General features: G+C 71.2%; 58 protein-coding genes and 1 pseudogene (1 of these 59 cut by a window edge). 25 read left to right on the top strand and 34 right to left on the bottom strand.

The genetic code is table 11. From position 1 onward, the window contains the following. The 4 genes from ACWGPE_RS07805 to ACWGPE_RS07790 form a co-directional block, all read right to left on the bottom strand. On the bottom strand, window positions 1–748 hold the 5' portion of the coding sequence (locus ACWGPE_RS07805; protein ID WP_452048462.1) for a hypothetical protein. Its footprint begins 830 nt before the window's first position; the window shows 748 of its 1,578 coding nt (coding positions 1–748); its start codon is at window positions 746–748; the stop codon falls past the left edge of the window. Window positions 749–840: 92 nt separating this feature from the next. After that, a complete protein-coding gene (locus tag ACWGPE_RS07800) occupies window positions 841–1,434 on the bottom strand; it encodes an RNA polymerase sigma factor (RefSeq protein ID WP_275505661.1) in 594 nt (197 codons plus the stop codon). A gap of 60 nt (window positions 1,435–1,494) precedes the next feature. Beyond that, the gene (locus ACWGPE_RS07795) at window positions 1,495–3,174 is read right to left on the bottom strand and encodes an ABC-F family ATP-binding cassette domain-containing protein (protein WP_452048461.1); all 1,680 of its coding nucleotides are present in this window, start codon (window positions 3,172–3,174) and stop codon (window positions 1,495–1,497) included. Between the two features lie 84 nt (window positions 3,175–3,258). After that, a complete protein-coding gene (locus tag ACWGPE_RS07790; RefSeq protein ID WP_275505659.1) occupies window positions 3,259–3,573 on the bottom strand; it encodes an NIPSNAP family protein in 315 nt (104 codons plus the stop codon). Window positions 3,574–3,661: 88 nt separating this feature from the next. Here ACWGPE_RS07790 and ACWGPE_RS07785 point away from each other — a divergent pair, with 88 nt between their 5' ends. Further along, complete coding sequence (locus ACWGPE_RS07785) at window positions 3,662–4,237, top strand: 1-acyl-sn-glycerol-3-phosphate acyltransferase (protein ID WP_452048460.1); 576 nt, start codon at window positions 3,662–3,664, stop codon at window positions 4,235–4,237. On the opposite strand, the gene ACWGPE_RS07780 is transcribed toward ACWGPE_RS07785, so the two are convergent. From ACWGPE_RS07780 to ACWGPE_RS07770, 3 genes are all read right to left on the bottom strand, one after another. Then, entirely contained in the window at window positions 4,234–4,776 is a 543-nt protein-coding gene (locus ACWGPE_RS07780) for a GNAT family N-acetyltransferase (protein ID WP_231430458.1), read from the bottom strand. The genes ACWGPE_RS07785 and ACWGPE_RS07780 overlap by 4 nt on opposite strands. 90 nt (window positions 4,777–4,866) lie before the next feature. Continuing rightward, window positions 4,867–5,667, bottom strand: coding sequence for a TetR/AcrR family transcriptional regulator (locus ACWGPE_RS07775; protein ID WP_231430457.1), 801 nt, complete (start codon window positions 5,665–5,667; stop codon window positions 4,867–4,869). Window positions 5,668–5,710: 43 nt separating this feature from the next. Beyond that, window positions 5,711–6,469, bottom strand: coding sequence for an SDR family NAD(P)-dependent oxidoreductase (locus tag ACWGPE_RS07770; RefSeq protein WP_275505657.1), 759 nt, complete (start codon window positions 6,467–6,469; stop codon window positions 5,711–5,713). A gap of 156 nt (window positions 6,470–6,625) precedes the next feature. On the opposite strand from ACWGPE_RS07770, the gene ACWGPE_RS07765 reads away from it, so the two are divergent. Further along, window positions 6,626–6,970 carry a LysR family transcriptional regulator gene (locus tag ACWGPE_RS07765; RefSeq protein ID WP_376931375.1) on the top strand — a complete coding sequence of 115 codons (345 nt, stop codon included), beginning with the start codon at window positions 6,626–6,628 and terminating at the stop codon, window positions 6,968–6,970. Between the two features lie 98 nt (window positions 6,971–7,068). Here ACWGPE_RS07765 and ACWGPE_RS07760 read toward each other — a convergent pair whose 3' ends face one another. From ACWGPE_RS07760 to ACWGPE_RS07750, 3 genes are read right to left on the bottom strand one after another with little or no spacing between them, the layout of a single operon-like run. Next, window positions 7,069–7,686, bottom strand: coding sequence for a class I SAM-dependent methyltransferase (locus ACWGPE_RS07760; RefSeq protein ID WP_452048459.1), 618 nt, complete (start codon window positions 7,684–7,686; stop codon window positions 7,069–7,071). A gap of 1 nt (window position 7,687) precedes the next feature. Continuing rightward, window positions 7,688–8,236, bottom strand: a complete 549-nt coding sequence (locus tag ACWGPE_RS07755; protein WP_231430446.1) for a GNAT family N-acetyltransferase — start codon at window positions 8,234–8,236, stop codon at window positions 7,688–7,690. 34 nt (window positions 8,237–8,270) lie between these two features. Next, a complete protein-coding gene (locus ACWGPE_RS07750) occupies window positions 8,271–8,840 on the bottom strand; it encodes a dienelactone hydrolase family protein (RefSeq protein ID WP_231430443.1) in 570 nt (189 codons plus the stop codon). Window positions 8,841–8,907: 67 nt separating this feature from the next. Between ACWGPE_RS07750 and ACWGPE_RS07745 the strand changes: the two genes are divergently transcribed. Together ACWGPE_RS07745 and ACWGPE_RS07740 are read left to right on the top strand one after the other, a co-directional pair. Beyond that, a complete protein-coding gene (locus tag ACWGPE_RS07745) occupies window positions 8,908–9,471 on the top strand; it encodes an ArsR/SmtB family transcription factor (protein WP_452048458.1) in 564 nt (187 codons plus the stop codon). A 145-nt stretch (window positions 9,472–9,616) separates the two neighbouring features. Next, window positions 9,617–10,192, top strand: a complete 576-nt coding sequence (locus tag ACWGPE_RS07740; protein ID WP_376931371.1) for a hypothetical protein — start codon at window positions 9,617–9,619, stop codon at window positions 10,190–10,192. 255 nt (window positions 10,193–10,447) lie between these two features. On the opposite strand, the gene ychF is transcribed toward ACWGPE_RS07740, so the two are convergent. Further along, complete coding sequence (gene ychF / locus ACWGPE_RS07735) at window positions 10,448–11,521, bottom strand: redox-regulated ATPase YchF (RefSeq protein WP_231430438.1); 1,074 nt, start codon at window positions 11,519–11,521, stop codon at window positions 10,448–10,450. A gap of 108 nt (window positions 11,522–11,629) precedes the next feature. On the opposite strand from ychF, the gene ACWGPE_RS07730 reads away from it, so the two are divergent. Next, window positions 11,630–11,947, top strand: coding sequence for an ArsR/SmtB family transcription factor (locus ACWGPE_RS07730; RefSeq protein WP_231430436.1), 318 nt, complete (start codon window positions 11,630–11,632; stop codon window positions 11,945–11,947). Continuing rightward, on the top strand, window positions 11,944–12,423 hold the full coding sequence (locus ACWGPE_RS07725; RefSeq protein ID WP_452048457.1) for an SRPBCC domain-containing protein: 480 nt from the start codon (window positions 11,944–11,946) through the stop codon (window positions 12,421–12,423). The genes ACWGPE_RS07730 and ACWGPE_RS07725 overlap by 4 nt, the downstream gene beginning before the upstream one ends. Window positions 12,424–12,474: 51 nt before the next feature. Here ACWGPE_RS07725 and ACWGPE_RS07720 read toward each other — a convergent pair whose 3' ends face one another. Continuing rightward, the gene (locus ACWGPE_RS07720) at window positions 12,475–13,221 is read right to left on the bottom strand and encodes a class I SAM-dependent methyltransferase (RefSeq protein ID WP_275505652.1); all 747 of its coding nucleotides are present in this window, start codon (window positions 13,219–13,221) and stop codon (window positions 12,475–12,477) included. A gap of 66 nt (window positions 13,222–13,287) precedes the next feature. On the opposite strand from ACWGPE_RS07720, the gene ACWGPE_RS07715 reads away from it, so the two are divergent. Next, complete coding sequence (locus tag ACWGPE_RS07715) at window positions 13,288–13,893, top strand: 3'-5' exonuclease (RefSeq protein ID WP_275505651.1); 606 nt, start codon at window positions 13,288–13,290, stop codon at window positions 13,891–13,893. 102 nt (window positions 13,894–13,995) lie between these two features. After that, window positions 13,996–15,528: a DNA recombination protein RmuC gene (gene rmuC / locus ACWGPE_RS07710; RefSeq protein ID WP_275505650.1), complete on the top strand. Its 1,533-nt coding sequence runs from the start codon at window positions 13,996–13,998 to the stop codon at window positions 15,526–15,528. A gap of 111 nt (window positions 15,529–15,639) precedes the next feature. On the opposite strand, the gene ACWGPE_RS07705 is transcribed toward rmuC, so the two are convergent. The 3 genes from ACWGPE_RS07705 to ACWGPE_RS07695 form a co-directional block, all read right to left on the bottom strand. Continuing rightward, window positions 15,640–16,029, bottom strand: coding sequence for a VOC family protein (locus tag ACWGPE_RS07705; RefSeq protein WP_231430426.1), 390 nt, complete (start codon window positions 16,027–16,029; stop codon window positions 15,640–15,642). A gap of 210 nt (window positions 16,030–16,239) precedes the next feature. After that, complete coding sequence (gene glpX / locus ACWGPE_RS07700) at window positions 16,240–17,229, bottom strand: class II fructose-bisphosphatase (protein ID WP_231430425.1); 990 nt, start codon at window positions 17,227–17,229, stop codon at window positions 16,240–16,242. Window positions 17,230–17,372: 143 nt separating this feature from the next. Further along, a complete protein-coding gene (locus tag ACWGPE_RS07695) occupies window positions 17,373–18,374 on the bottom strand; it encodes a fructose-bisphosphatase class II (RefSeq protein ID WP_452048456.1) in 1,002 nt (333 codons plus the stop codon). A 117-nt stretch (window positions 18,375–18,491) separates the two neighbouring features. Between ACWGPE_RS07695 and fbaA the strand changes: the two genes are divergently transcribed. Both fbaA and ACWGPE_RS07685 read left to right on the top strand, forming a co-directional pair. After that, the gene (gene fbaA / locus ACWGPE_RS07690) at window positions 18,492–19,523 is read left to right on the top strand and encodes a class II fructose-bisphosphate aldolase (RefSeq protein ID WP_231430422.1); all 1,032 of its coding nucleotides are present in this window, start codon (window positions 18,492–18,494) and stop codon (window positions 19,521–19,523) included. Window positions 19,524–19,531: 8 nt separating this feature from the next. Beyond that, on the top strand, window positions 19,532–20,191 hold the full coding sequence (locus ACWGPE_RS07685) for a DUF6264 family protein (protein ID WP_231430420.1): 660 nt from the start codon (window positions 19,532–19,534) through the stop codon (window positions 20,189–20,191). A gap of 28 nt (window positions 20,192–20,219) precedes the next feature. On the opposite strand, the gene ACWGPE_RS07680 is transcribed toward ACWGPE_RS07685, so the two are convergent. The 3 genes from ACWGPE_RS07680 to ACWGPE_RS07670 are packed head-to-tail and all read right to left on the bottom strand — an operon-like array spanning window position 20,220 to window position 24,714. Next, on the bottom strand, window positions 20,220–22,241 hold the full coding sequence (locus tag ACWGPE_RS07680) for an ABC transporter ATP-binding protein (RefSeq protein ID WP_452048479.1): 2,022 nt from the start codon (window positions 22,239–22,241) through the stop codon (window positions 20,220–20,222). Window positions 22,242–22,297: 56 nt separating this feature from the next. Then, entirely contained in the window at window positions 22,298–24,034 is a 1,737-nt protein-coding gene (locus ACWGPE_RS07675; protein ID WP_275505648.1) for an ABC transporter ATP-binding protein, read from the bottom strand. Next, on the bottom strand, window positions 24,025–24,714 hold the full coding sequence (locus tag ACWGPE_RS07670; protein ID WP_275505647.1) for a TetR/AcrR family transcriptional regulator: 690 nt from the start codon (window positions 24,712–24,714) through the stop codon (window positions 24,025–24,027). Before ACWGPE_RS07670 ends, ACWGPE_RS07675 begins: the two co-directional genes overlap by 10 nt. A 92-nt stretch (window positions 24,715–24,806) precedes the next feature. On the opposite strand from ACWGPE_RS07670, the gene ACWGPE_RS07665 reads away from it, so the two are divergent. After that, on the top strand, window positions 24,807–25,961 hold the full coding sequence (locus ACWGPE_RS07665) for a low temperature requirement protein A (RefSeq protein ID WP_452048455.1): 1,155 nt from the start codon (window positions 24,807–24,809) through the stop codon (window positions 25,959–25,961). Between the two features lie 12 nt (window positions 25,962–25,973). Here the strand turns inward: ACWGPE_RS07665 and ACWGPE_RS07660 are convergent, their stop codons facing one another. Next, the gene (locus ACWGPE_RS07660; protein WP_231430412.1) at window positions 25,974–27,017 is read right to left on the bottom strand and encodes a 4-hydroxy-3-methylbut-2-enyl diphosphate reductase; all 1,044 of its coding nucleotides are present in this window, start codon (window positions 27,015–27,017) and stop codon (window positions 25,974–25,976) included. An 87-nt stretch (window positions 27,018–27,104) separates the two neighbouring features. On the opposite strand from ACWGPE_RS07660, the gene xseA reads away from it, so the two are divergent. The 5 genes from xseA (at window position 27,105) to ACWGPE_RS07635 (ending at window position 31,456) form a co-directional block, all read left to right on the top strand. Continuing rightward, the gene (gene xseA / locus ACWGPE_RS07655) at window positions 27,105–28,373 is read left to right on the top strand and encodes an exodeoxyribonuclease VII large subunit (protein ID WP_275505646.1); all 1,269 of its coding nucleotides are present in this window, start codon (window positions 27,105–27,107) and stop codon (window positions 28,371–28,373) included. A gap of 10 nt (window positions 28,374–28,383) precedes the next feature. Further along, window positions 28,384–28,641, top strand: a complete 258-nt coding sequence (locus ACWGPE_RS07650; RefSeq protein ID WP_374201104.1) for an exodeoxyribonuclease VII small subunit — start codon at window positions 28,384–28,386, stop codon at window positions 28,639–28,641. Then, window positions 28,641–29,282 carry a DUF4245 domain-containing protein gene (locus ACWGPE_RS07645; protein WP_231430409.1) on the top strand — a complete coding sequence of 214 codons (642 nt, stop codon included), beginning with the start codon at window positions 28,641–28,643 and terminating at the stop codon, window positions 29,280–29,282. Before ACWGPE_RS07650 ends, ACWGPE_RS07645 begins: the two co-directional genes overlap by 1 nt. Window positions 29,283–29,297: 15 nt before the next feature. Beyond that, entirely contained in the window at window positions 29,298–29,960 is a 663-nt protein-coding gene (locus ACWGPE_RS07640; RefSeq protein ID WP_275505645.1) for a carbonic anhydrase, read from the top strand. Window positions 29,961–30,040: 80 nt separating this feature from the next. Further along, a complete protein-coding gene (locus ACWGPE_RS07635) occupies window positions 30,041–31,456 on the top strand; it encodes a class II fumarate hydratase (RefSeq protein ID WP_452048454.1) in 1,416 nt (471 codons plus the stop codon). A gap of 164 nt (window positions 31,457–31,620) precedes the next feature. On the opposite strand, the gene ACWGPE_RS07630 is transcribed toward ACWGPE_RS07635, so the two are convergent. From ACWGPE_RS07630 to ACWGPE_RS07605, 6 genes are all read right to left on the bottom strand, one after another. Continuing rightward, entirely contained in the window at window positions 31,621–32,748 is a 1,128-nt protein-coding gene (locus ACWGPE_RS07630) for a hypothetical protein (protein WP_452048453.1), read from the bottom strand. Beyond that, window positions 32,745–33,089, bottom strand: coding sequence for a PadR family transcriptional regulator (locus tag ACWGPE_RS07625; protein ID WP_452048452.1), 345 nt, complete (start codon window positions 33,087–33,089; stop codon window positions 32,745–32,747). The genes ACWGPE_RS07630 and ACWGPE_RS07625 overlap by 4 nt, the downstream gene beginning before the upstream one ends. 126 nt (window positions 33,090–33,215) lie before the next feature. Then, a complete protein-coding gene (locus ACWGPE_RS07620; protein WP_452048451.1) occupies window positions 33,216–33,608 on the bottom strand; it encodes a nuclear transport factor 2 family protein in 393 nt (130 codons plus the stop codon). Window positions 33,609–33,718: 110 nt separating this feature from the next. Continuing rightward, the gene (locus tag ACWGPE_RS07615) at window positions 33,719–35,122 is read right to left on the bottom strand and encodes a PhoH family protein (RefSeq protein ID WP_231432299.1); all 1,404 of its coding nucleotides are present in this window, start codon (window positions 35,120–35,122) and stop codon (window positions 33,719–33,721) included. A gap of 217 nt (window positions 35,123–35,339) precedes the next feature. Further along, window positions 35,340–36,458, bottom strand: coding sequence for an aminotransferase class V-fold PLP-dependent enzyme (locus tag ACWGPE_RS07610; RefSeq protein WP_231430406.1), 1,119 nt, complete (start codon window positions 36,456–36,458; stop codon window positions 35,340–35,342). Window positions 36,459–36,537: 79 nt separating this feature from the next. After that, window positions 36,538–37,323 carry an isoprenyl transferase gene (locus tag ACWGPE_RS07605; protein WP_231430405.1) on the bottom strand — a complete coding sequence of 262 codons (786 nt, stop codon included), beginning with the start codon at window positions 37,321–37,323 and terminating at the stop codon, window positions 36,538–36,540. Window positions 37,324–37,395: 72 nt separating this feature from the next. Between ACWGPE_RS07605 and trhA the strand changes: the two genes are divergently transcribed. Beyond that, complete coding sequence (gene trhA / locus ACWGPE_RS07600; protein WP_308191636.1) at window positions 37,396–38,199, top strand: PAQR family membrane homeostasis protein TrhA; 804 nt, start codon at window positions 37,396–37,398, stop codon at window positions 38,197–38,199. Between the two features lie 59 nt (window positions 38,200–38,258). Here the strand turns inward: trhA and ACWGPE_RS07595 are convergent, their stop codons facing one another. Next, window positions 38,259–38,576, bottom strand: a complete 318-nt coding sequence (locus tag ACWGPE_RS07595) for a hypothetical protein (RefSeq protein WP_231430404.1) — start codon at window positions 38,574–38,576, stop codon at window positions 38,259–38,261. A gap of 87 nt (window positions 38,577–38,663) precedes the next feature. Here ACWGPE_RS07595 and ACWGPE_RS07590 point away from each other — a divergent pair, with 87 nt between their 5' ends. Then, complete coding sequence (locus ACWGPE_RS07590) at window positions 38,664–39,062, top strand: DUF4307 domain-containing protein (RefSeq protein ID WP_231430402.1); 399 nt, start codon at window positions 38,664–38,666, stop codon at window positions 39,060–39,062. Window positions 39,063–39,177: 115 nt separating this feature from the next. Then, window positions 39,178–39,669 (top strand): transcription elongation factor GreA, encoded by a 492-nt coding sequence (gene greA / locus ACWGPE_RS07585; protein ID WP_231430401.1) that lies wholly within the window; start codon window positions 39,178–39,180, stop codon window positions 39,667–39,669. Window positions 39,670–39,829: 160 nt separating this feature from the next. Here the strand turns inward: greA and ilvA are convergent, their stop codons facing one another. Further along, complete coding sequence (gene ilvA, locus ACWGPE_RS07580) at window positions 39,830–41,077, bottom strand: threonine ammonia-lyase (protein WP_231430399.1); 1,248 nt, start codon at window positions 41,075–41,077, stop codon at window positions 39,830–39,832. Further along, the gene (locus ACWGPE_RS07575; RefSeq protein WP_231430398.1) at window positions 41,074–42,318 is read right to left on the bottom strand and encodes an AI-2E family transporter; all 1,245 of its coding nucleotides are present in this window, start codon (window positions 42,316–42,318) and stop codon (window positions 41,074–41,076) included. Before ACWGPE_RS07575 ends, ilvA begins: the two co-directional genes overlap by 4 nt. A 100-nt stretch (window positions 42,319–42,418) precedes the next feature. Here ACWGPE_RS07575 and ACWGPE_RS07570 point away from each other — a divergent pair, with 100 nt between their 5' ends. Further along, the gene (locus ACWGPE_RS07570) at window positions 42,419–43,648 is read left to right on the top strand and encodes a winged helix-turn-helix domain-containing protein (RefSeq protein WP_452048450.1); all 1,230 of its coding nucleotides are present in this window, start codon (window positions 42,419–42,421) and stop codon (window positions 43,646–43,648) included. Here ACWGPE_RS07570 and ACWGPE_RS07565 read toward each other — a convergent pair. Beyond that, entirely contained in the window at window positions 43,645–44,520 is an 876-nt protein-coding gene (locus tag ACWGPE_RS07565) for a M48 family metalloprotease (protein WP_452048449.1), read from the bottom strand. The genes ACWGPE_RS07570 and ACWGPE_RS07565 overlap by 4 nt on opposite strands. A 9-nt stretch (window positions 44,521–44,529) precedes the next feature. Then, window positions 44,530–45,096 (bottom strand): LemA family protein, encoded by a 567-nt coding sequence (locus ACWGPE_RS07560; RefSeq protein WP_231430395.1) that lies wholly within the window; start codon window positions 45,094–45,096, stop codon window positions 44,530–44,532. 187 nt (window positions 45,097–45,283) lie between these two features. Between ACWGPE_RS07560 and ACWGPE_RS07555 the strand changes: the two genes are divergently transcribed. From ACWGPE_RS07555 to ACWGPE_RS07540, 4 genes and pseudogenes are all read left to right on the top strand, one after another. Continuing rightward, entirely contained in the window at window positions 45,284–45,901 is a 618-nt protein-coding gene (locus ACWGPE_RS07555) for a TetR/AcrR family transcriptional regulator (protein WP_231430394.1), read from the top strand. Next, window positions 45,868–46,479, top strand: a pseudogene (locus tag ACWGPE_RS07550) (ABC transporter ATP-binding protein); the annotation flags it as partial. The gene ACWGPE_RS07555 and the pseudogene ACWGPE_RS07550, both read left to right, overlap by 34 nt. A 290-nt stretch (window positions 46,480–46,769) precedes the next feature. After that, the gene (locus ACWGPE_RS07545) at window positions 46,770–47,504 is read left to right on the top strand and encodes an ABC transporter permease (protein WP_231430392.1); all 735 of its coding nucleotides are present in this window, start codon (window positions 46,770–46,772) and stop codon (window positions 47,502–47,504) included. A gap of 105 nt (window positions 47,505–47,609) precedes the next feature. Then, the gene (locus tag ACWGPE_RS07540; protein WP_452048448.1) at window positions 47,610–48,461 is read left to right on the top strand and encodes a trypsin-like serine protease; all 852 of its coding nucleotides are present in this window, start codon (window positions 47,610–47,612) and stop codon (window positions 48,459–48,461) included. A 60-nt stretch (window positions 48,462–48,521) separates the two neighbouring features. Here ACWGPE_RS07540 and ACWGPE_RS07535 read toward each other — a convergent pair whose 3' ends face one another. From ACWGPE_RS07535 to ACWGPE_RS07520, 4 genes are read right to left on the bottom strand one after another with little or no spacing between them, the layout of a single operon-like run. Next, a complete protein-coding gene (locus ACWGPE_RS07535) occupies window positions 48,522–49,889 on the bottom strand; it encodes a D-arabinono-1,4-lactone oxidase (RefSeq protein WP_452048447.1) in 1,368 nt (455 codons plus the stop codon). After that, a complete protein-coding gene (locus ACWGPE_RS07530) occupies window positions 49,886–51,136 on the bottom strand; it encodes an alanine racemase (protein WP_376931357.1) in 1,251 nt (416 codons plus the stop codon). The genes ACWGPE_RS07535 and ACWGPE_RS07530 overlap by 4 nt, the downstream gene beginning before the upstream one ends. Beyond that, window positions 51,136–52,422: an MFS transporter gene (locus ACWGPE_RS07525; protein WP_231430386.1), complete on the bottom strand. Its 1,287-nt coding sequence runs from the start codon at window positions 52,420–52,422 to the stop codon at window positions 51,136–51,138. Before ACWGPE_RS07525 ends, ACWGPE_RS07530 begins: the two co-directional genes overlap by 1 nt. Beyond that, entirely contained in the window at window positions 52,419–53,030 is a 612-nt protein-coding gene (locus ACWGPE_RS07520) for a TetR/AcrR family transcriptional regulator (protein ID WP_231430385.1), read from the bottom strand. The genes ACWGPE_RS07525 and ACWGPE_RS07520 overlap by 4 nt, the downstream gene beginning before the upstream one ends. A gap of 130 nt (window positions 53,031–53,160) precedes the next feature. On the opposite strand from ACWGPE_RS07520, the gene ACWGPE_RS07515 reads away from it, so the two are divergent. Further along, on the top strand, window positions 53,161–54,087 hold the full coding sequence (locus tag ACWGPE_RS07515; RefSeq protein WP_231430383.1) for a Ppx/GppA phosphatase family protein: 927 nt from the start codon (window positions 53,161–53,163) through the stop codon (window positions 54,085–54,087). The last annotated feature ends 64 nt before the right edge of the window (window positions 54,088–54,151 follow it).

Here is a 54,151-nt window from a genome sequence, read left to right as displayed (position 1 = left end):
CTGCGTTCGATGCGGAGCGCGGGTCGTAGCCGTAGCCGGCCGCGGTGCCCGACTCGGTCGAGAGGCCCGATGCGCTGAAGACGTTGCGGCCGTACCCGTACCCGTACGGGTACGCCATGTCGGCCGACATCTTGCCGGAGGCGTCGAATGCGCCGCCGACGGCCGGCGCCTGCTCGGTCACCGGCCGGTCGGCGGCACCGCTCGATTCACTGCCGCTATCACCGGCGCCGGGCAGGGAGATGGGCGGGGCAGCGGAACCTGCGAGCGTCGAGGTGCCGTTGAGTCCCGCACCTGCGGCGTAGCCGGCCCCTCCGACGATCGCGAGCGAGGCCGCGACGGCTGCGATCGCGATCCACCGCGGCCTGCGGCGCGCGCGCTCGGCTCGGAGGTCGGCGACGGGGGTGGTTCCGCCGCGGTCGGGCATCGCACCTCCGGCTTCCGCGTCCACCGCGGCCGACGGCACCGCGGTGTCCGCCAGCACGCCGGCGACGATGTCGTCGGCGAACCCGTCGCGCGGTTCGACGCCTGCGGCCGGGTCGGCTGCGCGCAGCAGCGCCACCGGGTCGGATGCCTCGTCGGCGGGCAGCTCGCGCTCGAGCTCGTCGTCGGACCCGGGCTCGCCGTCGCGCTCGCGCTCGCCGTCGGACGCGAGCTCGCCGTCGCGCTCGAACTCGTCGTCGGACCCGAACTCGTCTTCGGGCTCGCGCTCGCCGGGCCCGTTCGGGTCGCGTTCGCGGTCGTCGTTCATGTCGATCAGCCTCCGTGGTGGGTACACATCGCATATGTCTCGGACCCGTCGGACCTTGCACGGCGCGCCCCCGGCACGCGAGCGCGGCAGGATCAGAAGGTCAGACGCTCGCCCCACGCCTCGCGAAGGCGTTTGCGGGCACGTGAGAGTGCGGCGTCCGCGCCCGAGCGCGAGATGCCGAGCACCTCGGCGAGCTGTTCGCCATCGAGCCCCTCCCACGCGTGCAGCAGCAGGATGCGGCGATCGCGCTCGCCGACGCTCGCGAGGGCGCCGCGCAGCTCGGCGTCGAAGAGCGCACTGAGCTCGGGATCGTCGGCGACGCGAGGTCGTCCGGCCTCCGGCACCTCCTCGACGGGAAGGTCGACGTGCTTGCGCCGGTGGTTCGCGAGGGTGAACCCGGCCGTGCGGTAGAGCCAGGGAAGCTCGGCGCTCTGCGGAACGTCGTCGCGCCGCCGCCAGGCCGTGGCGAACACCTCGGCGGCGAGATCCTCCGCGTCCTGACGGGGCCCGCGCCGGGCGAAGTAGCGCACGAGTGCGGTCGAGTGCGTGCGCACGAGACCCGTGAACCAGGCGACGTCGTCGCGCACCGCGGCCTCGACGTCGGGCGTGACAGGCGGGTCGGCGCTCGCTGGCATCGCGACTCCCTCGGTCGTCTCGACGGCGACGGCGGCATCGGCATTCCTCACACCATGCTTGTGTCACCCGTGCCGAGAGTCTTGCACGCGGCCGCGAAGATCGCCGATCCCTCAGGCCTCGGCGACCCGCCCACCCTCGACGCGCCAGCGCCGGTCGAGCCGCACGTGTTCGAGCATCCGCCGATCGTGCGTGACGAGCAGCAGCGTGCCCTCGTAGCCCTCGAGCGCCTGTTCGAGCTGTTCGATCGCGGGAAGGTCGAGGTGGTTCGTGGGCTCGTCGAGCACGAGCACGTTGACGCCGCGCGCCTGCAGCAGTGCCATGCCCGCGCGCGTCCGCTCGCCGGGCGAGAGGTCGTCGACCGGCCGCAGCACGTGGTCGGCCTTCAGCCCGAACTTCGCGAGCAGGGTGCGCACCTCGCCCGAGCTGAGTTCGGGCACGAGCAGCTCGAACGCGTCGGCGAGCGGCGTGCGACCGGCGAGCTGCGACCGGGCCTGGTCGATCTCGCCGATCGCGACCGAGGATCCGAGGCTCGCACGCCCGACTTCGGGCGCGATGCGACCGAGGAGGAGGCCGAGGAGCGTCGACTTGCCTGCCCCGTTCGGACCGGTGATGCCGATGCGGTCGCCGGCCTGCACCTGCAGCGAGACCGGTCCGAGCGTGAAGTCGCCCCGCGTGACCGATGCCGCATCGAGGGTCGCGACGACGGACGACGACCTCGGCGCCTGCCCGATCGTGAACTCGAGCTTCCACTCCTTCCGCGGCTCCTCGACCTCGTCGAGGCGGGCGATGCGGCTCTCCATCTGGCGCACCTTCTGCGCCTGCTTCTCGCTCGACTCGGTGGCCGCCTTGCGGCGGATCTTGTCGTTGTCGGGCGACTTCTTCATGGCGTTGCGCACGCCCTGGCTCGACCATTCGCGCTGCACCCGTGCCCGGGAGACGAGGTCGGCCTTCTTCGCGGCGAACTCCTCGTAGTCCTCGCGCGCGTGCCGGCGCACGGTCTCGCGCTCCTCGAGGTACGCGTCGTAGCCGCCGCCGTAGAGGCGGTTGGAGTGCTGCGCGAGGTCGAGCTCGAGCACCTTCGTCACGGTGCGCGCGAGGAACTCGCGGTCGTGGCTGACGAGGACGACCCCGCCGCGGAGGCCCGCGACGAACGCCTCGAGCCGGGCCAGGCCGTCGAGGTCGAGGTCGTTGGTGGGCTCGTCGAGCAGCACGAGGTCGAACCGCGAGCAGATGAGCGCGGCGAGGCCGACCCGGGCCGCCTGCCCGCCCGAGAGGCCGGTCATGAGCGAGTCGGCCGTGACGGCGTGGGCATCGACCGCCCCGTCGCCGACCGCGAGCCCGAGCTCCGCGAGCACCGCGGGCAGGCGCTCGTCGAGGTCGGCCGCCCCCGAGGCGAGCCAGCGCTCGAGCGCGACCGAGTACTCCTCCCCCGGGTCGACCCCGACGGGCGGTTCGGCGAGCGCGAGCTGTTCGGCCGCGGCATCCAGGCGGGCGGATGCCTCGGTGCACCCCGTGCGCCGGGCGACGTACTGGGCGATCGTCTCGCCCTCGACCCGCTCGTGCTCCTGCGGCAGCCAGCCGACGAAGGCGTCGGCGGGAGCCAGCGACACCGTGCCGGCGAGCGGCGCGATCGCGCCGCCGAGGATGCCGAGGAGCGTCGACTTGCCCGCGCCGTTGGCGCCGACGACGCCGACCACGTCACCCGGTGCGACCGTGAGGTCGAGGTCGTCGAACAGCGTCCGGTGGGCATATCCGCCCGCGAGGCCCTGGGCCACGAGAGTTGCAGTCACCGGACAACCCTAGTCAGCCCGGACTGAGCGCCGTGCCCTGCGCGCTCGGCCGTCGCGGACGCACTCGCGTGGACGGGCCATGCCTCATTCGAAGACGGGCGCCAGGAACCGTCGCTCGTAGCGGCGGATGCACTTCGTCTCGACGGCGAAGCGGTACGCCTCGACGCACTCGGGGTCGGTTTCGGCGGCGCGGCGATACTGCTCGTACGCGGCGAGCGACGGGAACGTGAACAATGCGAACGCCTCGTCGCTGTCACCCTCGCTCGGCAGGAAGTAGCCGTGGTGGGTGCCGCCGAGGCGATCGACGAGTCGGATCCATCGCTGCCCGTACTCGCGGAACTCCGCGAGCTTGTCGGCGTCGATCTCGTAGCGCAGGTGCACGGTGACGGGTTTGCTCATCTGCGACATCCTGCCGCAGTTCGGCCGGGTCGAATACCGGGGCGTACGCATACCGACATAGACATATGCGGTCGCATACGTTTGCGGGATGCTGCGTCGTCTCGTCTCCCGCGTCTACTGGGCCCTGAGCCGGTGGACACTCAGGGGCGAGCCCGCGCCCTCCCGACCCACCGTGCTGATCGGCGCTCCGCACACCTCGAACTGGGACTTCGTGCTCATGCTCGGCATCGCGTGGCGGCTCGGCATCGACGTGCGCTGGCTCGGCAAGAAGAGCCTGTTCGCGGGCTGGCGGGGTCCGATCATGCGCGGGCTCGGCGGGATCCCCGTCGATCGCGCCGATCCGAGCCGGGTCGTCGACGAGGTCGTCGCACGCATCCGCGCTGGCGAGGTGTTCGGCCTCGTGGTGACGCCCGATGGCACCCGCGGTGCGCACGAGTACTGGAAGTCGGGCTTTTACCGCATCGCGCGCGAGGCCGGCATGCCCGTGACCCTCGGTTACGTCGACCGCACGACGATGACGACCGGCCTCGGTCCGACGTTCGCGCTGACCGGCGACGTCGCCGCGGACATGGATCGCATCCGGGCGTTCTACGCCGACAAGGCGGGCGTGCACCCCGACCAGCGCGTCGAGCCGCGACTGCGCGAGGAGGCGGGGCGCGGCTAGTCCTGCTGGCGCTGGCGCCACTCGTCGGCGAGCAGTCCGAGCAGCACCTCGTCGAGGTGTTCGCCGACCACCCAGGCCGACGAGCGCAGCACCCCCTCGCGCACGAAGCCGTTGCGCTCGGCGGCGCGCAGCATCGCATGATTGTCGGCGAGCGTCTCGATCTGCAGCCGGTGCATGCCGCGGAACGCGAAGCCGTAGCGGCAGAGTGTCGCGACCACGTCGGTGCCGTACCCCTTCCCCCGCGTCGACGGCAGCAGGCCGAGCCCGATGTGCGCCGAGCGGTTGTGGGTGTCGATGCCCCAGAACGTCGCCGCCCCGATGAGGCTCTCGCCCTCGAGCTCGACGATCGAGAACTGCACGAGCCCCTCGGCGGCGTCGTCCACGACGAGCCTGCGGTCCTTCGTGCCCGGCGTCAGCGGGCGCCACGGCCCGCCGTCTGCGCGAGCGGAGTTGACCGGGTCGTCGAACAGTTCGGCCAGCAGAATCGGGATGTCGTCGTCGTGACGGGCCCTGAGCCCGATCTTGCCGCCTCGTAGCATGGTCTCTTTCCTATCGGGTCGGGGCTGTCGACGGCAAACCGCCGACCCCCGCCCTGCGACTCGGACCGGCCGGTGCTCTCCGGCCAACCGCTATCGGGCGGTCGGCCGCGGACCGTTCGCCGAGCGAACGATGCTGTGTTCGACACCGTCGAGGAGCCGAGCCAGGCCGAATTCAGCGCTGTCGAAGGACGTGTCGACGAGAGCACCGCTGGTGAGCGCCGCATGCAACGCCGGGAATCGTCGGGCAGTGACGAGCTGTGCCAGCAGCCGAGCCTCCGCCTCGACCACCTGCAGGGGTTCCTCGCCCGTCGCCCCGGCTCGCTGCTGGTATCCCCGCTCGATTGCGGCGTGGAACCGGGCGTGGCCCGTCACCTCGAGCACGACGGCGATGCGCTCCTGCTCGGTCAACCCGGTTCCGTCGAGCGCCGCCAACCCCGCGTCGAACCAGGCGAGGTTGTTCGGCGTGCTCGTGATGCCCCGGATCGGGATGTCCAGCATCCACGGGTGGCGCCGGTAGACCTCGGCCGATGCCGAAGCGTGCGCCTCGAGCTTGGCGCGCCACCCCTCCGCGCGGGCCACCGCGGCCGGTGGCGCGCCGGTGGCCCGCTCCTGGAGGAGGAGGACGAGCGTGTCCTTCGATCCGACGTATCGATAGAGCGACATCGCGGTGAGGCCGAGCGAGGCGGCGACGGCCGGCATGGTCACCGCATCGATGCCGTCGGCGTCCGCGATGGCGAGCGCCGCGTCGAGTACCTGGTCGAGGCTGTACTCGCGCCTCGGCCCGCGCTGGGCGGTCGGTGCTCTGCCCCAAGCGAGCGCGAGCTCGGCGGGAAGTGCGGGCAGCGCCGAGTCATCCGCCACGGCACCCTCCTCAAAGCTCAGCTCCAGCATAGGCCGAGGCCGATCACGGACTCGCCCCGATGGCGGGAGCAGATCAGGCTGCGGACCAGCCGCCGTCGGATGCGAGGACGACACCGTTGATGTTCGCAGCCGCGTCGCTCGCGAGCCACGCAACAGTGCTCGCGATCTGCTCGGCGCTCGCCGGGGGCGACATCGTCGCCTGCATGATCGGGCCGACGCGACCGGGGCCGTACTCCGACTTCACGGACATATCGAGCCCCGTGACCACCGCGCCCGGCGCGACCGCATTCGTGCGGATTCCCTGCGGCCCGTACATCACTGCGCAGCTCTTCGTCAGACCGACGACCGCATGCTTCGACGCCGTATACGCGGCACCGCCGACAGAGCCGCGAAGCGCGGCTTCGGAGGCGATGTTCACGATCGCACCCGACGACCGGCTCCGCATCAGCGGAATCACCGCGCGGGTCGTGCGAAGCACTGCGGTCACGTTGATGTCGAAGATGCGCTGCCACGTGGCGTCGTCGACCTCGTCGGCGGGTACGACGCCGTCCATGACGCCGGCGATGTTGGCGAGCACGTCGACCCGGCCCTCGGCTGCGCGGAGGAGCTCGCCCACGGTCGCCTCCTGCGTGAGATCGCCGGTGACGACGCGGAGATCGAAGTCGCCGAGATCGGCGATCAGGTCGTGCAATCGGTCCTCGGCGACGTCGTTTGCGACGACCGTCGCGCCCGCACGCGCGAGGATCTGAGCCGTCGCCCATCCGATGCCGGACCCGGCCCCGGTCACGATGGCGGTTCGCCCGGTGAATCGAGCGGTGTTGTGGTCGGTCATTTCGTCCTCGCTGTCGATGAAAAACTAGTACTTACATAAACTGTATATGTCAGCACGGGTTGTTGTCGACCGACTGTCGCTCGGGCGAGGCATGTTCAGGACCATCGCATAACCTGAAGTCGGCCGCGGAACGCTCGGCTCGACGGAAGGCTTCGCGTGAACATCACCCAGCTTCGACGGTTCGTCGCCGTGGCCGAGGAGCTGCACTTCCCACGTGCCGCCGACTCGCTCGGCATCCCCCTCGCTTCCCTCCACTCGTCGATCGAGAAGCTCGAGACCGAGCTCGGGCGCCCGCTGTTCACCCGGCAGAAGCCGACCCGCCTGACGGAGTTCGGGGCGGCCTTCCTGCCCGAGGCCCTGGCCGAGATCGCTGCGGCGCCGCAGCCCGCCGCGGGGCCCCCGGTCAAGGCCGGCGGCAAGGCGAAGGCGTCGAAGGGCCGGGGCCGCGCCCCGATCGTGAAGGGCCAGCCCAAGCCCTACAAGAAGCGCCAAGGGCGCTGACCGGTCGACCGCGCATCGGATGACAGACCGGCCGACAAGCCGGGCAGGGGCGGCAACACGCCGTGCTCAGCCCGGACGCTGCTCCGTTCGCCGCCGTCTCACCGACGTCGGGCGAGAATCGCACCGTACGGACGACGGCCGGGGTCGGTTCGCGTGTGCACCGCGACCACCTCGAAACCCGCGACCTCGAGCGCGGATCGCATCTCGGGCACGGGCCAGAAGTACGCGGTGACCACGGCGTGATCGAACGGCTCCAGTCGAGGGCCCTCGAAGAAGCCGATGAGCAGCTCGCCGCGCGGGCGGAGAACGCGCGCGAACTCGCCGAGGATCGCGGGCACCTGCTCGGGTTCGGTGTGGATGACCGAGTACCAGGCGAGCACGCCACCGAGCGCGCCGTCGTCGGCAGGAAGCGATTCGAGCCTGCCGAGCCGGAACGTCACGTCGGGGAATCGCTCGGTTGCGCCCTCGATGAACTCGGGCACCATGTCGACGCCCTCGACCGCGACGCCGTGGTCGGCGATGAACCTCGTCCAGTGTCCCGGTCCGCAGCCCGCGTCGATCGCCGGGCCCTCGATCATCGTCGCCCAGTGAGCGATCAGGTCGCGGTCGGGGGCGGCCATGGCGTCGACCGACCCGAGCAGTTCGGTGTACTCGGCGGCACGCGAACGATAGCGCTCGCGCACGTCGGCCGACGCCGTCGCTGGATCGCCGCGCATCTCAGCCCTCCCAGTCGCGCCTCAGCAGTCCGTAGACCCAGGTGTCGGACACATCGCCGTTGACGATACAGTCCTCTCGCAGCGTTCCCTCGCGCACGAAGCCGAGCTTCTCGAGCACTCGGGCCGACGCCGCGTTGCGCGTGTCGGTCTCGGACTGCACGCGATTGAGATCGAGCGCGTCGAAGGCCCACTCGAGCATCGCGCGCGCCGACTCCGTCGCGTAGCCGTGGCCCCAGGCGGCCTTGGTGAAGCAGTACCCCAGGGAGGCGCTTCGAAAGTCGGGGTTCCAGCCGTTGAACGTGCACCAACCGACGAACGCCTGGTCGGCGACGCGTTCGATCGCCACGCGCGCACCGCTGCCCTCTTCCGCCATGCGTCGGCATCCGTCCATGAAGCGGGCGATCGAGGCCCGGTCGACCCACGGCGGGGAGTCCCAATAGCGCAGCACCTCCGCGTCGCTCAGCAGCTCGAAGAGCTCGTCGCCGTCGGCCTCCGTGAACGGACGGAGTCGCAGGCGCTCGGTGTGCAACGTCGGAGTCGGCAGTGTCATGGAGCCATCCTCGCAGGCACCGACCGCCTCGCGGTCAGACCGCGGCGAGGAACGCCTTCACCCGCTCCAGGAGCAGGGCGGATGCCTCGGGGTCGTACGCCTCGAGCGAGGAATCGACGAACAGGTGCTCGTCACCGGGGTAGACGAACAGTTCGGCGTCGTTCGTCGAGCCGACCAGTTCGCGCGCGGCGGGCAGGTCCTCGTCGAAGAACTCGTCGCCCTCCTTGCCGTGGATCTGCACCGGCACGCCCTCGGGCCAAGCTCCCCCGAACTCCGAGACGGGGATGCAGGAGAGCATGAGGAGCGCCCCGCGGGCACCCGGCCGCGTCTGCGCGAGTCGCTGCGCGATCGTCACGCCGAAGGAGAGCCCGGCGTAGACGAGGTCGGGGCCGAGCGCCGCGGCTGCGGCGGCGCCGCGCTCGCGGATCGCGTCGAACCCGGCTTCACGCGCGAACGCGAACCCCTCCTCGATGCTGCCGAACGTGCGGCCGTCGAACAGGTCGGGCGCGTGCACGGTGTGGCCGTCGCGTCGCAGGTCGTCGGCGAAGGCCCGGACGCCGTCGGTCAGCCCCTGGATGTGGTGGTAGAGCAGCACTTCGGCCATGTCAGCGGCTTCCCTCTCCGAATGATCGACTGTTTTGGATTATTCCATGATGCTAGTCTGTTCGATCATGGCGGACAACCCTCCGGACTACGCGCTCGCCGATCGGATGGCACTGACCGATCCCGCGCAGGTGAGAGCCATCGGGCACCCGGTCCGCACCACGATCCTGCAGCTCCTCCACGAGCGGGCTGCGACGGTCAGCGAGCTCGCGGAGGCCATCGGGCGCCCCAAGAGCACGATCGCGCATCACGTGGACGTGCTCGCCCGCAACGGCCTGCTCCAAGTGGTGCGGACGCGGAAGGTGCGGGCGATCGAGGAGCGCTTCTACGGGCGAACGGCGCGCATGTTCTACGTGGCGGCCGAGTCGTCATCCGCCGGCGGGGAGGCCTCGGGCGACTTCAACGACTTCGAGGTCGCGGCACGTGAGTCGGCGACGGCCTTCGAGCAGGGAAGGCTCTGGGGCTTCATCCGGCATGCGCGGATCTCGGAGGATCAGGCCTCCGAGTTCTGGGACCGGATGGCCGAACTGGTCGAATCGTTCGACCGGTTGCCGAGGTCGGGCGAGACCGTCTACGGGTTCACGATCGGCATCTACCCCACGTCATATCCGGCCCTGCCCACCGCGGAGTAGACACCGCGCGCCTCGACGTCGGACCGGGATCCGACGAGGCCGACATCGGCGCACCGACGCAGAGAAACGGCCCCGGCACAACCCCTTGTCCGGCGCGCGCGCCGGCTCGTTGAATGATGCTGTCGCCGAAAGGGTGGAATCACTCATGGATACGAGCATCTGGATCTGGATCGTCGTCGCGATCGTCGTGGTCGCGATCATCGTCGCCGTCGTGGTCTGGGCCACGTCGCGGCGCCGGGCCGAGGCGCGGGCGGAGGCCGATCGCCGTCGTGCGGCTGAGCTTCGGGAGAAGTCGGACGAGACGGCCCGGGACGCCCGCGAGCAGGCCGCCGCGGCCTCGCAGGCCGAGGCCGCCCGGCTCGCCGCCGAGTCGAACGCCGCCGAGGCCGAGGCATCCGCCGAGCGCGCCAGGCTGGAAGCGGATCGGCTGGCGCGCGAACGAGCCGAACGCGCGGATCGTGCGGCTCACCTCCAGGAAGAAGCGGATGAGCACGCCCGCCGTGCGGCGGACGTCGACCCCGACGTGTCGACCGAGACGACTCGCGCCCGCCATGCGAGCAGCGACGACCAGGACGGTCACGTCGACGAGGACGAACGCGTCGCCGCGCGGGCGGCGGACGAGCGGACCGCCGTGGACGATGCGCACCCCGCGGCCACGAACGAGGCGGCTGTGGACCCCGGCCGCGATGATCCCCGGCGGGCGGACGGCACTGCCGTGTGACGCCGACCCGAGCGGCGCGTGCGAACCGTTGAGGCTACAGTCCATGCATGGAGCTGACTGACGCCGAGGTCGCCGTCGCCGCCGCCCGGGCCGGTGCGGAGGTGGTCGCGCGCACGTATGGCGACGGGTCGCGGGCTGGTCATCTCAGCGGACCCGGAAACGCACGACCGGATGCTCGCCGTCGTCGAACCCCGTCTTCGAGCGCGGCACGGGAGCGCGTGATTCCGCCCGGCTGAGGCATCAGTCGCGGAAGACTCACACGTTGAAGCGGAACTCCACCACGTCGCCGTCCTGCATGACGTAGTCCTTGCCCTCCATGCGGGCCTTGCCCTTGGCACGGGCCTCGGCGACCGAACCGGTCTCGACGAGGTCGGCGAACGAGATGACCTCGGCCTTGATGAAGCCGCGCTCGAAGTCGGTGTGGATGACGCCGGCAGCCTGCGGGGCCTTGTCGCCCTTGTGGATCGTCCACGCGCGCGACTCCTTGGGGCCGGCGGTGAGGTAGGTCTGGAGGCCCAGCGTGTCGAAGCCGACGCGCGCGAGCTGGTCGAGGCCCGACTCGTCCTGTCCGGTCGAGGCGAGCAGCTCGGCCGCATCCGCGGGGTCGAGGTCGATGAGCTCCGACTCGATCTTCGCGTCGAGGAACACCGCCTCGGCGGGAGCGACGAGCGCCGCGAGCTCTGCCTTCTTCGCGGCATCCGTGAGCACCGCCTCGTCGACGTTGAAGACGTAGATGAAGGGCTTGGCGGTCAGCAGCCCGAGCTCCTTGATCGGGGCGATGTCGACCTTCGACGCCGAGAGCGGGGTGCCGGCCTGCAGCACCTCGAGCGCCTCCTTCGCAGCGGCGAGCACCGAGGGGTCGAGCTTCTTGCCCTTGACCTCCTTCTCATAGCGCGTGATGGCGCGCTCGAGGGTCTCGAGGTCGGCGAGGATGAGTTCGGTGTTGATGGTCTCCATGTCGGCCTTGGGGTCGACCGCGCCGTCGACGTGCACGACGTCGGAGTCGCTGAACCCGCGCACGACCTGGGCGATCGCGTCGGCCTCGCGGATGTTCGCGAGGAACTTGTTGCCGAGGCCCTCGCCCTCGGAGGCTCCGCGGACGATGCCGGCGATGTCGACGAACGACACGGCCGCGGGCAGGATGCGCTCCGAGCCGAAGATCGAGGCCAGCTGCTCGAGGCGCGGGTCGGGCAGGTTCACCACGCCGATGTTGGGCTCGATCGTCGCGAACGGGTAGTTCGCCGCGAGCACCTGGTTCTTGGTGAGGGCGTTGAAGAGGGTGGACTTGCCGACGTTGGGCAGGCCGACGATGCCGATAGTGAGAGCCACGGGGGTCTATCGTACCGGTCCGGTGATGGCGGGCCCATGAGCGCGGTGGCGCGGATGCCTCGTGCCGGCACTTGCCCCGGCATACCCGTAAGTGGTAGCTTACCGTTCATGGAGGCTTACCAAGTGCTCGACGCGCTCGGAGACCCGACCCGGCGCCGCATCGTCGAACTGCTGGCGACCTCGGGGCCGCTCTCGGTCGGCGAGGTCGCCGCTGGACTGCCCGTGAGCCGGCCCGCCGTCTCGCAGCACCTGCGGGTGCTCGCGAGCAGCGGCCTCGTCACGCACGACGCGGTCGGCACCCGCAACATCTACCGCCTCGACGACCGCGGCGCCGAGGCCCTGCGCGGCTGGCTCGACGAGTTCTGGTCGGCCGCGCTCTCCCGCTTCGCGGAAGCCGCGGAACGCGAATCGAAGGAGTCATCGTGAACGAGGACGTCATCATGGACGACATCCCGGGCGAGCCCGCCCCTCCGGCCGACGCGATCGTGAAGACCGTGCACGTGCCGCTCGCACCCGACCGGGCGTTCGAGCTCTTCACCGCCCGCATCGCCGAGTGGTGGCCGCTCGCGACCCACTCGGCCGGCCACGAGGACGCGGTCGACCTCGCGATCGACGGCCGGGTCGGCGGGCTCATCGTCGAGACGCTGCGCGACGGCTCGACGAGCGTGTGGGGCGCGATCACCGGATGGCAGCCGCCGCACGCGCTCGCCTTCACGTGGCATCCCGCCCTCGGACCCGAGGAGGCGACGGAGGTCGCCGTCGCGTTCGCGGCCGACGCGGCCGGCTGCGCCCTCACGCTCGTGCACACGGGCTGGGCGAAGCGCCGAGACGGCGACGTGCGGGACCGCTACGTCACCGGGTGGGAGTTCGTGCTCGGACGGTTCGTCGCCGCTGCGGCCTGATCGCCTGCGAGCGGCGTCGGCCCCGGGGCATCCGCCGCGCAGGGATGTCGATCAGGCGAGCCGCGCCCGGAAGCAGCGCGTCAGGTACGGCACCTCGAGCTCGTCTCGGCCGACGAGATCGGGATGCCGGGCGAGCAGTTCCTCGAGCTTCGCGATCGTGTCGGCCTGCTCGGCGGCGCCGGCGGTGATGAAGGTCGAGCGCGAGCGCACGAGGTCGAGGAAGCCGTCGCGGCTCATCCGCGCCGCCCAGGCCACCGTGTGCTCCTCGATCGGGCCGAACGGTGCGCCGATGCGCACGTACTCCTCGAAGCCGGCGCTCGCGTCGTGGCGCTCCTGCATGATCTCGCCGGCCTCGCGCAGCCAGCCGACACTCGTGTCCCGGCTGTTCCAGACGAGGCCGAGCACGCCGTCCGGGCGCAGCACGCGCGCGATCTCGGGCACCGCGCGCTCGGGGATGAACCAGTGCCACGCCTGCCCGACCACGACCGCGTCGACGGCGTCGTCCTCGATCGGGATGTCCTCCGCCGTGCCGAGGATGCGCGGCACCCCGGGCACGGCGATCTCGAGCTCGTCGAGCATCTCCTCCACGGGGTCGACCGCGATCACCTCGCGATCGAGTTCGACGAGCGCCTGGGTCAGCTTCCCGGTGCCCGCGCCGAGGTCGAGCACGCGCTTCGCATCGCCCACGAGCCACGCGACCGCCTCAGCGGGGTAGCCCGGCCTGGCCGCGTGATACACGGATGCCGCGGAGCCGAACGATCGCGCGGCATGCTCGTTCTCGGGGCCGAGGGGATTCATGGTCCCCATTCCATGCCCGCGGCGAGGCATCCGTCAACCGTCGGCGGGCCGTGCGACGATGCCCGCATGCCAGTGGATTTCACCGCCATCGACTTCGAGACCGCGAACTCCTCCGGCGCCTCGGCCTGTTCGGTCGGGCTGGTCAAGGTACGCGACGGGCGCGTCGTCGACCGGGCGTACTGGCTGCTGCGCCCCCCGTTCCCCCACGACGAGTTCAACGAGTGGAACGTCCGCATCCACGGCATCACGCCCGACATGGTCGCGGACGCCTCGGGCTGGGCCGCGCGCCTCGACGAGTTCCGCGAGTTCACGGGCGACGACTGGCTGGTCGCCCACAACGCGACCTTCGACATGGGCGTGATCGCGAAGACGAGCGAGGCCTTCGGCCTCGAGGCGCCCTCCCACCGCTACCTCTGCAGCCTGCAGGTCGCCCGCAAGACGTACCACCTCGACTCCTACCGCCTGCCCGTCGCGGCGATGGCCGCGGGCTTCGAGGACTTCTCGCACCACAACGCCCTCGACGACGCCGCGGCGTGCGCGGCGATCATGGCGCACGCCGCGCAGCGGCACGACGCCGACGACCTCGATGCGCTCGCGCGCATCACGGGCGTGCGCGTCGGCATGCTCGGCGCGGCGCGGCCGGCGTCCGTGCGGGCTCCGGCGGTCGAGTAGGCGCGCTGCGCCGTATCGAGACCACCGCGACCATCGGCGTCGAGACCCCGCTCCCCCGAGCGCCTCGCCCCCGATGTCGGCGGCCCCTGCGACACTCGTGGCATGGAGATCCTGCTGCTCATCATCGGCCTCGTCGTCGGCATCGCGCTCGGCGCGCTCGGCGCGTGGTTCCTCGCGCAGCGACGCGCCGCCGGGTCACCGGTCGAAGCGACGGTCGTCGAAGACCCCGCGCTCGTCGCCGCGCGGCACGAGCGCGAGCTCGTCGAGCTCCGGGCCGCGGGCGAAGCCGCGCTCGCTCGCGCCGTCGCGGCCGAGCAGCAGACCCAGGCCGAGCTGCGCGCCGACCTCGCCGCCGCGTCGGCCGCCGTCGACGGGCTGCGCGAGCAGCTCGACCAGCAGCGGGCGCAGCAGCGCGATGCGGCCGAGCAGCAGCGGGCCGACCAGGCCGAGCGGGCCGAGCGCGAGAAGCGCGAGAGCGCGGTGCTGCAGGCGCTGAGCCCCGTGCGCGAGACGCTCGCGAGCATGCAGCAGAAGGTCTCGGAGCTCGAGCAGCAGCGCAGCTCCCAATACGGCTCGCTGGCCGAGCAGCTCAAGCAGGCCCAGGCCGCCGACGAGCGGCTGCGGGCGACGACCGAGTCGCTCGCGAGCGCCCTGCGCTCCAACAGCACGCGCGGAGTCTGGGGCGAGACGCAGCTGCGCCGGGTGGTCGAGGCCGCGGGCCTGCTCGAGCACGTCGATTTCGGTGTGCAGCACTCGATCTCGACCGATGCGGGCCGTGGGCGTCCCGACATGGTCGTCTACCTCCCCGGCGGCAAGTACATCCCGCTCGACTCGAAGGTGCCGCTCGAGCACTACATCGAGGCGTCCTCGATCCCCGAGACGGCCGTGGGCGAAGAGGCGGCGCGCCGCAAGTCGCTCATCGAACGGCACGTCAAGGCGGTTCGCCTGCACATCGACGCGCTCTCGAAGAAGACGTACTGGCAGGGCTTCGACGCCTCGCCCGAGTTCGTGATCGCGTTCATCCCGAACGAGTCGCTGCTCTCCGCCGCGCTCGAGGCCGACGCCACGCTCCTCAACTACGCCTTCGAACGTCGGGTCGCCCTCGCGTCGCCCGTCAACCTGTTCGCGGTGCTCAAGACGATCGACTACGCGTGGCAGCAGCAGGCCGTCTCCGACGAAGCGAAGAAGCTGTTCGACCTCGGCAACACCCTCTACCAGCGCATCGGCGTGCTCGCCGGTCACGCCGACGGTCTGCGCAAGGCGATCGAGCGCACGGTCGACAGCTACAACAAGTTCGCGAGCTCGCTCGAGTCGAGGGTGCTCGTGACCGCACGCCAGTTCCCGGGCATCAACGAGGCGAAGCTCGTGTCCGTCGCCGAGCCGCAGTCGATCCACGAGTCGCCGCGTCGCCTCACCTCGCCCGAACTGACCGAGGGTGAGGCGGCCGTCCCCGCCCCGGTCGCCGACGACCCGATCCAGAGTGACGACCACGCGGCCCCGGTCGCCGCGAGCGAAGCGGTCGACCGCGCCACGCCGACCACCGCCTTCGACGAGGGCGACGACGCGCTGCTTCCGCTCGATGACGCCTTCGAAGGCGCCGACATCGACCCCGAGGTCCGTTCAGCCTCGAACTGACGCGGTCCGACGGCGGCGTGCGTTGCACGAGCGCGCGGTCGCCGGCGGGCATCGACCCGTCGCGCGAGCGCAGCGGCGCGAGCGCGCGCACGTAGCGCCGACGCGGGCGTCTCAGGGCTGCAGCACGCTGAGCACGTTCCCCGCGGGGTCGCGGAACCAGCAGATGTCGGGTCCCGTCCCTGCCTCGCGGCCGTGCGCGATGCCGCGCTCATCGGTTCCGTAGTCCAGGTCGCCCGCGTAGATCTTCGTCACCACACCGGCGGCGTTGAGCTCGTCGGCTGCGGCGTCGACGTCCGCGACGACGAAGTTCAGCACCGTGAAGCCGGCGGGTTCGTGATCGGGCTTGCCGTACACGAACAAGGTCTGGCCCGACGGCAGCGTCAGGCGAAGACCGCCCATGTCATCGGCGACATCGAGCCCGATCACGTCACGGTAGAAGTTCCGCGCCGCGTCGATGTCGTCGACCGCGAGTCCCGGAAACGCGTCCAGCATCTGCACCATGGCTCCCCCTCGGGTCGAGTGCACGCAGCGTGCGGACACCCCGCGCCGAGCCTCGCAGGTCCCGTGCACCGCGGCAAGGCCGTGCGGAGCGCACGATGCGCTGCGCTCCCGCGCGAACTCGTTCGGGGCGCACTCCCGCAACTCGAGAGCCCTGCCGAACTCCGACCTGCGGGAAAGCCCCCGGAGCGAGGGAACGCGCCCTGACGCGTCTCAGTCCTCGTCGAGCCACTTCGAGGCGAGGTGCTCCGCCTGGATCCGCCGCAGCGTTCCCGACTTCGAGCGCAGCACGACCGACTCGGTGACGATGTAGTCGCCCTCGCGCTTCACGCCGGCGACGAGCGCGCCGTCGGTGACGCCGGTCGCGACGAAGAAGGTGTTGTCGCCGCGCACCATGTCGTCGATCTCGAGCACCGCGTCGACGTCGAGGCCGGCGGCGATGCCCCGCTCGCGCTCGGCGTCGTCCTTCGGCGCCAGCCGGCCCTGCATGAAGCCGCCGAGCGCCTTGACGGCGCAGGCCGTCGTGATGCCCTCGGGGCTGCCGCCGATGCCGACGCACATGTCGATGCGGCTGCCGCTGCGGGCCGCGTTGATGCCGCCCGCGACGTCGCCGTCGAGGATGAGGCGGGTGCCGGCGCCCGCCGCGCGGATGTCGGCGATGAGCTGCTCGTGGCGCGGGCGGTCGAGCACCGCGACGAGGATGTCTCCGACGTCCTTGCCGAGCGCCGCGGCCAGCGCACGGATGTTGTCACCGATGGGCTTGCGGATGTCGACGACCCCGTGGCCCGCAGGCCCGGTCACGATCTTGTCCATGTAGAACACGCTCGAGGCGTCGAGCATCGTGCCACGGTCCGACACGGCGAGCACCGACAGCGCGTGCGATCGGCCCGCGGCCGTGAGCGAGGTGCCGTCGATCGGGTCGACGGCGATGTCGCAGGCCGGTCCGTTGCCCGAGCCGACGCGCTCGCCGTTGAAGAGCATCGGCGCCTCGTCCTTCTCACCCTCGCCGATCACGATGACGCCGTCGAAGTCGACGGTCGAGAGGAACGCGCGCATCGCGTCGACGGCCGCGCCGTCGGCCGCGTTCTTGTCGCCCTTGCCGATCCACGGCACCGCCCGGATCGCTGCCGCCTCAGTCGCCCGCACGAGCTCGAGCGCGAGGTTGCGATCGGGGTGGTGGAACAGGCTGGCTTCGTTGCTCATGAGCGGGGTCCTCCAGGACGCGTCTGCGCCGTGGTCGTGCCGCGGCGCGCCGATCGGCGGTGATCCCGCCGTTTCGAGCCTAACGAGCCGACCGCGCCATCCGATGAAATTCGGCGGCCCACGGCGCGCAAGTTCGACGATTCTTAACCGTCGAGCAAGTCGACCCACCCGGCCACGCGTTCGGAGGTCGACCAGCGGTGCACCCGTGCCCCACCCGGCATCGCCAGCACGCCCGGCAGCGAGACGCCGATCTCGCAGTCCGTGACCGCGGCGAGGAGCAGGTCGACGGCCTCGACCGGCGCGGCGCAGAGGACGTCGAGAGCCACGACGTCGTCGATCGGGCGGAGGCCCGCGAGGTGGGCGAGCACGCCGACCCGCTCGCGCTCCGACTGCGGCGCGAACCGGGCCAGCATCGAACCGCCGAGTGCACGTGCGCCGGTCGCCACGATGACGCCCTCGGGCGCCCCGCCGATGCCGACCACCGCGTCGAGGCCGGCGATTCCACCCTGTTCGCCGTCGGTGCGCGATGCGGACGACCGGCCGTGCAGCGCCCGGAGGCTCAGCTCGACGTCGCCGTGCTCGAACAGCTCGACCCGACCGCCCGCTGCTTCGACCGCCTCGGCGTACGGCCGATTGCGAGGTCGATCCTGCACGGCGACCAGCACCTCGTCCGGCGCGACACCGCGCCGCGCCGCGGCGGCGGTCACGACCCGCACGACCGCGCCCGCGATGCCTCCCTCCGAGGCATCCGGCGCCGTGATGCCGGGCACCCACGTGACGAGCTTCTCGAGGTAGCGCGCCGGCCCGAGATCGAACAGTCCGCCGCGCGGTGCCACCGCGATGACCGCCATCGCACCGGGGCGACCGGCGGCGGCGAGCCGGGTGCCGTCGACCGGATCGACGGCGAGGTCGATCGCCGGGTCGCCCGGCCGTGCACGACCGAACCGCTCCCCCAGGTGCAGCATCGGCGCACCGTCCTTCTCCCCCTCGCCGACGACGACCCTCCCGTCGAACGGCACGTCGGCGAGCGCGGCGCGCATCGCGGCGACCGCCGCGGCGTCGACCGCGTGGCCGTCGCCGGAGCCGATGAGGGGCAGGCAGGCGGCGGCGGCCCGCGCGACGGCGGGCACGAGCGACGAAGTCATGAGCCCATCCTGCCCGCCGTTCATCGTCCGCCGCGCGCCGCAGGTCATCAACATCTGAGCCTTGCTCGCGAGTCGTTAGACTCGTGCCGAACCCACTGTCGTCATCGAAGGAGCACCATGCCCATCGCCACCCCCGAGCAGTACGCCGAGATGCTGGACACCGCGAAGGCCAAGGGCTTCGCGTTCCCCGCCTTCAACGTCTCGAGCTCGCAGACCCTGAACGCGGTGCTCCAGGGCCTCACCGAGGCGGGTTCGGACGGCATCATCCAGGTCACGACGGGCGGCGCCGACTACTTCGCCGGCCACACCGTGAAGGCCCGGGCGACGGGCGCCCTCGCCTTCGCGCGCTTCGCGCACGAGGTCGCGAAGTCGTACCCCGTCACCGTGGCCCTCCACACCGACCACTGCCCGAAGCCGGCGCTCGCCGACTTCGTCTTCCCGCTCATCGAGGCCTCCGAGGCCGAGGTGAAGGCGGGTCGCAACCCCATCTTCCAGTCGCACATGTGGGACGGCTCGGCCGTGCCGCTCACCGAGAACCTCGACATCGCGAAGGAGATCCTCCCCCGCATGAAGGCGATCAACGCGATCCTCGAAGTCGAGATCGGCGTCGTCGGCGGCGAGGAGGACGGCGTCAAGCACGAGGGCTCCAACGAGGCGCTCTACACGACCCTCGAGGACGCGATCGCGACGGTCGAGGCGCTCGGCCTCGGCGAGCAGGGCCGCTACATGGCCGCCCTCACCTTCGGCAACGTGCACGGCGTCTACGCACCGGGCAACGTGAAGCTGCGTCCTGCGCTCCTCAAGGAGATCCAGGACGGCCTCGCCGCCAAGTACGGCACCGGTGAGAAGCCGCTCGACCTCGTCTTCCACGGCGGTTCGGGCTCGACCGACGCCGAGATCGCCGAAGCCGTTGCGAACGGCGTCGTGAAGATGAACATCGACACCGACACGCAGTACGCGTTCACGCGTTCGATCGCCGGCTACATGTTCCAGAACTACGACGGCGTGCTGAAGGTCGACGGTTCGGTCGGCAACAAGAAGCAGTACGACCCGCGGGCGTGGGGCAAGGTCGCCGAGTCGGCGATGGCCGTGCGCGTGGGTGAGTCGACCCGTCAGCTCGGGTCCGCCGGCCAGTCGATCACCGCGTAGGGCACCGGATGACTCCCGACGAGGCCGCTCGTACGCCCGACGACGCCGTGGCCGGTGCCGCTGCCCCGCAGCCGCCGGTCACGCCGTCCGCCGACGAGCGGCCTCGTCCGAGATACGGCGAGTACGCCCCGGAGGGGTGGACCTGGCAGCCGCCCGCCGACCCCCACTCGGCCGGCACGAACCACGCGCCCGACGCTGCCGGCCCGGCAGCCGGTTCGGCACGCTCCGCCGGCGCCCCCGTCCCGGCGTACGCCCGGCCCGGCGCGGTCGCCCGGCCGACCGACCGCGCCTGGACGGTCGCGCTCCTCGTCTTCGGCGCGATGGGCGCCGTCTACAACGTGCTCTCGCTCGTCTCCCTGCCGTCGAGCATGCTCCAGTCGCTGCAACTGACGGCCTCGATGCTCGGCACCACGCCGCCGACCGAGTTCAACGCCGGGCCCGTGACGCCCATCGCGATCGCCGTCGGCGTGATCGCGCAGCTCGCACTCTGGTTCGGGGCACTCGTCTGGTCGCGCGCACGCATGCGGGCCGGCACCAGCTCGTGGTGGATCCCGCTGCTCGCCGGCGTCGTCGCGTTCATCGTCGTGATGATCGTGACCTACGTGGTGGCGTTCAGCGATCCGGCCTTCGCCGAGTTCTTCCTGACGATTCCGACGGCGACCCCCTGACGGGCGCCGCGGCGTATCCGCCCCTCCCCTACCCGAGCGCCTCGATCGCGCCCGTCTCAGGTTCGGCGGTCGCCGACTCCACCGCCTCCGCGTCGCGCTCGTCCTCGCGGGCCGTCTCCTCCTCGCCGTCGACCGGCGCCGCGAACTGGGCCTGGTAGAGCCGCGCGTACGCACCGCCCGCGGCGAGCAGACCCGAGTGCGTGCCCTGCTCGACGATGCGGCCCGACTCCATCACGAGGATCAGGTCGGCGTCGCGGATCGTCGACAGCCGGTGCGCGATCACGAACGACGTGCGGTCGGCGCGCAGCGCGTTCATCGCGTGCTGCAGCAGCAGCTCGGTACGGGTGTCGACCGAGCTCGTCGCCTCGTCGAGGATCAGCACGGCCGGCTGCGCGAGGAACGCACGCGCGATCGTGACGAGCTGACGCTCGCCCGCCGAGAGGTTGGAGGCCTCGTCGTCGAGCACGGTGTCGTACCCGTCGGGCAGCGTGCGCACGAATCGGTCGACGTAGGTCGCGCGGGCTGCCTCGAGGATCTCCTCCTCCGAGGCATCCGGCCGGCCGTAGGCGATGTTCTCGCGGATGGTGCCCGAGAACAGCCACGTGTCCTGCAGCACCATGCCCATGCGCCCGCGCAGCTCGTCGCGCGTCATGCGCGTGATGTCGACGCCGTCGAGCGTGATTCGCCCGGCGTCGAGCTCGTAGAACCGCATGATGAGGTTCACGAGCGTCGTCTTGCCGGCGCCGGTCGGCCCGACGATCGCGATCGACTGCCCGGGCTCTGCGGTCAGCGAGAGGTGCTCGATGAGCGGCTTCCCGGGGTCGTAGCTGAACGACACGTCCTCGAACACCAGGCGACCGGACGCCTCGCCGGGCGCGGCCTCGGGCACCTCGGGCTCTTCGGGGTCGGCCACCTGCTCGTCGGCGTCGAGCAGCTCGAACACGCGCTCGGCGCTTGCGACGCCCGACTGCAGCAGGTTCGCCATGGAGCCGAGCTGGCTGAGCGGCTGCGTGAACTGGCGCGAGTACTGGATGAACGCCTGCACGTCGCCGAGCGAGATCGAGCCGCCGGCGACCATGAGCCCGCCGACGACGGCGATCGCGACGTAGACGAGGTTGCCGACGAACATCATGGCGGGCATGATGATGCCGCTCACGAACTGGGCGCCGAAGCTCGCCGTGTAGAGCTCCTCGTTCTTCTCGTCGAACGACTGCTCGATCTCGTGGCGCCGCCCGAAGACGCGCACGAGGGCGTGGCCCGAGTAGGCCTCCTCGATGCGGGCGTTGAGCGTGCCCGTGTGCGTCCACTGGGCGATGAACTGCTTCTGCGACCGCTTCGCGATGATCGTCGTGATGAGCAGGGTCAACGGGATCGTCACGAGCGCGATCACCGCGAGCAGCGGCGAGATGACGAACATCATGACGAGCACGCCGACGACCGTGAGGAGCGACGTGAGCAGCTGGCTCATCGTCTGCTGCAGGGTCTGCGAGATGTTGTCGATGTCGTTCGTCACCCGCGAGAGCAGTTCGCCGCGCTGCATCTTGTCGAAGTACGACAGCGGAAGCCGGTGGATCTTCTCCTCGACCTCGCGGCGCAGCCGGTAGACCGTGCGCTGCGTCACGCCGTTCAGCACATACGCCTGCGCCCAGCCGAACAGCGAGGCGAGCACGTAGAGCAGCAGCACGAGTCCGAGCACCGCGGCGAGCGCGGCGAAGTCGATGCCCTGCCCCGGCACGATGTTCTGCATCGACGCGATCATGTCGGCCTGCTGGGTGTCGCCCGAGGCGCGCAACTGGTCGACGACCTGCTGCTGGGTGACTCCCGCGGGCATCTGCAGCGAGACGAACCCCTCGAAGATGATGTTCGTCGCCTGGCCGAGGATCTTCGGGCCCAGCACGCTGAACACGACGCTCACGACGCCGAGCAGGATGACGAACACGACGAGTTCACGCTCCGGCTTCAGCCGCCCGATGAGCCGCTTCGCGCTCGGGCCGAAGTTCATCGACTTCTCGGCGGGCATGCCCATGCCCGCCATCGGGCCGCCGCCCATCGGCCCGCGACGCACCGGCGGGCGCGGCGTCGCCGCCGCCTCGGTCTTCTGCTCGCTCACGCTGCCGCCTCCTCTGCGCTCAGCTGGCTCTCGACGATCTCGGCGTACGCCTGCGAGGTCTCGAGCAGCTCGTCATGGGTGCCGCGAGCGGTGATGCGGCCGTCTTCGACGACGAGGATCTGGTCGGCGCCCGTGATCGTCGCGACGCGCTGCGCGACGACGATCATCGTGGCGTCGGCGACGTCGCGCTGGAGTGCGGCGCGGAGCCGCTGGTCGGTCGCGGTGTCGAGCGCCGAGAACGAGTCGTCGAAGAGGTAGATCGGCGGTCGCTTCACGAGCGCCCTCGCGATCGAGAGGCGCTGCCGCTGACCGCCCGACACGTTCGTGCCGCCCTGCGCGATGGGGGCGTCGAGGCCGCCCGGCATGGCGGCGACGAAGTCGCGCCCCTGGGCGGTCTCGAGCGCCGCCCACAGCTCGTCGTCCGAGGCATCCGGGTCGCCGTACCTGAGGGTCGAGCCGACGGTCCCGGCGAACAGGTAGGGCTTCTGGGGCACGAGGGCGAACTGCGCGTTGAGCAGCTCGGGGTCGAGATCGCGCACGTCGACGCCGCCGACGAGCACGCTGCCGCTCGTCGCGTCGAAGAGCCGAGCGGCGAGGTTCACGATCGTCGTCTTGCCGACGCCCGTCGAGCCGATGATCGCGGTCACCTCGCCGGGGCGGGCCGTGAAGCTGAGGTCGTGCAGCACGGGTGCCTCGGCTCCCGGGTAGGCGAAGCTCACGCCCCGGAACTCGACGGTGCCCGGCGCCGTGAGCGCGATGACCGGCTGCACCGGGTCGTGCACCGTCGACTCGGTCTCGAGGACCTCGCCGATGCGGCCGGCCGAGACGACCGCGCGCGGCAGCAGGAACGCGATCATCGTCGCCATCATGACCGCCATCAGGATCTGGATGAGGTAGCTGAGGAACGCCGTGAGCGACCCGACCTGCATCGACCCGTCCTCGACGCGGAACGCGCCGAACCACAGCACGGCGATGCTCGAGAGGTTGAGCACGAGCATGACGATCGGGAAGACGAGCGCGAACAGCCGGCCGGCCTTCAGCGCCGTGTCGGTGAGCGCGTCGTTGGCGTCGTCGAAGCGCTCCGACTCGACGCCTTCGCGCACGAACGCGCGGATGACGCGGATACCGGTCAGCTGCTCGCGCAGCACGCGGTTGACGCCGTCGATCTTGCGCTGCATCGACTGGAAGAGCGGCACCATGCGGCTGATGATGAGCCCGACCGAGATGAGCAGCACGGGTACGGCGACGACCATGATCCACGACAGCGCGAGGTCCTCCTTGAGCGCCATGATCACGCCGCCGATCGCGAGGATGGGCGCAGAGACGAGGATGGTGCAGCTCATGAGCACGAGCATCTGCACCTGCTGCACGTCGTTCGTCGAGCGGGTGATGAGGCTCGGAGCCCCGAATCGCGACACCTCCTGCTCGCTGAAGTCGGCGACCCGGCGGAACACCGAGCGGCGCACGTCGCGCCCGAGGCCCATGGCGGTCTTCGCACCGAAGTAGACCGCCGTGATCGAGGCGGCGACCTGCACGAGCGTGATGCCGAGCATGACCGCGCCGGTCGAGAGGATGAAGCCCGTGTCGCCGGTGGCGACGCCGTCGTCGATGATGTCGGCGTTGAGGCTCGGCAGGTACAGCGATGCGATCGACTGCACGAGCTGGAAGAAGATCACGGCGGCGACGAGCCAGCGGTACGGGCGCAGGTACGTTCGCAGCAGTTTCAGCAGCATGGTTCGGTTCCCCTCGGGGCGGCGGTTCGGGTGGCGGGGTGGTCTGCGGGCGCGGCGGATGCCTCGGCGGCGGTGTCGCGCCGGCCGATGATGCCGTGCACGATGAGGTCGGCGAGCCGGTCGGAGTCGAGGCCGGTGGTCTGGGCGAACTGCGGCATCGCCGACGAGAACGCGATGATGCGCACGAACGCGAACACGTCGGCGGGCGGCACCCGCAGTCGTTCGAGCTCGGGCGCGAGCAGGTGCTCGAAGATGGCGACGATCGCGCCGGGGTCGATCGACTGCGGCGGGCGCGGCCGGGCGCCGAGCGCGGCGAAGACGCCGAAGATGCCGCTGAAGCGGTCCTGGAAGCGGTCGATGACGAGGCGCATCTTGAGGTCGAGCGGCAGGCCCGGGTCGATGCGGCGCAGCGCCTCGCGGAACGGCTCGGGGTCGAGGAACACCTCGACGGCCGCGTCGATGATCGCCTCCTTGTTGTCGAACACGCGGAAGAGCGTGCCCTCGGCGACGCCGGCCGCCTCCGCGATCTGCCGGGTCGTGACGTCGCGACCGTACTGCGAGAGCAGGGGCACGGTGGCCGCGGCGATCGCGGCCCGCCGGTCGTCGACGGACATCGGCTTGGCCCGGCCCTGCCTGGTCGGCGGCGGGGTCGATGCCTGGGCGGGCGGCATGGTGGACATGAGCGCGAGCGTAGCACTGAGTGAGCGCTCACTCACATCATGTTCGCCGAGGGCGAGCGACCCGGCGGCCGCGCCTGCGCTACCGTGGCGACGTGCCGAGCCGCGACCTCCCCGCCGACCGCATCGCCCGCATCGCCTCACGGGTCTCGACGGTCGAGCTCCTCTTCGACCTCGTCTTCGTCTTCACCATCAGCCGCGTCGCCGAGATCGTCGTGCATCAGCCCGACGTCACCGGCATCGCGCAGGCCGCGCTCGTGCTCGGCCTCGTGTGGTGGATGTACGACGCGTTCGCCTGGCTCACGAACCAGGCCGCGCCCGACACCGCGTTCGTGCGCATCGCGCTCATCGGCGCGATGGCGGCGTTCCTCGTCATGTCGCTGGCGATCCCCGAGGCGTTCGGCGCGACCGGCGTGCTGTTCGGCGCGAGCTACATCGTCGTCGCCGTGATCCACGCCGCCCTGTTCATCCACCGGGGCGGCCGCGCCGCCGCGCGACGCATGCTCGTCGTCGGACCGTCGAACGTGCTCGTCGGCGTGCTGCTCGTGTGCTCGGGCTTCGTCGAGGGCCCGCTCGACTGGCTGCTCTTCACCCTGCCGTTCGCCGCCTTCTTCATCTCCGCCGCGCTGAGCTCGCGCGGCGGGTTCGACCCGGGCGCGACGCACTTCGTCGAGCGGCACGGGCTCGTCATGATCATCGCCTTCGGCGAGTCGATCGTCTCGGTGGGCGTCGGCGCGACCGGCCACGAGATCGAGCCGGCGCTCATCGTCGGCGCGGTGCTCGCGGTCGGGCTCGTCGCCGCACTGTGGTGGTGCTACTTCACCGGTGACGACGAACGCGCGGAGCGGGCGATCGCCGAGGCGCCGGCCGAGGCGCGCACCCGCCTCGCCCTCGTCGCCTTCTACCTCGAGCACCTCGCGATGATCTTCGGCCTCGTGCTGCTCGCGGCGGGCCTGCACGAGCTGCTCGGCCATGCCTTCGCCCCGGCCGAGCCATCCGGCGCCTGGCTCGTCGCGGGCGGCACGGCGGTGTACCTCGTCGCCGACGCCGCCTATCGGCGCACGCTCTCGCTCGGCCCGATCGCGTGGCGGCTCGGTGCCGCGGCCGTCGCCCTCGCGACCGCGCCGCTCGGCGCGTTGGCCTCGGGCGCGGCCCAGCTCGCCGCGGTCATCGCGATCGTCGCCGCCGCACTCACGCTCGAGGCGGCGTCGGCGGGTCGCCGCGAGCCCGTCGCCGCGACGGCGGGCTGATCGGGGCTCGCGTCAGGCGTCGGCGGCGCGGTTGCGGCCTCCGAGCGCACGCGCGTCGCGATTGCCCTGGAGGTCCTTGCGGAGCTCCTTCGGCAGCGAGAACATGAGGTCCTCCTCGGCCGTCTTCACCTCGTCGACCTCGGCGTACCCGGCGTCGGCGAGCTCGAGCAGCACTTCTTTCACGAGACCCTCGGGCACCGAGGCGCCGCTCGTGACGCCGACCGTGGCGACCCCGTCGAGCCACTCCTGGCGGATCTCGCTCGAGTAGTCGACCCGGTACGCCGCCTTGGCCCCGTTCTCGAGCGCGACCTCGACGAGGCGCACGCTGTTCGACGAGTTCGCCGAACCGACGACGATCACGAGCTCGGCCTCCTGCGCGACCTTCTTGATCGCGACCTGGCGATTCTGGGTGGCGTAGCAGATGTCGTCGCTGGGCGGGTCCTGCAGATTCGGGAACCGTTCGCGCAGGCGCCGCACCGTCTCCATCGTCTCGTCGACCGAGAGCGTCGTCTGCGAGAGCCACACGACCTTGTCGGGGTCGCGCACCTCGATGTTGGGCACGTCGTCGGGGCTGTTCACGAGGGTGACGTGATCTGGCGCCTCGCCGGCGGTGCCCTCGACCTCTTCGTGGCCCTCGTGGCCGATGAGCAGGATCTCGAAGTCGTCGCGCGCGAACCGCACGGCCTCGCGGTGCACCTTCGTGACCAGCGGACAGGTCGCATCGATCGCGTGCAGGCCGCGGTCGGACGCGGCGTTCACGACGGCGGGCGCGACGCCGTGGGCGCTGAACACGATGTGGGCGCCCTCGGGCACCTCGTCGACCTCGTCGACGAAGATCGCCCCCTGCTTCTCGAGCTCGGTGACGACGTGGATGTTGTGCACGATCTGCTTGCGCACGTACACCGGTGCGCCGTAGTGCTCGAGGGCCTTCTCGACCGCGATCACCGCGCGGTCGACACCGGCGCAGTAGCCTCGGGGCGCCGCGAGCAGCACGCGCTTGGGTCGGTCGACCGGGTTATCCTTGAGCCGGCCGCGCACGCTCGGGATTCTGGGCATGCCAAGGCCGATCCGCGGGGCATCAGTCAAGCTCGTCACGATGCCGAGTCTACGCGGCGCACGCAGGCGGGCGGCTGGGAGGCCACGGTGACGGATGCTCCGGCGACACGCGAGGCGCCGTGGCCGGTCGCTCTCCTCTCGGGCAAGCTCAAGCAGTACATCGATCGTCTCGGAACGGTGTGGGTCGAGGGCGAGCTCACCCAGTGGGGCGTGTCGGGCGGCAACGTCTACGGCAAGCTGAAGGACCTCGACGCCGACGCGACGGTCTCGTTCCAGATCTGGTCGTCGGTCAGGGCTCGACTCGGCGAGGAGTTCAAGCAGGGCGACCGCGTCGTCGCCCTCGTGAAGCCGAACTGGTGGGTCAAGGGCGGCTCGCTGTCGATGCAGGTCTTCGAGATGAAGCACGTCGGCCTCGGCGACCTGCTCGAGCGACTCGAGCGTCTGCGAGCCCAGCTCGCCGCCGAAGGACTCTTCGACCTCGATCGCAAGCGCCGGCTGCCGTTCCTCCCGGGCGTCGTCGGGCTCGTCACCGGCAGAGACAGCGACGCCGAGAAGGACGTGCTGCGCAACGCGCGGCTTCGCTGGCCGGCCGTCGAGTTCCGCGTCGTGCACGCGGCCGTGCAGGGCGACCGCACCGCGAGCGAGGTCGTCTCGGCGATCCGGCGCCTCGACGCCGACCCCGACGTCGAGGTCATCATCGTCGCGCGCGGCGGCGGCGACTTCCAGAACCTGCTCGGCTTCAGCGACGAACGGGTCGTGCGCGCCGCCGCCGAGGCGACGACCCCCATAGTGAGCGCCATCGGGCACGAGGCCGACCGACCCCTGCTCGACGAGGTCGCCGACCTGCGCGCCTCGACCCCGACCGACGCGGCCAAGCGCGTCGTGCCCGACGTCGGCGAAGAACTGCTGCGCGTCGAGCAGGCCCGCGCCCGCATCGCACTCCGCCTGCGCACGCTGGTCGCCCACGAGATCGACCGCGTCGGACACCTGCGTTCTCGCCCGGCGCTCGCCGACACCTCGTGGATCGTCGACCGCCGGGCCGAAGACCTCACGCGCTGGGTCGCACGCGGCGTCGAGCTCGTCGAGCGTTCCATCGAACGGCAGACGCACCGGATCGGCGAGCTCCGCGGTCACCTCCGGGCGTTGTCGCCGCAGGCGACGCTCGACCGCGGGTACGCGATCGTGCAGGGTGCCGACGGGCACGTCGTGACCTCGCCGGCCGCCGCGCCCGTCGGCGCAGCGCTCACGGTGACGCTCGCCGCCGGCGCCATCTCGGCGAGATCCGAGGGCGAGGCGCCGGCGCCGGCCCGATCGGGCGACGCGGGCGCGACCGAGCCGGTCGGCGGCGGCGAATAGAATGGGCCCCATGCCCTCCACCCCCGATGTCGCCGAGCTGAGCTACGAGCAGGCGCGCGACGAGCTCGTGCGCGTCGTCGGCGAGCTCGAGCAGGGTTCGGCCACGCTCGAGCAGTCGCTCGCGCTGTGGGAGCGCGGCGAGGCCCTCGCGGCCCGCTGCGAGGAGTGGCTCATCGGCGCGAAGGCACGCCTCGACGCGGCGCGGGCCGGCGCCGCGGCATCCCTGTCGGGTCGCGACTCGGCCGACCCCGAAGGCGACGAGCGCTGATGGCCGAACGCGCACCACGGGTCGTCGCCGAGCTCGGCCGCCCCGAGACCCCGGCCGAGACGGCCGCCCGCAAGGCCGACGCCTCGCTCAAGCACCGGCAGCGCCAGACCCTCAAGAACCTCGTGCTCGCGCTCGGCGCGAGCCTCGCGATCGTCGTCGTGATCGTGCTCATGGTGCCGCGCAGCGACACCCCGATCGATCGCGACATCGACGTCTCCGCCGTCGCCGAGCAGGTGCAGGCGGTCCGCGACGAGCCGATCGCCGTGCCCGAGCTGCCCGAGGGCTGGCGCGCCAACGCCGCCGAGCTGCGTACCGACAAGACCGACGACGTCACCGCCTGGTACGCGGGCTATCTCACGCCGAGCGACGAGTACCTCGGCCTGTACCAGGGCTTCGACGCGAACCCGACCTGGGTCGCGAACCAGCTCGCGCGCACCCTCGCGACGGGGACCGTGAACATCGACGGCGTCGACTGGACCATCTACGACAACCGCAAGACCGACGCCGACGTCGGCAACGCGCGGTACGCACTGACCACCGAGTCGGGCGGCAGCACCTTCGTGCTGCTCGGCACGGCCACCCCCGAAGAGTTCGCCACCTTCGCCACGGCGATCACGCCGACGATCGAGGCGCAGGACTAGACCACGAGGAGCCACGTGACCGAGCAGCCGAACGATGCGCCCACCGCCCGTCCCGACACTCCGGCCGCCACGTGGCGCGAGTTGCGCCGGGGCAACGAGCGCTTCATCGCCGGCGAGCCCGAGCACCCCCGCCAGGACATCGACCACCGCGGCTCGCTCGCGCACGCCCAGCGGCCCATCGTGGCGATCTTCGGCTGCAGCGACTCGCGCCTCGCCGCCGAGATCATCTTCGATGTCGGTCTCGGCGACGCGTTCGTCGTGCGCAACGCCGGCCAGGTGGTGACGCCGTCGGCCCTCGGCTCGCTCGAGTACGCCGTGGGCATCCTCGACGTGCCGGTCATCATCGTGCTGGCACACGACGAGTGCGGGGCGGTGCGCGCCGCGATCGACTCGCAGGCGCCCGACGCCGCGCCGCTGCCGCCTCACATCGCGGGTCTCGTCGAGAAGATCGTCCCCGCGGTGCGCAAGGTCGCCGGCGGCGACGGCCCGATCGAGCCGAGCCATGTCGACACCGCGTTCGTCGGTCGTGAGCACCTGCGCAACACCGTCACCGAGCTCGTCGAGAGCTCCGAGATGATCAGCGACGCGGTCGCAGCAGGTACGCTGGCTATCGTCGGCGCGAACTACCGACTGTTCGAAGGTCGCGTCGAGACCGACATCGTCATCGGTCGCATCTGACGCCGCCGCGCGCGGCATTCGCCGGCCGCGCCGGCATCGCAGCCGGGCCCACCGGCATCGCAGAAAAGGGGAAGCACACCGTGGTGGACAACGCCGCCGACTACCGCATCGAACACGACACGATGGGCGAGGTGCGGGTGCCCGCGCGGGCCCTGTACCGGGCGCAGACGCAGCGCGCGGTCGAGAACTTCCCCATCGCGGGGTCGGGTCTCGAGCCCCAGCAGATCCAGGCGCTCGCCCGCATCAAGAAGGCGGCAGCGCAGGCCAACGCGCGCCTCGGCGTTCTCGACCAGGGCATCGCCGACGCGATCGTGGCCGCCGCCGACGAGGTCATCTCGGGCGCACACGGCTTCACCGAGCACTTCCCGGTCGACGTGTACCAGACCGGCTCGGGCACGAGCTCGAACATGAACATGAACGAGGTGCTCGCGACGCTCGCGACCTCGAAGCTCGGCAGCGCCGTGCACCCGAACGACCACGTCAACGCCTCGCAGTCGTCGAACGACGTGTTCCCGACCTCGGTGCACATCGCGGTCACGGCCGCGCTCATCGACGACCTCATCCCGGCGCTCGACCACCTCGCGGTCGCCCTCGAGGCGAAGGCCGAGCTGTGGGCCGGCGTCGTGAAGGCCGGTCGCACCCACCTCATGGACGCGACGCCCGTCACCCTCGGCCAGGAGTTCGGCGGCTACGCCCGCCAGGTGCGCCTCGGCATCGAGCGCGTGCGCTCGGCGCTCCCCCGCGTCGCCGAGGTCCCGCTCGGCGGCACCGCCGTCGGCACGGGCATCAACACCCCCGCCGGCTTCCCGCAGCTCGTCATCGAGCTGCTGCAGTCCGAGACCGAGCTGCCGATCACCGAGGCGGCCGACCACTTCGAAGCGCAGGCGAACCGCGACGGCCTCGTCGACGCGTCGAGCGCGCTCCGCACGATCGCGGTGAGCCTCACGAAGATCGCCAACGACCTGCGCTGGATGGGCTCGGGCCCGAACACCGGCCTCGGCGAATTGCACATCCCCGACCTGCAGCCGGGCTCCTCGATCATGCCCGGCAAGGTCAACCCGGTCGTGCCCGAGGCCGTGCTCATGGTGTGCGCCCGGGTCATCGGCAACGACGCGACCATCGCGTGGGGCGGCGCCTCGGGCGCGTTCGAGCTCAACGTGCAGATCCCGGTCATGGGCACCGCGCTCCTCGAGTCGATCCGCCTGCTCGCCAACTCGGTGCGCGTCCTCGCCGACAAGACCATCGACGGCCTCGAGGCGAACGTCGAGCGCGCGACGGCCCTCGCCGGCATGTCGCCCTCCATCGTGACGCCGCTCAACAAGCTCATCGGCTACGAGGCCGCCGCGAAGATCGCGAAGCACTCGGTCGCCAAGGGCATCACGGTGCGCGAGGCCGTCATCGACCTCGGCTACGTCGAGCGCGGCGACCTGACGGTCGAGCAGCTCGACTCGGCCCTCGACCTGCTCTCGATGACGCGCCCCCCGCAGGCGAAGTAACGTCACCGATGAGGATGCCTCGTGCCGGCTGCCGGCACGAGGCATCCGTCGTCTTCGGCCCGATGCATCGGTCTCAGGGCGTCAGCACGCTGCAGGCAGGGCGGCAACCGACGCAGGTCGCAGTTGTCGGCTGCGCGCAGGGCGTCTCAACGATCGGCCGTGCGTCACGCCCTGGCGCGCGGCGCTGGCACCGTGCCTGAACCCGGAGGGAGTGCGCGTAGCGCGGCGATGACGCCGGCGGTCGTGCCGACGACGACGAGGACCGAGCCGATCGACGAGGCGGCGGTGCCGTCAGTGAAGAACACGTCGGCGATCGACATCCCCATGCCGAACCCCGCGATCCACTGCGTGAAGCCGATGCAGGCAAGCGCGACGAGCGTCGCACGTGCGATGCGGCGGGCGTCGAGATTCCGCAGGAGTCCCCGATCCCCGACCAGCGCGGTTGCGAGGAAGACGAGCGCGAGCAGCACCCACCCGAGACCCCAGACGACGACCGGGGCAGCGGCCCCCAGGGGCGATTCACCGCGGGCTGCCATCTGCCGGTAGATCTCGTCGAGGGAGAGCCCCGGCAGCTTCGCCATCGGGTTCACCACGAGCACATGCGCGACCCCGACGACGGCCGCGGAGAAGACGGCGGCCGCCCCGACCGAGGCCGTGGCCCGGGTGCCGAAGCGTGCAGGCAGGCCGGGGGTCGTGCGGCGCAGGCCCGCCTCGGCGCCGATCGGCAGGCCGACCGCGAGTGCGGCGACGACCGGACCGCCGATGAACCCGATGATCGACATCGGCAGCAGCATCGCCATGGCGGACGCGACGGCCAGCGGAACGGCGACGACCACGCCGATCGTGCTCGCCCAGCGGAGGCCGGGTCGCCGACCGGCGAGCGCGCCGTGGACGGCGAAGGCCGCCCAGCACGTTCCCGCCGACGCGCACGCGGCGATGAGGGCCACGAGCACCGCACCGGCCACGCGGCCGAGCCCTTCACCGAGCGCCGGCAGGACCAAGAAGGCGCCGAGCATCATCACGGACGCTGCCACGACGAAGGCGCTCGCCCAGCGCAGCCGACGCCGAGCGAGCCCCCGTGCCGACACCCCGAACGTCTCGGGGGTGCGCGGCACAACCGCGGCACTGCGCAGCGCTCCCGCGATCACCTGGGCGCGCGAGACCCCTGCGGAATCCGCCCCCGCGAGATCGGCGAGCCATTCCTCACGGTAACGGTCGCGGCGGGCGTCGGGGAGGAGCCGAACCGCAGCGGCGATCGCGATCACGGCCGCGCGCGACGGACGACGGCTCACGCGAGAGCCCCGGACCCCGACCGGGCGAGCGACGCGGACGCGACCGGTCGAGCCGCCGCGCGCGAGCTCGCGATGCGATGCGCGATCGCCCGCTGCGCCGCGTGGGCGCCGTCGGCCGTCAGCCGGTAGTACCGGCGGCGCGGCCCGCTGCGGGCGCTGTCGCGCTCCCACTCCGACTCGACCCACCCCGCCCGCTCGAGACGTTCGAGGATCGGGTAGACCGTACCCGCCCTGCGCCCGGCCTCGCGCACGACGGCCAGGCCCCAGATCGGCCCGGATTCGTCGAGCAGCACGCGCAGCACATCTGCCGTGGCATCGGTCACGCGTGGGAGGTCATCCATGCTTCAGATCTTGCTATATCGAGATAGACGTCGCAAGGGCCTATTCTGAGCGACTCTTCTGCTCCACGTACCGATGTTCGTCGAGCCCACCCGACGCGGCGGACGGGCCGGGGTGCTCATCCTGCGTCAGGCGATCGGCTCGACCAGATGACGTCGCCACTCGGGCGCCGCGTCGCCGCCGCGCGTCGTCCAGTACTCGCGACCCTCGACGATCAGCCCCTCGCGCACGCGCCAGAAGGAGGCGGCACGGAACACGCCGACGCCCTCGTGCGGCACCTCGACCTCGGAGACGACCCGGTCGCCGTCGGCGACGATCGAGATGATGCGGATCGACCACCCCTCGGGGTATTCGGCATTGACGGCGACGAAGTTCTCGGGGCCGACGATGCGCTCGAGCGAGGCGAACCACTCGACGACGAGCTCGTCGGCGAGCAGTGCGCGCACACCCGCCCAGTCCCTGGCCTGCATCCTCGTCCAGAGGGCTCGGATCACGTTCGCGGGCGCGCTGTCTGCAGGCATGCCGATATCGTGCCGCCTTCCACCGACATCGCGCACTGCGGCATCGGCTTCCACGCCCGCGGTCCAGCGCCCGGGGAGGCCCGGTGCGCCGCCCCGCCGAGCGAGCCCCGCTACGCCAGCTCGGCCCCGTCGAGCAGTTCCGACACCAGCGCCGCGATCGCCGACCGCTCGCTGCGCGTGAGCGTGATGTGCGCGAACAGCGGGTGGTCCTTCAGCGTCTCGATGACGCTCGCGATGCCGTCGTGCCGGCCGACGCGCAGGTTGTCGCGCTGGGCGACGTCGTGGGTGAGCACGACCCGCGAGTTCTGGCCGATACGGCTGAGCACCGTGAGCAGCACGTTGCGCTCGAGCGACTGCGCCTCGTCGACGATCACGAAGGCGTCGTGCAGCGATCGTCCGCGGATGTGCGTGAGCGGCAGCACCTCGAGGATGCCCCGGTCGACGACCTCGTCGAGCACGTTGTCGGAGACGACCGAGCCGAGGGTGTCGAACACCGCCTGGCCCCAGGGATTCATCTTCTCGCCCTGGTCGCCCGGCAGGTACCCGAGCTCCTGGCCGCCGACGGCGTAGAGCGGGCGGAACACCATGATCTTCTTGTGCTGCTGGCGCTCGAGCACCATCTCGAGCCCGGCGCACAGCGCGAGCGCCGACTTGCCGGTGCCTGCCCGGCCGCCGAGCGAGAGGATGCCGATCTCGGGGTCGAGCAGCAGGTCGATCGCGAGGCGCTGCTCGGCCGACCGGCCGTGCAGGCCGAAGACCTCGCGGTCGCCGCGCACGAGCTTCACCTCGCCGTCGCCCACGACGCGGCCGAGTGCCGAGCCCCGGTCGGAGTGGATGACGAGGCCCGTGTTGACCGGCAGCCCTTCCACCTCGCGCGTGATCATCGACTCGTGCTCGTAGAGCTTCGCCATGTCGTTCGAGCCGAGCGAGAGCTCGGCCATGCCGGTCCAGCCCGAGTCGAGCGCGAGCTCGTGCCGGTACTCCTGCGCGTCGAGGCCGATCGATGCGGCCTTCACGCGCAGCGGCAGGTCCTTCGAGACGACCGTCACCGGCACGCCGTCCTGCTGCAGGTTCGCCGCGCAGGCGAGGATCCGCGAGTCGTTGTCGCCGAGCTGGAGCCCCGACGGCAGCACCTTCGGATTCGAGTGGTTGAGCTCGACCCTGAGCGAACCGCCGTCGCCCACGGGGATCGGGAAGTCGAGCCGCTCGTGCGCGACGCGCAACTCGTCGAGGATGCGCAGCGACTGCCGCGCGAAGTACCCGATCTCGGGGTCGTTGCGCTTCGCCTCGAGCTCGGTGATGACCACGACGGGCAGCACCACCGCGTGTTCGGCGAAGTTGAAGAGTGCGCGCGGATCGCTGAGCAGCACCGACGTGTCGAGCACGTACGTGCGCTCGGCCTGTGCAACGCCCTCGCGGGGCTCCGCTGCGTCGCGCTCCCCCGCGCGAACGTCCGAACGACCGACCGAATCAGGAGTAACCGATGACGCCACAACCGCTCCCGCCCCGAGCATTCCTGCCCGGTTCACGCGCCTGCCGCCGATCCCTCCCGAAGTCGGTTCCGGTGGCCGACCCGAACGGGTGATCTACCCGTTGAGCCGAACCTACGTCCGGCCCGCTGGATCCGCGGAAGCGACACGCGCATCGTCATGTCGTGTTCACCTTCGGACGGCGGATGCCTCGGCGCCGGCGCCGGCGCCGAGGCATCCCGATCGTGCGCGGTGACCGGCCTCAGTAGGAGGCGGCCGTCGAGTACGAGACGAACGCGCCCCGCAGCATCTCGAGCGTCTCCTCGCTCGTCGCGGCGTGGATCGAGAGCCGCACCGTCCCGAGCCTGGTCGTCGCCGTCACACCGTGGTTGTGCAGCGAGGCGGTGAGCACCGTGACCTGGTCTGCCGGCGGTTCGAGCACGACGATGCCCGCGCGCTCCTGCTCGTCGCGCGACGACGCCACGGGAATGGCGTACTCGTCGGCGAGCTCGATCACCCGGCTCACCCGATCGGCGACGGCGGCGTTGATCACCGGCACGGTCACGTCGGCGATCTCCTCGAGCGCGGCCGCGAGGCGCGCCTGCGCGAGCGGGTCGGGATTCGAGACCCGGTAGGCGCGGGCGTCGGGCGCCGGCGGGGGCACATGGCCCCACGGCTCGGCCTCCTCGGTCGCGCTGAATCCGGAGAAGACGGGCGTGAGTCGCTCGAGAGCCCGGTCGGAGAGCGCCAGGATGCCGGTGCCCCAGCCCGCACGGCACCACTTCTGCCCGCCCGTGACGACGACGTCGGCCGCCTCCCAGGGGGCGTCGACGATGCCGAAGCCCTGGATCGCGTCGACGATGAGCAGTCGGTCGCCGATCACCTGCCGGACGCCCTCGATGTCGCAGAGGTAGCCGGTGCGCGAGTCGACGAGGCTCACCGCGACGGCGACGACGCCCTGCTCGAGCTGTTCGCGGATCTGCCCCGGCGTCACCTTGCCGTGGTCGGTCTCGAGCCACACCGGCTGGACCGTGTGCAGCGCCTCCTGCGCACGCACGGCGGCGATGGGCAGGCTCGGGAACTCCTCGGCCGACAGCAGGACTCCCCCGGTGAGCCCGAACATGGCGTGCATGAGGCCGGTCGTCGCGTTCGGCTCGAACGCGATCTGGTCGACCGGGAAACCGGTCAGGGCCGAGGCGGCCGCGCGCACGCGCGAGTCCTGCTCGCCGAATGCGTCGAGGCTGCCGTGCCGGGCGCGCTGCAGCACCTGGGTGAATGCGAGGGTCTCCTCCGCGGCGGCCGTCGAGAGCGGCCCCACGCGGCCGTAGTCGAGGTACCCCGGCTCCTCGGTGAAGCCGGCGGTGAAATCGTCGATGGTCACGTTGCGTGCCCCCTTCTCCGTCGATCATCATGACAGAACGGGTGGATGCCTCGCAGCGCGCCGCCGCGAGAACGGGTGGTCAGCCGCCGAATCGGCGATGGCGTTTCGCGTAGTCGCGGAGCGCCCGGAGGAAGTCGACCTTGCGCAGGTCGGGGCCGAGCGCCTCGACGAAGTAGAACTCGGAGTGCGCCGACTGCCAGAGCATGAAGTCGCTGAGCCGCTGCTCGCCCGAGGTGCGGATCACGAGGTCGGGGTCGGGCTGGCCGCCCGTGTAGAGGTGCTCGCCGATGAGGTCGGGCGTGAGCCGCTCGGCCAGGTCTTCGAGGCTGCGACCCTCGGCGTGGTGCGCAGCGACGATCGAGCGCATGGCGTCGGTGATCTCCTTGCGGCCGCCGTAGCCGACCGCGAGGTTGACGTGCAGGCCGTGCTTGTCGGCCGTGCGGTGCTCGGCGGCGTCGAGCGCGGCGACGAGCGGCCCGGGCAGCCCCGTGTCGCTGCCGACGTGCTGCACGCGCCAGTCCCGGTAGTGACTGAGCTCCTCAGCGAGGTCGGCGATGATCTCGAAGAGGTCCGAGAGCTCGTCGCCGGGGCGGTTGCCGAGGTTGTCGCTCGAGAGCAGGTAGAGCGTGACGGTCGAGATGCCGAGGTCGTCGCACCACTCGAGGAACTCCCGCATCTTCGCGGCGCCCGCCCGGTGCCCGTCGGCCGCCGTGCGATAGCCGAGCTGCTTCGCCCAGCGACGGTTGCCGTCGATGATCATCGCGACGTGGCGGGGCAGGCCGGCGGGGTCGAGTCCGCGACGGAGCCGGTTCTGGTAGAGCCGGTAGAGGATCCCGCGACCGAGGGGCTGATCGCTCGTCTGCACGGCACTACGCTACCCCCTCACCCTCCTCGAACTCACAGCGGACCGTGATGGGGCAGGCCCTACGCTGTGACCATGACCCCTGAGCGCCACCACGACCCCGCGGATCTCGCAGACGAGTTCGCGCGGCCCGTGGCTCCCGACGACCCGGGCGACCTCGCGGTGTCACGCGAGGAGCACGGCCCCGACCTGCCGAACATCCCGCTGCTGGACGACTCGTTGAACCACGCGGTCGAGGTGAAGCCGACGTGGCGGGGGTGGATCCACGCCGGCACCTTCCCCGTCGCCATCGCGGCGGGCATCGTGCTCATCTGCCTCGCGCAGGGTGCGCCCGCGAAATGGGCCTCGGCCGTGTTCATGCTGACGTCGATGCTGCTGTTCGGCAACTCGGCGCTGTACCACCGCTTCAACTGGAAGCCGAAGACGAAGGTCGTGCTCAAGCGCATCGACCACGCGAACATCTTCCTGCTGATCGCGGGCACCTACACGCCGCTCGCCATCCTCGCCCTCCCGCCGGCGAAGGGCTGGCTGCTGCTCGCGATCGTGTGGGGCGGGGCCCTGCTCGGCATCGGGTTCCGGGTGTTCTGGATCCATGCGCCGCGCTGGCTGTACGTTCCGCTCTACCTGCTGCTCGGCTGGGCCGCGGTGATGTACCTCGGCGACCTGCTCGCGGCGAACGTCGCGATGATGGTGCTCGTCATCGTCGGCGGCCTGCTCTACACGGTCGGCGCGGTCGTCTACGGCCTGAAGAGGCCGAACCCGTGGCCCGGCGTCTTCGGCTTCCACGAGATCTTCCACGTGTGCACGGTGCTCGCCTTCATGTGCCACTGGACCGCGACGCTGCTCATCGCGATGGCACCGGTCTACCACGTGGGCTGATCGACGCCGGCGTCCGGTGGCCAGTCGCGACGAAGGACCGCGTCGAGACCCGCCCCGAGCTACTCGGTCGGGCGGTCGGGCGCCTCGCCCGAGGCATCCGGCCGGTCGTCGCCCTCGCCGAACTCGGCGAGCTCCGCGTCGCGTGCCGCCGCCTCGTTCTCGGCGTCGATCTGCGCGCGCACCTGCGCGCGGTAGTTGGTGCGGCGGATGCGGCGGACCATGTCGAGGACGAGCAGCAGCACCGCCACCATCACGAGGAACGTGACGACGAAGCCCCACACGCCGGGGGTGACCGTGTCGGGGTCGAACTCCTCCTTGCCGTCGGCGAGGACCAGCGTCGCCGAGGACAGCAGGGAACGGACGGAGTCGACGAGCATCGGCCAGCCTTTCGGGGATGGATCCTGCCCTCAGGGGGCGGGTTTAGGCTTGATGCAGCCTACTCGATCCACCTCCGAAGGAGCCCCGTGACCACGTCGCTCGACGAACGGTACGGCCGCACGCGCCGCAACCGCTCGCGTGATCGGTTCCTGCTCATCGCCGGAGCCGTCGCGGTCGCCGTCGTGATCGTCGCGTGGGTCGTCTGGGCCGGCCTCGACGGCTCGAAGCCGCAGGTCGAGGTCACCGACACCGGCCACCGGCTCATGAACGAGGAGCGCGCGGTCGAGGTGAGCTGGAACCTCTCGGTCCCGCCCGGCAACGAGACCGCCTGCATCGTGCAGGCCCTCAACGCCGACTTCGCCATCGTCGGCTGGAAGACGATCATCGTGCCGCCGTCGACCGAGCACATCCGCGCGCTCACCGAGACCGTTCGCACGGCGCAGGAGGCGAATACCGGTTTGATTTACCGCTGCTGGCTCACCTAACATGGGTCATTCGCCCCGACCCATGTCGGGGCGACACGTCTATCCGGCGCGGCTTCGCGGGCTCCATGCCCGCGAGGGGGACCGCACCGGGTATCCCGACACAGGAGTGTGCATCATGGCGCAGGACGCCACTGTCACCTGGCTCACCCAGGACGCCTACGACCGACTCGCGGGCGAGCTCGAGCAGCTCTCGACGACCGGTCGCGAGGAGATCGCGAAGCGCATCGAGGCGGCCCGCGAAGAGGGCGACCTCAAGGAGAACGGCGGCTACCACGCTGCGAAGGACGAGCAGGGCAAGATCGAGGCCCGGATCCGCCAGCTCAAGGAGCTGCTGAAGACCGCCGAGGTCGGCGAGGCGCCCGCGTCGAAGGGCATCGTCGAGTCGGGCACCGTCATCACCGCCGTGATCGCCGGCGACGAAGAGACGTTCCTCATCGGCAGCCGTGAGATCGCCGGTGATTCCGAGCTCGACGTGTGGAGCGAGCAGTCGCCGCTCGGCGCCGCCATCCTCGGCCTCAAGGTCGGCGAGAAGACGAGCTACACCGCGCCCAACGGTCGCGAGATCGCCGTGGAGATCACGAGCGTCGACACCTGGGGCGGCCAGTAGTCGCCCGCGACCGGTCCAGCGCGAAGAGCGGATGCCTCGGAGGCATCCGCTCTTCGCGTCTCGGCGGCGAGCAGCACCGGTTCAGGAGAAAGTCCGCTGTTCAGGACGAGACCACGAGGATCGTCCTGATTCCGCGCCGGTCTCCTGAGACGGCGGCTGCTCAGTCGTCGAGCACGACCGGTTCGTAGCCGGCACGGCGCAGGACTTCGACGACCTCGGCGCGATGCTCGGGCCCGCGCGTCTCGACCGAGATGTCGATCTCGACCTCGGAGATCTGCATGCCGCGGCCGTGGCGCGTGTGCAGCACCTCGACGACGTTCGCATGCGAACCCGCGAGCAGCTCGGCGACGCGCACGAGCTGGCCGGGCCGGTCGGGAAGGCCGACGCGGACCGTGAGGTAGCGGCCGGAGGCGGCGAGCCCGTGCGCGATGACGCGCTGCATGAGCAGCGGGTCGATGTTGCCGCCCGAGAGCACCGCGACCACCGGGCCGTCGTTCGGCACGGCCCCCTTCATGATCGCGGCGACGGCGACGGCACCGGCGGGTTCGACGACGAGCTTCGCGCGCTCGAGCAGCACGAGCAGTGCGCGAGCGATGTCGTCCTCGGTGACGGTGACGACCTCGTCGACCGCGTCGCGGATGATCTCGAAGTTGAGTTCGCCGGGCCGGTAGACGGCGATGCCGTCGGCGATGGTCGGCACGACCGGCACCGTCTGCGGAGCCCCCGCCGCGAGCGAGGCGACGTACGGCGCCGCGTTCTCGGACTGGACGCCGATGATCCGGATGCTGCGCCCCTCCGCCGCGGCCCGCTGCTTGGCCGCACTCGCGATACCGGCGGCGAGGCCGCCGCCGCCGATCGGCACGACGATCGTCGTGGCGTCGGGCGCCTGGTCGAGGATCTCGAGCCCGAGGGTGCCCTGACCCGTGACGACGTCGACGTGGTCGAAGGGCGGGATCACGACCGCACCGGTCTCCGCTGCGAAGGCGGCTGCCGCTTCGAGCGTCTCGCCGACCGAGGCTCCCGCGAGCACGACGTCGGCGCCGTAGGCCTTCGTCGCCTCGAGCTTCGGCAGGGCGACGCCGACCGGCATGAAGATCGTGGCGCGGATGCCGAGCTCGCGTGCGGCGAATGCGACGCCTTGGGCGTGGTTGCCGGCCGAGGCGGCGACGACGCCGCGCGCTCGCTCCTCCGGCGTCAGCGAGGACATGCGGTGGTAGGCGCCGCGCAGCTTGTACGAACCCGTGCGCTGCAGGTTCTCGCACTTGAGGCGCACGGGCGCGCCGAGCACCCGCTCCAGGTAGCGGGAGGACTCCATCGGCGTCGTGCGGGCGACGCGGGCGACGATGTCGCGGGCGGCCTCGAAGTCGGCGAGCGCGGGGCCGGCGATCGTGTGGTTCAACTCGTTCATTCTCCTCGCTGGAAGCCGGGACGCTGCGGGACGGTGCGCCACAGCGGCGAACGCACGGCGACGGTCGACGGCGGGGCGTCGTCCTTCCAGTCGCCGCTCGAGATGTACAGGATCATCACGTTGACGACCGCCGCGACCGGCACCGCGAAGAGCGCGCCAGGGATGCCCGCGAGGAACGACCCGGTCGCGACTGCGACGACGACGCCCAGCGGATGCACCTTGACCGCGGTGCCCATGATGAGCGGTTGCAGCACGTGCCCCTCGATCTGCTGCACGAGCAGCACGATGCCGAGCATGATCACGGCCGGCCAGAAGCCGCTGTACACGAGCGCGACGAACACCGCGAGTGCACCCGTGACGACGGCGCCGACGATCGGGATGAACGACCCGAGGAACACGAGGATGGCGATCGGGATGGCGAGCGGCAGCCCGAGGAAGAACGCACCGAGTCCGATGCCGATCGCGTCGATCGTCGCGACGAGGATCTGCACGCGGACGAAGTTCTGCAGCGTCTCCCAGCCGGCCTGGCCGGCACCGTCGACGGCGGTGCGCGCCCGTCGTGGGAAGATGCCGACGATCCAGTTCCAGATGCCACGGCCGTCGATCAGCATGAAGAGCGTGGCGAAGAGGGCGAGCAGCATGCCGGCGAGGAAATGACCGACCGTCGATCCGAGCGAGAGCGCCCCGCTCCAGATGATGCCCATGTCCTGCTGCACCGCGGTGACGGCCTGCTCGACCCAATCGTTGAGCTGCGCCTCGGTGATGTGCAGCGGACCGGCGAGGAGCCAGGCACGGAAGTCGTCCCACGCGACGAGCGACTGGGCGGTGAGTTCGTCGGCCCCGCGCACGATCTGCCAGATGCCGAGCGTGAGCAGTCCGCCGACGACGGCGAGTGCGGAGAGCATCGCGACGGCGACCGCGAGCCACTTCGGCCAGCCGTGCCGCCGGAGGAACGCGGAGAAGGGCACGAGCAGGGCGCTGAGGAGCACCGCGACGAGGAGCGGGATCAGGATGAGCCGCAACTGGATGACGAGGAAGACGACGACCGCGAGCACCCCGGCGATCAGCAGCAGACGCCACGACCATGCACCGGCGAGGCGGACGCCGTAGGGCACGCTCGATTCGACATCACCGCTCGCGGGTTCGTGGACCTGCTTCGCCGCCGGCTCGGGCGCAGCACCGAAGCCGAACCATCGTCGTGCGCGTCGTCCGCCTCGTCCCGCCCCGCCCGAGTCCGCCATTCATCCAGTCTAGGCACGGCGTATGCGCACCTCGGCATGCCGTGCCCGGGGCGGGCGCCGCTCGCCGATGTCGGTGGCGGACGCTAGCGTCGGTGTCACCATGGTCGACGTCGTCAGTCCCGCCCTCGCCCGCCGCATCGCACTGGCCGCGCAGGGCTTCGCCCGCCCGCACCCCGAGGCCGCCGGCACCCGCGCCCTGAACGGCGTGGTCGACCGGCTCGGCCTGCTCCAGATCGACTCGGTCAACGTGTTCGAGCGCAGCCACTACCTGCCGGCCTTCAGCCGGGTCGGCGACTACGACCGGTCGCTTCTCGATCGCATCACGTCGGGCCGTCGCGCGCGCATGGTCGAGTACTGGGCGCATCAGGCGGCGTACATCCCGCGCGAGCTGTGGCCGTTGTTCGAGTTCCGGCGCGACGAGTACCGGCAGGCCGGCAACGACTGGGGCGGCTGGGTGGCCGACGAGCACGGGCTCGCCGGCTGGCTGCGCGCCGAGCTGACCGAGAAGGGTCCGCTCCGCGCGAGCGAGATCGAGCACGATGCGAACGTGCGGCGCGGCCCCTGGTGGGGCTGGTCCGACGTGAAGCGCACCCTCGAGATGATGTTCCGCACCGGCGACGTCGTCTGCGTCGACCGGCAGCGGTTCGAGCGCGTCTACGCCCTGCCCGAGCAGGCGCTGCCCGCCGAGCTGCTCGACGCGTCTCCGCCCGTCGACGAGGCCGTCCGCACGCTCGTCGCGCTCGCGGCCAGCGCCTACGGCATCGCCACCGAAGCCGATCTCGCGGACTACTGGCGCATGAAGCGGGCGCCGGTGCGCCAGGCGATCGCCGAGCTCGAGGCTGCCGGCGTGCTCCTCCCGGTCGAGGTACCCGGTTGGCGCACCGGCAGCCGGGCGACGCCGGCCTGGCTGCATCGCGATGCCCGGCGACCGCGCCGCATCGAGACCGTCGCGCTGTTGTCGCCGTTCGATCCGGTCGTGTGGTTCCGCCCACGCACCGAGCGTCTGTTCGACTTCCACTACCGCATCGAGATCTACACGCCAGAGCCCGACCGCCGGTTCGGCTACTACTCGCTGCCGTTGCTCATCGACGATCGCGTGGTCGGCCGGGTCGATCTCAAGAGCGACCGCAAGGCGGGCGTCCTGCGCGTGCAGTCCGCGTGGACCGAGCCCGATGCCCCGGCAGACACGGCGGCGCGGCTCGTGCCCGTGCTTCGCCGAGCGGCGGCCTGGCAGGGTCTCGACGACGTGCTGGTCACCGGTCGTGGCGACCTCTCCCCCGCGCTCGCGGCCGAACTCGGGTCCGCTGCGCAGCTCGTCGAGGTCGGCTAGAAGCTGCCGCCCATCTCCTCGAGTCGCTTGACCCGATCGGTGATCGGCGGGTGGGTCGCGAAGAGTCGGCTCATGACGCCCGGCTTCAGCGGGTCGGCGATCCAGAGGTGCGCCATCGACGAGTTCTGCCGCTGCATCGGCCGGCCGTACGCCTCGAGCTTCTCGAGGGCCCGCGCGAGGGCGTCGGGATGCCGCGTGGTCATCGCCCCCGTCGCGTCGGCGAGGTACTCGCGCTGTCGGGAGACGGCGAGCTGCACGAGGCTCGCGACGAGCGGCGCGATGAGCATCGCAACGAGGCCGAACACCATGACGATCGGGTTCGAGTTGTTGTTGTTGCGACCGAAGAACGCCATGCGCACGAACATGTCGGAGATGAAGCCGACCGCGACCACGAGCCCGAACACGATCATCGACAGCCGGATGTCGTAGTTGCGCACGTGCCCGAGCTCATGCGCCATGACGCCCTCGAGCTCGGCGTCGTCCATGATCTCGAGGAGACCCGTCGTCGCCGCGACGACGGCGTGCTCGGGATCGCGGCCGGTCGCGAACGCGTTGGGCGCGGGGTCCGAGATCACGTAGACGCGCGGCATCGGCGTGCCCGTCGCGATCGAGAGGTTCTCGACCGTGCGCCAGAGGCGCGGGTGGTCGGCCTTCGACCGGACCTCGATCGCCCCCGACATCGAGAGCGCCTGGCGGTCGGCCGTGAAGTACTGGATGAGCGCGTACCCGGTCGCCACGACGAGCGTCACGACGACGATCGTGAGGTCCTGGTAGACGACCGCGGCCAGCCATCCCAGCCCGCCGATGATGGCGAGGAAGAACAGGATGATGAAGACGGTGTTGCGCTTGTTCCTGGCGATCGCGCGATACAAGGCCGGCCCTTAGAACTGGACGCGCGGAGGCTCGGCGATCGCCGCCGCCTCGGTGACCTCGAAGAAGTCGCGCTCGTGGAAGCCGAGGCCCCGAACGAACAGGGTGTTCGGGAACACCTTGATCTTCGTGTTCAGCTCGCGCACGCCGCCGTTGTAGAACCGGCGCGACGCCTGGATCTTGTCTTCGGTGTCGACGAGCTCGGCCTGCAGCTGCAGGAAGTTCTGGCTCGCCTGCAGCTGCGGGTACGCCTCGGCGACCGCGAAGATCGACTTCAGCGCCTGCTGCATGTGGTTCTCGGCGACGCCGGCCTCTGCGGGGCCCTGCGCCTGCAGGGTCTCGGCGCGTGCCTGCGTGACCGACTCGAACACGCCCTTCTCGTGCGCCGCGTAGCCCTTGACCGCCTCGATGAGGTTCGGGATCAGGTCGGCCCGGCGCTTGAGCTGCACGGTGATGTCGCTCCACGCCTCGTCGACGCGGACGTTGAGGGTGACGAGCGAGTTGTAGGTGGCCCAGAGGTAGATGCCGATGATCACCACGAGTGCGACGACGATGATGACGGGGATGAGCCATTCCATGGCACGGACTCCTAGCGCATTCGGCGGCAGAACTGGGGCGTGAACAATCCTACCGATCGGTCTCGTCGCGGAACGGCCTTCCCATGAGACTCGGAGGAACCCCGCGGCGGGCTCCGGGGCGGGGCACCGGAGAGGCACAGCGTGTGACGGAGCACCCCGAGCCGGCCCCCGGGGTTAGGCTCTGGGTGTGACGGAGCGCATCCCCCGACGGCGCCCGGGTCGCCCCCGCGGCGCGAAATCGGGTGACACCAGGGCGCGCATCCTCGCCGCCGCGACCGAGGAGTTCGGCGAGCGCGGCTACGAAGCGGCGTCGATGCGGGCGATCGCCCGTCGCGCCGGCGTCGATCCCGCGCTCGTGCACCACTACTTCGACGACAAGCAGCACCTCGTCACCGAGGTCGTCGAGGTGCCGCTGCAACCCGACCGCCTCGTCGCCGGCGCGCTCGACGGCCCGCTCGACGGCCTGGGCGACCGGCTCGTGCGCGCAGTGGTCACCGCGTGGGACTCGGCGACGGTGCGCCCGGCCGCGGTGGCCGCCCTGCGATCGGCGATCGGCCAGGGACCGGTGTCGCGGATGCTCCGCGAGTTCCTGCGACGCGAGATCATGCACCGCATCGCGGAGCACCTCGACGAACCCGACGCCGAGCTCCGCGCCGAACTCGCCGCGTCACAGCTCGTGGGCGTCATCATGGTGCGCTACGTGCTCGAGTTCGAGCCGGTCGCGTCGCTGCCGACCGACGAGCTCGTCGCCCGTGTCGGCCCGTCGGTGCAATGGCACCTGACCGGACGTCCTCCGGGGTCTTGACAGGGCACCCGCGCAGGCGAATTATTCAGCACATGGTGAATAGCTCGGATGCCTCGTCACCGCCCCCGCACCGGGGCGCCCACGCGATCGCGGGATCGGGGGCGGCGGTCGTCGCCGAGGACCTCCATGTCGTGCGCGGTGGTGCCGCGGTGCTCGACGGCCTGTCCCTCGCGGTGCCGAGCGGCATGATCGTGGGGCTGCTCGGCCCGAGCGGCAGTGGCAAGACGACGCTGATGCGCTCGATCGTGGGCGCACAGGTCGTGAAGTCGGGACGAATCGAGGTGCTCGGCCGCCCGGCCGGCAGTCGGGAACTGCGACGCCGGGTCGGCTACGTCACGCAGCAGGCGAGCGTCTACGACGACCTCACCGTGCGGCAGAACATCTCGTACTTCCGCCGGGTGCTCGGCGCGCCGGCGGGCGACGCCGACCGGGTCATCGACCGCACGGATCTGCGTCCGGTCGCCGATCGGCTCGTCGGCTCGCTGTCGGGCGGGCAGCGCGGTCGCGTCTCGCTTGCCGCCGCCCTGCTCGGCAGCCCCGAGCTGCTCGTGCTCGACGAGCCGACCGTCGGGCTCGACCCGGTACTCCGGGTCGACCTCTGGGGAATGTTCCGGAACCTCGCCGACGAGGGCACGACGCTCCTGGTCTCGAGCCATGTCATGGACGAGGCGAAGCGGTGCGACCGGCTGCTGCTGATGCGCGACGGCGCGCTGCTCGCCGACGACACGGTGCAGGGCGTGCTCGAGGTCACGGGCACCGACGACGTCGAGACGGCGTTCCTCCGGCTCATCGATCGAGGCGAGCCCGACCTGAGGTCGCTCGACGACGAGCAGAGCGGTGCGCACGGCCGGCACGAGGAGGAACCGCGATGACGCCCGCACGGACCCTCGCGACCACCGGCCGGGTGCTCGGTCAGATCCGGCACGATCACCGCACGATCGCGCTGCTGCTCGTCGTGCCCAGCCTGCTCATCGGCCTCGTCGCGTGGATCTTCGTCGACACCGACGTGTTCGCCGACATCGGCCCCGCGATGATCGCGCTGTTCCCGTTCATCGTGATGTTCCTCGTGACGAGCATCGCGACGCTGCGCGAGCGTCGCAGCGGCACGCTCGAGCGGCTGCTGGCGATGCCGCTCGGCAAGGGCGACTTCATCCTCGGCTACGCGCTCGCCTTCGGCCTGCTCGCCGTCGCGCAGACCGCGATCGTCGTGTCGTTCGCCGTCTGGGTGTGCGGTCTCGAGATCGAGGGGTCGATCTGGCTGCTGTTCGCGGTCGCGGTCGCCGACGCGCTGCTCGGCACCGCGCTCGGGCTGCTCGCGAGCGCGTTCGCGCGCACCGAGTTCCAGGTCGTGCAGTTCATGCCGCTCATCGTCTTCCCGCAGATCCTGCTCGGCGGCATCTTCATCCCGCGCGACCAGCTTCCCGCAGGGCTCGAAGAGATCAGCGACTGGCTGCCGCTCAGCTACGCGATCGACGCACTCCAGGCGGTCGCCGCCGACAGTGAGTCGACCGAGTGGATCATGGTGAGGATCCTCGCGATCGCAGCATGGATCGTCGGCTCCATCGTGGTCGGCTCGATCACGCTGCGTCGACGAACGCCCTGACGCGGTTCTCACGCGCGTCTCCCCACTTTCGAGCGCGTCTCTCGACAACGACATCGCCGGGGGAGCATGATCGTCACACCGTTGTCCCTCGACCGGAAGTGAGCGATGCGCAAGAAACTGTTCGCGGCCCTCGCGGCCCTCGCCACCTTCTGCGGCCTCGCCGTCGGTGCCGCCCCCGCCCAAGCGTCGACCGGCGGCTCCGCCGACGGCGAGCTCCACCCCGATGTCGGGCTGATCGCGTTCTACGACGGCACCGGCCGCTACCGCTGCAGCGCGACGCTCGTGTCGCCGACGGTCGTCATCACGGCGGCGCACTGCACGCTCGGCACACTCGGCAAGACGCTCGTGACGTTCGACACCTTCCTCGACGACGCTCCTCCGAGTTTCCTCCCGACCGCCGCCGACCCGGCCGTGGGTTACACGGCCGACGAGCTCGCCGACGCGGGCTACCTCTCGGGCACGGCGTACACGCATCCGCAGTACTCCGACTTCACCGACACGAAGAACTGGAACGACGTGGGCGTGATCGTGCTCGACGAGCCGGTGGCCTCGCACGGCGACGGCTACCCGCAGATCGCGGAGACCGGCACGCTCGACGGCATCGCGCAGCGGGCACTGTCGAAGACGCTGTTCACGGCGGTCGGCTACGGCACCGAGGTGCGGCAGGAGGGCGACAACATGAAGCCCGAGCCCGCGAGCTACCCGATCCTGCGCCGGTACGTCGACATGCCCGGGCAGAAGCTCACGCCGCAGATCCTGCAGACCAACGGCAACGAGAAGGACCCGTGGGGCACGGGCGGCACCTGCTTCGGCGACTCGGGCGGGCCGGTCTTCCTCGACGGCGAGCTCGTCGCGGTGACGAGCTACGGCTACACCTCGAACTGCCGGTACCTCGGTGGCTATCAGCGCGTCGAGATCCCCGTCGTCGACGAGTGGCTCGCGGAGTTCGGTCTCTGACCGACGCTTCGACCGGTGAGGGCGGGTGCCGTTCGGCACCCGCCCTCACTGCGTCGAGGATCAGGGGTTCGCCGCGTCCCGTCGTGCTGCGCCGGTCGGGCGGGTGCCGCCCGGTGTCGTGCCGAGCACCCGGTCGAGGTAGGGGTTCGCGAACCGCAGCTCGGGGTCGAGCTCGTCGCGAACCGCGAGGAAGTCGTCGAAGCGCGGGTACACCTCGCGCAGCGTCTCGGCGGTCTGCGTGTGCATCTTGCCCCAGTGCGGGCGTCCGCCGTGATCGCGCATGATCGCCTCGACGGCGGCGAAGTACTCGCGCTCGTCCTCGCGGAAGTAGCGGTGCACGGCGATGTAGCCAGACTCGCGCCCGTGGGCCGTCGAGAGCCAGTTCTCGTCGGCCGCGGCCGCGCGGACCTCGATCGGGAAGCTGATGCGCCAGCCCTTCCGCTCGATGAGCGCCCGAACCTCGCGGAGGGCGTCGGGCACGTCGGCGAGCGGGATCGCGTACTCCATCTCGCGGAAGCGCACGGTGCGGTTCGTGACGAACACCGAGGGCGAGAAGTCGGCGAAGTCCCGCCCGCTCTGCAGCCGCTCGACCTGGCGCGCGAAGAACGGGATGACGCCGGGTGCGGCCGTGCCGAGCGCGCAGACTCCGCGGAAGACGCCGTTCGCGAGCAGCTCGTCGTCGAGCCAGCGCGAGACGCGACCGAGCGGCTTCCGCGGGGCGTCGCCCGGGAGCCGCGTGTTCGTCTTGGTCATCGCGACCTCGGTGTGCGGATGCCAGTAGAACTCGAAGTGGTCGACGGCGCGCACGCGCTGCAGCCACCCGTCGAGCACGTCGGTGAGCGGCTCGGGCCGCTCGATCGCGTGCAGCACGAAGCGCGGCACGAGCTGCAGGGTCACCTCGACGAGCACGCCGAGGGCGCCGAGCCCGAGGCGCACCGCGGGCAGCAGCTCGGGACGCTCGGTCTCGCTCACGGTGACGAGCTCGCCCGTGCCGGTGACGAGCTTCGCGGCGACGATCTGCGTCGCGAGGCCGCCGAAGCCGAGCCCGGTGCCGTGGGTACCGGTCGACGTGGCACCGGCGATCGTCTGCTTGTCGATGTCGCCCATGTTGGCGAGTGCGAGGCCGTAGGGTGCGAGCAGCGCCGGCAGCCGGTGCAGCGGGGTTCCTGCGCCGAGCGTCACCCGTCCGGTCGCGACATCGGCGTCGATGACGCCCGAGAGGTCGGCGAGGTCGAGCTGCACACCGGGCGCGACCGCGATGCCGGTGAAGCTGTGCCCCGAGCCGACGGGCTTGATGCGCAGGCCCGCCGCAGCCGCGGCCTGCACGGCGCGCTGCACCGCCTCGGGCGAGTCGGGTCGTTCGACGCGCAGCGGCCGCACCGCCTCCGTCCGGCTCCAGTTGCGCCAGGTTGCTCCGGTCGCGGTCACAGGAACGCCATCCCTTCTCCCCGGTACGTCGGGATCATCGCCACGGTGTCGTCGCCGTCGACGACGGCGAACTCGTTCAGGTGCTCGGCGAGCTCGCCCGACTTGGTGTGCCGGAACCAGACGCGGTCGCCGACGGCGAGCGAGCGAGCGGCGCGGCCCGACACCGGGGTCTGCACCTCGCCCGCCATCTCGCGGGGCTCCATCACGAGCCCCTCCGGCCACACGATGCGCGGCAGCCGGTCGGCCGCGGGCGGCCCCGAGGCGATCCAGCCTCCGCCGAGGATCGTCGCGTGCTTCGCGCTCGGGCGTCGCACCACGTCGAGCGCGAAGGCGGCCGCCGGCGCCGGCGTGAAGTGCTCGTAGCCGTCGAAGAGGTGCCCGCCGAAGAGACCCGAGCCCGCGGCGATCTCGGTCACCGACGGATCGGCCGAGGTCCGCTCGAGCGAGCCCGTGCCGCCGCCGTTGACGAACTCGAGGTCGGCGACCTCGCGCACCGCCGCGACGGCGCGGGCGCGGCGCTCGAGGAGTTCGGGCATCGAGCGCGACTGCATCCAGCGGTTGACCGCTCCGTCGACGGGGCGCCCCTCTGGGCGGTTCACGACGCCTGCGATCTGCGCCTCGTACGACATCATGCCGACGAGCTGGAAGCCCGGCCGCTTCGCGATGTACGCGGCGAGCGCACCCGCGTCGGCGGGCTCGTGCACGGGCGACCGGCGCACGCCGAGGTGGCCGAGCACCGGGGCGTCCCAGGAGGCGTCGAGCTCGAGGCAGACTCGGATGCGCTCGCGCCGGCCGGGCGGCAGCACGGAGTCGACGAGGTCGAGCTGCGCCGGCGAGTCGACCATGAGCGTGACCCGCGCGGCGAAGTCGGGGTCGGTCGCGAGTCGCCTGATGCTGCCCCGCTCGGCGGTCGGGTAGCCGACCACGACGTCGTCCACGGTGTCCGCGAGCCAGAGCGCCTCGGCGAGCGTGTACGCGAGCACGCCCCGGTAACCGGGCATCGCGAGCAGGGCCTCGACGACGCCCCGCACGCGCACCGACTTCGACGCGACGCGGATCGGCGTGCCGTTGGCGCGCCGCAGCATGTCGAGGGCGTTGTGCCGCAGGGCGCCGAGGTGGAGCGCGCCGACGGGGGCGTCGAGATGGCGCGTCGCCTCGGTCAGCCGCGGCCAGTACTCCGCCGGACGGCGCCAGCTCGAGGCATCCGCGGCCGGGGTGCCGGTCTTGCGCAGGTCGAGGCCGGCCATCAGCGCACGCTCCGCACCCGCGCGACCGCGAACGCCCCGGCGGTCGAGAGCGCCGCACCGAGGAGGAAGACGAGCATGAACGAGCCGGAGACGACGACCGCGGCCGCACCGATCATGGGGGCCACCGCCTGCGGCACGGCCGAGGCGATGTTCATGATGCCGAGGTCCTTGCCGCGACTGGCGGCGTCGGGCAGCACCTGCGTCGCAAGGGCCTGGTCGACGGAGAGGAAGCAGCCGTACCCGAGGCCGAGCATGCCGGCGGCGACCATGGCGACCGTGAGATCGGGGAAGAGCGCGAGCAGCAGCGCGGCGACGCCCTGCAACGCCGAGGCGACGAACACGAACTGCTTGCGGCGTCCGAGACGGTCGGAGAGCCGGCCGCCCACGAGCGAGGCGAGGATCACGAACACCATGTAGACGAGCGTCAGCACGATGAGGTCGTCCTCGGCGTGCTGGTCGTTCAGCTGGAACATGAGGAAGTAGAGCAGCAGGCTCGTGCCGAGCGCGTTGCCGGTCGAGACCAGCACGCGACTGAGCAGCGTCCAGCCGAAGTCGGGGTGCTTCCGCGGGCTGATCCAGAACCCCGCGATGACGCTCCGGAGTGTCATCGGGGTGCGCAGGGCGCGCTCGAGCGGCTCGTCGTGCCGAGTCAGGAAGGGCACGGCGAGCACGACGAGCAGCACCGCGAGCAGCAGGTAGCCGAGTGCGGCGTCGGTCACGAGCTCGGTCACGAGGATGAGCCCGACGATGATGCCCACCGCCTGCGGCGCAGACATCCACCCCGAGACGAAGCCGCGTTGGTTGACCGGCACCTGGTCGGAGATCGTCGCGGTGAGCGCGGCGGTCATGATGCAGAACCCGACGGATGCCGCGACCCATGCCGCGCCGATGGCCCACATCTCGGTCTGCCAGCCGAGGAGCACGAGCGAGGCGGCGAAGACGAGCGCGCCGATGAGGATCCACGGCCGGCGACGGCCGAACCGGCTCGTCGTGCGGTCGGAGAGCGCGCCGGTCAGGGGGTAGGCGATGATCGTCGCGACCGCGGCGATCCCCGAGACCGTTCCGAACGCGACGACCGAGTCGACCCAGTGCTCGGGCTGCAGCTCGGCGTCGATCTGCGCGGGCAGCAGCAGCTGGACGGGGGTGAGCTGCGCCATCCAGATACCGAGCCAGACGGTCGCGAACGACGCGATCCAGCCGGCGCCGACGCGACGCGTGGGCTCGGCGAAGGCGGCGGGGGCCTCGGGGCCGGCCCCGCGGGGGGCGGCCGGGTCGATGCGGGTCATCGGGGGTCTGCCATTCTCGAGACGGCGTCGGCGGCGGCCGCCGCGACGCGGGCCGCGGCCGCGTCATCGCGGTCGACGAGCCAGGTGATGGTGAGGCCGTCGCTGAACGCGACGAGCACGCGGGCGACCTGGTCGACGGGCAGGCGCCACGTCGTGCCGGTGAGCTCGGCGGCGGCGGCGAGCGCCTCGACGAGGAGGTCGACGTACCGCGCGTACTGCGCGATCGCGAGCGGGTGCCGCTCGGGCGAGCGGAGGGCGTACTGGGTGAGCTCGAGCATCGCCTGCTCGTGCTCGGGGTCCTCGCGCAGGTGCTCGAAGTATCGCAGCATGCCCGCTTCGAGGAGATCGCCCAGGCTCGCGCCCTGCTCGGCGGCAGCAGCGAGTTCGTCGACCGCGATGGCCTTCCGCTCCCGGGCGACCACGACGCCGATGAGCTCGTCGATGAGCTCGTCGCGTGATTCGAAGGCGTAGTGGAAGCTTGCGAGGCTCATGCCGGCCTCGGCGACGATCGCGCGGGTCGTCGCTTGCGCGAGCCCTTCGCGGGAGACCACGCGCAGCGCGGCCTCGGTGAGCGCTGCGCGGCGCTCGGCCGCCGACATCCGCGTCATCGCGTTCTCCTGCTCCTTCGCGGGGCACGGCGCGCAGCGATGCGCCGACCGTGACTGGGACAATTGACCCAGTTGCAACAGTATGCAGCATCGGGACAGAGATCGCCACGCCGGGCGCTACGCTCGCATCATGCGCCTCGGGGTTCTCGATGTCGGTTCGAATACCGTGCACCTGCTCGTGGTCGACGCCCACCCGGGCGCTCGGCCGATCCCGACCGCGTCGCACAAGTCGGTACTCCGCCTGATGCGCTACCTCGAGCCAGATGGCGCGATCAGCGCCGAGGGCGTCGCGGCGATCCTCTCATCGGTCGGCGACGCCGCGAAGGCGGCGCGCGAGGCCGGCATCGACGAGTTGCTCGCCTTCGCGACCTCGGCGATCCGGGAGGCTGCGAACGGCGAACACGTGCTCGATCTCGTCGAGCGCGAGACGGGCGTGCGGCTCGCCGTGCTGAGCGGTGACGACGAGGCCCGCCTCACCTTCCTCGCGGTGCGGCGGTGGTTCGGCTGGTCGGCCGGCCGCATGCTGCTCTTCGACATCGGCGGCGGCTCGCTCGAGATCGCCCAGGGCGGCGACGAGGTGCCCGACGTGGCGCGATCGCTGCCGCTCGGCGCCGGGCGGTCGACCGTGGCCTTCCTGCCCGACGATCCGCCCTCGAGCGATCAGGTCGATCGACTGCGCGAGCACGCGCGCGCCGTGCTCGCGGGAGCGGTCGCCGACTTCGCGGGTCTCTCCTCCCCTGACCATGTCGTCGGCTCGTCGAAGACGATCCGCTCGCTCGCGCGCCTGGCCGGCTGGACGGAGGACGGCGTCGGTTCCGATGAGCGCAGCATCCTGCGGCGCAAGGGCCTCGACGACTGGATCCCCCGACTCGCCCGCATCCCCGCGGACGCACGTCCAGCACTGCCGGGCATCACGGCCGACCGCACGTTCCAGATCGTGGCGGGTGCGGTGGTGCTGTCCGAGGCGATGCGCGCCTTCGACGTCTCCGAGCTGGATGTCTCGCCCTGGGCCCTGCGCGAGGGCCTGATCCTGCGTCGACTCGACCTGATGGAGTGATCCGCGGCGACTGGCGGCGGCACACCACGCAGAACGGCGGCGGTCGCGCACCTTCGTGCTCGAC

The sequence above is a fragment of the Agromyces sp. NPDC055658 genome (genome assembly GCF_053618155.1).
The sequence above is the reverse complement of the archived record's forward strand: the minus strand, read 5'-3'. Positions and strand labels throughout refer to the sequence as shown.

Excerpts from the sequence above, each read along its gene's own strand:
- ACWGPE_RS07790 (WP_275505659.1), bottom strand. The coding sequence starts at position 3,573 with ATGAGCAAACCCGTCACCGTGCACCTGCGCTACGAGATCGACGCCGAC.
- ACWGPE_RS07785 (WP_452048460.1), top strand. The coding sequence starts at position 3,662 with ATGCTGCGTCGTCTCGTCTCCCGCGTCTACTGGGCCCTGAGCCGGTGG.
- ACWGPE_RS07780 (WP_231430458.1), bottom strand. The coding sequence starts at position 4,776 with ATGCTACGAGGCGGCAAGATCGGGCTCAGGGCCCGTCACGACGACGAC.
- ACWGPE_RS07775 (WP_231430457.1), bottom strand. The coding sequence starts at position 5,667 with ATGCTGGAGCTGAGCTTTGAGGAGGGTGCCGTGGCGGATGACTCGGCG.
- ACWGPE_RS07770 (WP_275505657.1), bottom strand. The coding sequence starts at position 6,469 with ATGACCGACCACAACACCGCTCGATTCACCGGGCGAACCGCCATCGTG.
- ACWGPE_RS07760 (WP_452048459.1), bottom strand. The coding sequence starts at position 7,686 with ATGCGCGGCGATCCAGCGACGGCGTCGGCCGACGTGCGCGAGCGCTAT.
- ACWGPE_RS07755 (WP_231430446.1), bottom strand. The coding sequence starts at position 8,236 with ATGACACTGCCGACTCCGACGTTGCACACCGAGCGCCTGCGACTCCGT.
- ACWGPE_RS07750 (WP_231430443.1), bottom strand. The coding sequence starts at position 8,840 with ATGGCCGAAGTGCTGCTCTACCACCACATCCAGGGGCTGACCGACGGC.
- ACWGPE_RS07745 (WP_452048458.1), top strand. The coding sequence starts at position 8,908 with ATGGCGGACAACCCTCCGGACTACGCGCTCGCCGATCGGATGGCACTG.
- ACWGPE_RS07740 (WP_376931371.1), top strand. The coding sequence starts at position 9,617 with ATGGATACGAGCATCTGGATCTGGATCGTCGTCGCGATCGTCGTGGTC.
- ACWGPE_RS07730 (WP_231430436.1), top strand. The coding sequence starts at position 11,630 with ATGGAGGCTTACCAAGTGCTCGACGCGCTCGGAGACCCGACCCGGCGC.
- ACWGPE_RS07720 (WP_275505652.1), bottom strand. The coding sequence starts at position 13,221 with ATGAATCCCCTCGGCCCCGAGAACGAGCATGCCGCGCGATCGTTCGGC.
- ACWGPE_RS07715 (WP_275505651.1), top strand. The coding sequence starts at position 13,288 with ATGCCAGTGGATTTCACCGCCATCGACTTCGAGACCGCGAACTCCTCC.
- rmuC (WP_275505650.1), top strand. The coding sequence starts at position 13,996 with ATGGAGATCCTGCTGCTCATCATCGGCCTCGTCGTCGGCATCGCGCTC.
- ACWGPE_RS07705 (WP_231430426.1), bottom strand. The coding sequence starts at position 16,029 with ATGGTGCAGATGCTGGACGCGTTTCCGGGACTCGCGGTCGACGACATC.
- glpX (WP_231430425.1), bottom strand. The coding sequence starts at position 17,229 with ATGAGCAACGAAGCCAGCCTGTTCCACCACCCCGATCGCAACCTCGCG.
- ACWGPE_RS07695 (WP_452048456.1), bottom strand. The coding sequence starts at position 18,374 with ATGACTTCGTCGCTCGTGCCCGCCGTCGCGCGGGCCGCCGCCGCCTGC.
- fbaA (WP_231430422.1), top strand. The coding sequence starts at position 18,492 with ATGCCCATCGCCACCCCCGAGCAGTACGCCGAGATGCTGGACACCGCG.
- ACWGPE_RS07685 (WP_231430420.1), top strand. The coding sequence starts at position 19,532 with ATGACTCCCGACGAGGCCGCTCGTACGCCCGACGACGCCGTGGCCGGT.
- ACWGPE_RS07680 (WP_452048479.1), bottom strand. The coding sequence starts at position 22,241 with ATGGGCGGCGGCCCGATGGCGGGCATGGGCATGCCCGCCGAGAAGTCG.
- ACWGPE_RS07675 (WP_275505648.1), bottom strand. The coding sequence starts at position 24,034 with ATGCTGCTGAAACTGCTGCGAACGTACCTGCGCCCGTACCGCTGGCTC.
- ACWGPE_RS07670 (WP_275505647.1), bottom strand. The coding sequence starts at position 24,714 with ATGTCCACCATGCCGCCCGCCCAGGCATCGACCCCGCCGCCGACCAGG.
- ACWGPE_RS07660 (WP_231430412.1), bottom strand. The coding sequence starts at position 27,017 with ATGCCCAGAATCCCGAGCGTGCGCGGCCGGCTCAAGGATAACCCGGTC.
- ACWGPE_RS07650 (WP_374201104.1), top strand. The coding sequence starts at position 28,384 with ATGCCCTCCACCCCCGATGTCGCCGAGCTGAGCTACGAGCAGGCGCGC.
- ACWGPE_RS07645 (WP_231430409.1), top strand. The coding sequence starts at position 28,641 with ATGGCCGAACGCGCACCACGGGTCGTCGCCGAGCTCGGCCGCCCCGAG.
- ACWGPE_RS07625 (WP_452048452.1), bottom strand. The coding sequence starts at position 33,089 with ATGGATGACCTCCCACGCGTGACCGATGCCACGGCAGATGTGCTGCGC.
- ACWGPE_RS07620 (WP_452048451.1), bottom strand. The coding sequence starts at position 33,608 with ATGCCTGCAGACAGCGCGCCCGCGAACGTGATCCGAGCCCTCTGGACG.
- ACWGPE_RS07615 (WP_231432299.1), bottom strand. The coding sequence starts at position 35,122 with ATGCTCGGGGCGGGAGCGGTTGTGGCGTCATCGGTTACTCCTGATTCG.
- trhA (WP_308191636.1), top strand. The coding sequence starts at position 37,396 with ATGACCCCTGAGCGCCACCACGACCCCGCGGATCTCGCAGACGAGTTC.
- ACWGPE_RS07595 (WP_231430404.1), bottom strand. The coding sequence starts at position 38,576 with ATGCTCGTCGACTCCGTCCGTTCCCTGCTGTCCTCGGCGACGCTGGTC.
- greA (WP_231430401.1), top strand. The coding sequence starts at position 39,178 with ATGGCGCAGGACGCCACTGTCACCTGGCTCACCCAGGACGCCTACGAC.
- ilvA (WP_231430399.1), bottom strand. The coding sequence starts at position 41,077 with ATGAACGAGTTGAACCACACGATCGCCGGCCCCGCGCTCGCCGACTTC.
- ACWGPE_RS07575 (WP_231430398.1), bottom strand. The coding sequence starts at position 42,318 with ATGGCGGACTCGGGCGGGGCGGGACGAGGCGGACGACGCGCACGACGA.
- ACWGPE_RS07570 (WP_452048450.1), top strand. The coding sequence starts at position 42,419 with ATGGTCGACGTCGTCAGTCCCGCCCTCGCCCGCCGCATCGCACTGGCC.
- ACWGPE_RS07560 (WP_231430395.1), bottom strand. The coding sequence starts at position 45,096 with ATGGAATGGCTCATCCCCGTCATCATCGTCGTCGCACTCGTGGTGATC.
- ACWGPE_RS07545 (WP_231430392.1), top strand. The coding sequence starts at position 46,770 with ATGACGCCCGCACGGACCCTCGCGACCACCGGCCGGGTGCTCGGTCAG.
- ACWGPE_RS07540 (WP_452048448.1), top strand. The coding sequence starts at position 47,610 with ATGCGCAAGAAACTGTTCGCGGCCCTCGCGGCCCTCGCCACCTTCTGC.
- ACWGPE_RS07530 (WP_376931357.1), bottom strand. The coding sequence starts at position 51,136 with ATGGCCGGCCTCGACCTGCGCAAGACCGGCACCCCGGCCGCGGATGCC.
- ACWGPE_RS07525 (WP_231430386.1), bottom strand. The coding sequence starts at position 52,422 with ATGACCCGCATCGACCCGGCCGCCCCCCGCGGGGCCGGCCCCGAGGCC.
- ACWGPE_RS07520 (WP_231430385.1), bottom strand. The coding sequence starts at position 53,030 with ATGACGCGGATGTCGGCGGCCGAGCGCCGCGCAGCGCTCACCGAGGCC.
- ACWGPE_RS07515 (WP_231430383.1), top strand. The coding sequence starts at position 53,161 with ATGCGCCTCGGGGTTCTCGATGTCGGTTCGAATACCGTGCACCTGCTC.